Source organism: Leptospira mayottensis 200901116 (assembly GCF_000306675.2).
GTDB classification, from domain to species: domain Bacteria; phylum Spirochaetota; class Leptospiria; order Leptospirales; family Leptospiraceae; genus Leptospira; species Leptospira mayottensis.
Genome location: NZ_CP024871.1, coordinates 1,885,001 through 1,942,671, shown reverse-complemented (window position 1 = coordinate 1,942,671; position 57,671 = coordinate 1,885,001). Strand labels below are relative to the sequence as shown.

General features: G+C 39.0%; 54 protein-coding genes and 3 pseudogenes (2 of these 57 running past the window's edge). 27 read left to right on the top strand and 30 right to left on the bottom strand.

Going from position 1 to position 57,671, the window contains the following annotated elements; all coding sequences use genetic code 11:
* Together LEP1GSC190_RS08755 and LEP1GSC190_RS08750 are read right to left on the bottom strand one after the other, a co-directional pair.
* On the bottom strand, positions 1 to 779 hold the 5' portion of the coding sequence (locus tag LEP1GSC190_RS08755) for a hypothetical protein (protein WP_002763789.1). The gene continues 10 nt to the left of window position 1, outside the view; only the first 779 of its 789 coding nucleotides appear in the window; it begins with the start codon at positions 777 to 779; its stop codon lies beyond the left edge, outside the window.
* 15 nt (positions 780 to 794) lie between these two features.
* The gene (locus LEP1GSC190_RS08750; protein ID WP_002763782.1) at positions 795 to 2,816 is read right to left on the bottom strand and encodes a tetratricopeptide repeat protein; all 2,022 of its coding nucleotides are present in this window, start codon (positions 2,814 to 2,816) and stop codon (positions 795 to 797) included.
* 125 nt (positions 2,817 to 2,941) lie between these two features.
* On the opposite strand from LEP1GSC190_RS08750, the gene LEP1GSC190_RS08745 reads away from it, so the two are divergent.
* From LEP1GSC190_RS08745 to LEP1GSC190_RS19480, 8 genes are all read left to right on the top strand, one after another.
* Entirely contained in the window at positions 2,942 to 4,231 is a 1,290-nt protein-coding gene (locus LEP1GSC190_RS08745) for a hypothetical protein (protein WP_002763828.1), read from the top strand.
* On the top strand, positions 4,206 to 5,336 hold the full coding sequence (locus LEP1GSC190_RS08740; RefSeq protein ID WP_004280417.1) for a cysteine desulfurase family protein: 1,131 nt from the start codon (positions 4,206 to 4,208) through the stop codon (positions 5,334 to 5,336). The genes LEP1GSC190_RS08745 and LEP1GSC190_RS08740 overlap by 26 nt, the downstream gene beginning before the upstream one ends.
* 119 nt (positions 5,337 to 5,455) lie before the next feature.
* Positions 5,456 to 5,620: a hypothetical protein gene (locus LEP1GSC190_RS19760; protein ID WP_002763797.1), complete on the top strand. Its 165-nt coding sequence runs from the start codon at positions 5,456 to 5,458 to the stop codon at positions 5,618 to 5,620.
* A 369-nt stretch (positions 5,621 to 5,989) separates the two neighbouring features.
* Complete coding sequence (locus LEP1GSC190_RS08735; protein WP_004280012.1) at positions 5,990 to 6,922, top strand: LA_2272/LA_2273 family lipoprotein; 933 nt, start codon at positions 5,990 to 5,992, stop codon at positions 6,920 to 6,922.
* Between the two features lie 563 nt (positions 6,923 to 7,485).
* A complete protein-coding gene (locus LEP1GSC190_RS21045) occupies positions 7,486 to 7,623 on the top strand; it encodes an LA_2272/LA_2273 family lipoprotein (protein WP_420844306.1) in 138 nt (45 codons plus the stop codon).
* A 119-nt stretch (positions 7,624 to 7,742) separates the two neighbouring features.
* The gene (locus LEP1GSC190_RS20215; RefSeq protein WP_129533494.1) at positions 7,743 to 8,042 is read left to right on the top strand and encodes an LA_2272 family surface repeat-containing protein; all 300 of its coding nucleotides are present in this window, start codon (positions 7,743 to 7,745) and stop codon (positions 8,040 to 8,042) included.
* 169 nt (positions 8,043 to 8,211) lie between these two features.
* A complete protein-coding gene (locus tag LEP1GSC190_RS21040) occupies positions 8,212 to 8,460 on the top strand; it encodes an LA_2272/LA_2273 family lipoprotein (RefSeq protein ID WP_004280175.1) in 249 nt (82 codons plus the stop codon).
* A complete protein-coding gene (locus tag LEP1GSC190_RS19480) occupies positions 8,375 to 8,590 on the top strand; it encodes a hypothetical protein (RefSeq protein ID WP_051019814.1) in 216 nt (71 codons plus the stop codon). The genes LEP1GSC190_RS21040 and LEP1GSC190_RS19480 overlap by 86 nt, the downstream gene beginning before the upstream one ends.
* Here LEP1GSC190_RS19480 and LEP1GSC190_RS08725 read toward each other — a convergent pair.
* On the bottom strand, positions 8,582 to 9,727 hold the full coding sequence (locus LEP1GSC190_RS08725) for a deoxyguanosinetriphosphate triphosphohydrolase (protein WP_002763843.1): 1,146 nt from the start codon (positions 9,725 to 9,727) through the stop codon (positions 8,582 to 8,584). The genes LEP1GSC190_RS19480 and LEP1GSC190_RS08725 overlap by 9 nt on opposite strands.
* Positions 9,728 to 9,853: 126 nt before the next feature.
* Here LEP1GSC190_RS08725 and LEP1GSC190_RS08720 point away from each other — a divergent pair, with 126 nt between their 5' ends.
* The 3 genes from LEP1GSC190_RS08720 to LEP1GSC190_RS08710 are packed head-to-tail and all read left to right on the top strand — an operon-like array spanning position 9,854 to position 11,560.
* Positions 9,854 to 10,459, top strand: a complete 606-nt coding sequence (locus tag LEP1GSC190_RS08720; RefSeq protein WP_002763779.1) for a DedA family protein — start codon at positions 9,854 to 9,856, stop codon at positions 10,457 to 10,459.
* A gap of 52 nt (positions 10,460 to 10,511) precedes the next feature.
* The gene (locus LEP1GSC190_RS08715) at positions 10,512 to 11,066 is read left to right on the top strand and encodes an HNH endonuclease (protein WP_036036565.1); all 555 of its coding nucleotides are present in this window, start codon (positions 10,512 to 10,514) and stop codon (positions 11,064 to 11,066) included.
* Entirely contained in the window at positions 11,063 to 11,560 is a 498-nt protein-coding gene (locus LEP1GSC190_RS08710) for an LIC11661 family lipoprotein (RefSeq protein WP_002763795.1), read from the top strand. Before LEP1GSC190_RS08715 ends, LEP1GSC190_RS08710 begins: the two co-directional genes overlap by 4 nt.
* Here LEP1GSC190_RS08710 and LEP1GSC190_RS08705 read toward each other — a convergent pair.
* From LEP1GSC190_RS08705 to fliS, 3 genes are read right to left on the bottom strand one after another with little or no spacing between them, the layout of a single operon-like run.
* Positions 11,547 to 12,032 carry a J domain-containing protein gene (locus LEP1GSC190_RS08705; RefSeq protein ID WP_004280023.1) on the bottom strand — a complete coding sequence of 162 codons (486 nt, stop codon included), beginning with the start codon at positions 12,030 to 12,032 and terminating at the stop codon, positions 11,547 to 11,549. The two genes, LEP1GSC190_RS08710 and LEP1GSC190_RS08705, sit on opposite strands and share 14 nt — an antisense overlap.
* Complete coding sequence (locus tag LEP1GSC190_RS08700) at positions 12,026 to 12,445, bottom strand: hypothetical protein (protein ID WP_002763854.1); 420 nt, start codon at positions 12,443 to 12,445, stop codon at positions 12,026 to 12,028. The genes LEP1GSC190_RS08705 and LEP1GSC190_RS08700 overlap by 7 nt, the downstream gene beginning before the upstream one ends.
* A gap of 3 nt (positions 12,446 to 12,448) precedes the next feature.
* Positions 12,449 to 12,898 carry a flagellar export chaperone FliS gene (fliS, locus tag LEP1GSC190_RS08695; RefSeq protein ID WP_002763804.1) on the bottom strand — a complete coding sequence of 150 codons (450 nt, stop codon included), beginning with the start codon at positions 12,896 to 12,898 and terminating at the stop codon, positions 12,449 to 12,451.
* Positions 12,899 to 13,197: 299 nt separating this feature from the next.
* Between fliS and purN the strand changes: the two genes are divergently transcribed.
* The 5 genes from purN to fsa all read left to right on the top strand — a co-directional run bounded on the left by purN (position 13,198) and on the right by fsa (position 17,468).
* Positions 13,198 to 13,824 (top strand): phosphoribosylglycinamide formyltransferase, encoded by a 627-nt coding sequence (gene purN / locus LEP1GSC190_RS08690; protein WP_002763773.1) that lies wholly within the window; start codon positions 13,198 to 13,200, stop codon positions 13,822 to 13,824.
* A gap of 3 nt (positions 13,825 to 13,827) precedes the next feature.
* The gene (purH, locus tag LEP1GSC190_RS08685) at positions 13,828 to 15,363 is read left to right on the top strand and encodes a bifunctional phosphoribosylaminoimidazolecarboxamide formyltransferase/IMP cyclohydrolase (protein WP_002763783.1); all 1,536 of its coding nucleotides are present in this window, start codon (positions 13,828 to 13,830) and stop codon (positions 15,361 to 15,363) included.
* A 1-nt stretch (position 15,364) separates the two neighbouring features.
* Complete coding sequence (locus tag LEP1GSC190_RS08680; protein WP_002763820.1) at positions 15,365 to 15,991, top strand: hypothetical protein; 627 nt, start codon at positions 15,365 to 15,367, stop codon at positions 15,989 to 15,991.
* Between the two features lie 30 nt (positions 15,992 to 16,021).
* On the top strand, positions 16,022 to 16,738 hold the full coding sequence (locus LEP1GSC190_RS08675) for a hypothetical protein (protein WP_002763799.1): 717 nt from the start codon (positions 16,022 to 16,024) through the stop codon (positions 16,736 to 16,738).
* A gap of 85 nt (positions 16,739 to 16,823) precedes the next feature.
* Positions 16,824 to 17,468, top strand: coding sequence for a fructose-6-phosphate aldolase (fsa, locus tag LEP1GSC190_RS08670; protein WP_002763838.1), 645 nt, complete (start codon positions 16,824 to 16,826; stop codon positions 17,466 to 17,468).
* 85 nt (positions 17,469 to 17,553) lie between these two features.
* On the opposite strand, the pseudogene LEP1GSC190_RS08665 reads toward fsa, so the two are convergent.
* From LEP1GSC190_RS08665 to LEP1GSC190_RS08635, 5 genes and pseudogenes are all read right to left on the bottom strand, one after another.
* Positions 17,554 to 18,063, bottom strand: a pseudogene (locus LEP1GSC190_RS08665) (IS982 family transposase); the annotation flags it as partial.
* A gap of 195 nt (positions 18,064 to 18,258) precedes the next feature.
* Positions 18,259 to 19,001 (bottom strand): IS5 family transposase gene (locus LEP1GSC190_RS08655; RefSeq protein ID WP_237578353.1). Its coding sequence is split into 2 segments (ribosomal slippage): positions 18,259 to 18,710 and positions 18,710 to 19,001, totalling 744 coding nucleotides; the frame shifts between segments, so codons are not numbered across the junction.
* Positions 19,002 to 20,390: 1,389 nt separating this feature from the next.
* Positions 20,391 to 21,437 (bottom strand): DUF1574 domain-containing protein, encoded by a 1,047-nt coding sequence (locus tag LEP1GSC190_RS08645; protein ID WP_002763839.1) that lies wholly within the window; start codon positions 21,435 to 21,437, stop codon positions 20,391 to 20,393.
* Between the two features lie 13 nt (positions 21,438 to 21,450).
* Positions 21,451 to 22,869, bottom strand: a complete 1,419-nt coding sequence (locus LEP1GSC190_RS08640; RefSeq protein WP_004280506.1) for an MBOAT family O-acyltransferase — start codon at positions 22,867 to 22,869, stop codon at positions 21,451 to 21,453.
* Positions 22,866 to 23,627, bottom strand: a complete 762-nt coding sequence (locus LEP1GSC190_RS08635; RefSeq protein WP_002763836.1) for a pseudouridine synthase — start codon at positions 23,625 to 23,627, stop codon at positions 22,866 to 22,868. Before LEP1GSC190_RS08635 ends, LEP1GSC190_RS08640 begins: the two co-directional genes overlap by 4 nt.
* Before the next feature lie 88 nt (positions 23,628 to 23,715).
* Here LEP1GSC190_RS08635 and lipA point away from each other — a divergent pair, with 88 nt between their 5' ends.
* A complete protein-coding gene (gene lipA, locus LEP1GSC190_RS08630; RefSeq protein ID WP_086004813.1) occupies positions 23,716 to 24,621 on the top strand; it encodes a lipoyl synthase in 906 nt (301 codons plus the stop codon).
* Complete coding sequence (locus LEP1GSC190_RS08625; RefSeq protein WP_002763771.1) at positions 24,609 to 24,902, top strand: hypothetical protein; 294 nt, start codon at positions 24,609 to 24,611, stop codon at positions 24,900 to 24,902. Before lipA ends, LEP1GSC190_RS08625 begins: the two co-directional genes overlap by 13 nt.
* Positions 24,903 to 25,170: 268 nt before the next feature.
* Here LEP1GSC190_RS08625 and LEP1GSC190_RS08620 read toward each other — a convergent pair whose 3' ends face one another.
* Entirely contained in the window at positions 25,171 to 26,337 is a 1,167-nt protein-coding gene (locus LEP1GSC190_RS08620) for a lipoprotein LipL45 (RefSeq protein ID WP_004280712.1), read from the bottom strand.
* Between the two features lie 996 nt (positions 26,338 to 27,333).
* On the opposite strand from LEP1GSC190_RS08620, the gene LEP1GSC190_RS08610 reads away from it, so the two are divergent.
* Positions 27,334 to 28,653 carry a radical SAM protein gene (locus tag LEP1GSC190_RS08610; protein ID WP_036047940.1) on the top strand — a complete coding sequence of 440 codons (1,320 nt, stop codon included), beginning with the start codon at positions 27,334 to 27,336 and terminating at the stop codon, positions 28,651 to 28,653.
* Positions 28,654 to 28,981: 328 nt separating this feature from the next.
* Here LEP1GSC190_RS08610 and LEP1GSC190_RS20210 read toward each other — a convergent pair.
* Positions 28,982 to 29,311: pseudogene (locus LEP1GSC190_RS20210) on the bottom strand (DUF1564 family protein); the annotation flags it as partial.
* Between the two features lie 563 nt (positions 29,312 to 29,874).
* On the opposite strand from LEP1GSC190_RS20210, the gene LEP1GSC190_RS08595 reads away from it, so the two are divergent.
* On the top strand, positions 29,875 to 30,981 hold the full coding sequence (locus tag LEP1GSC190_RS08595) for a DNA alkylation repair protein (RefSeq protein WP_002761726.1): 1,107 nt from the start codon (positions 29,875 to 29,877) through the stop codon (positions 30,979 to 30,981).
* Between the two features lie 63 nt (positions 30,982 to 31,044).
* Here the strand turns inward: LEP1GSC190_RS08595 and LEP1GSC190_RS08590 are convergent, their stop codons facing one another.
* Genes LEP1GSC190_RS08590 through LEP1GSC190_RS08580 form a run of 3 tightly spaced genes read right to left on the bottom strand, consistent with a single transcriptional unit; the run spans position 31,045 to position 33,097 of the window.
* Positions 31,045 to 31,728: a TIGR00266 family protein gene (locus tag LEP1GSC190_RS08590; RefSeq protein ID WP_002761738.1), complete on the bottom strand. Its 684-nt coding sequence runs from the start codon at positions 31,726 to 31,728 to the stop codon at positions 31,045 to 31,047.
* A gap of 13 nt (positions 31,729 to 31,741) precedes the next feature.
* The gene (locus LEP1GSC190_RS08585; protein WP_002761695.1) at positions 31,742 to 32,416 is read right to left on the bottom strand and encodes a TIGR00266 family protein; all 675 of its coding nucleotides are present in this window, start codon (positions 32,414 to 32,416) and stop codon (positions 31,742 to 31,744) included.
* A 15-nt stretch (positions 32,417 to 32,431) separates the two neighbouring features.
* Entirely contained in the window at positions 32,432 to 33,097 is a 666-nt protein-coding gene (locus LEP1GSC190_RS08580; RefSeq protein WP_002761724.1) for a TIGR00266 family protein, read from the bottom strand.
* A 124-nt stretch (positions 33,098 to 33,221) separates the two neighbouring features.
* Between LEP1GSC190_RS08580 and LEP1GSC190_RS21035 the strand changes: the two are divergent.
* From LEP1GSC190_RS21035 to ptsP, 3 genes and pseudogenes are all read left to right on the top strand, one after another.
* Positions 33,222 to 33,814, top strand: a pseudogene (locus LEP1GSC190_RS21035) (Rossmann-fold NAD(P)-binding domain-containing protein).
* A gap of 300 nt (positions 33,815 to 34,114) precedes the next feature.
* Positions 34,115 to 35,020 (top strand): UDP-3-O-acyl-N-acetylglucosamine deacetylase, encoded by a 906-nt coding sequence (gene lpxC, locus LEP1GSC190_RS08570; RefSeq protein WP_002761799.1) that lies wholly within the window; start codon positions 34,115 to 34,117, stop codon positions 35,018 to 35,020.
* A gap of 116 nt (positions 35,021 to 35,136) precedes the next feature.
* Positions 35,137 to 36,879 carry a phosphoenolpyruvate--protein phosphotransferase gene (gene ptsP, locus LEP1GSC190_RS08565; RefSeq protein WP_051019788.1) on the top strand — a complete coding sequence of 581 codons (1,743 nt, stop codon included), beginning with the start codon at positions 35,137 to 35,139 and terminating at the stop codon, positions 36,877 to 36,879.
* A 173-nt stretch (positions 36,880 to 37,052) separates the two neighbouring features.
* Here ptsP and LEP1GSC190_RS08560 read toward each other — a convergent pair whose 3' ends face one another.
* The 3 genes from LEP1GSC190_RS08560 to LEP1GSC190_RS08550 all read right to left on the bottom strand — a co-directional run bounded on the left by LEP1GSC190_RS08560 (position 37,053) and on the right by LEP1GSC190_RS08550 (position 40,537).
* Complete coding sequence (locus tag LEP1GSC190_RS08560) at positions 37,053 to 37,736, bottom strand: LIC11631 family protein (RefSeq protein WP_002761764.1); 684 nt, start codon at positions 37,734 to 37,736, stop codon at positions 37,053 to 37,055.
* 94 nt (positions 37,737 to 37,830) lie between these two features.
* Entirely contained in the window at positions 37,831 to 39,876 is a 2,046-nt protein-coding gene (locus LEP1GSC190_RS08555) for an AMP-dependent synthetase/ligase (protein WP_002761756.1), read from the bottom strand.
* A 163-nt stretch (positions 39,877 to 40,039) separates the two neighbouring features.
* Positions 40,040 to 40,537: a TlpA disulfide reductase family protein gene (locus LEP1GSC190_RS08550; RefSeq protein WP_002761795.1), complete on the bottom strand. Its 498-nt coding sequence runs from the start codon at positions 40,535 to 40,537 to the stop codon at positions 40,040 to 40,042.
* Positions 40,538 to 40,625: 88 nt separating this feature from the next.
* Between LEP1GSC190_RS08550 and LEP1GSC190_RS08545 the strand changes: the two genes are divergently transcribed.
* Positions 40,626 to 41,054, top strand: a complete 429-nt coding sequence (locus tag LEP1GSC190_RS08545) for a hypothetical protein (protein ID WP_002761752.1) — start codon at positions 40,626 to 40,628, stop codon at positions 41,052 to 41,054.
* Between the two features lie 80 nt (positions 41,055 to 41,134).
* Here the strand turns inward: LEP1GSC190_RS08545 and LEP1GSC190_RS08540 are convergent, their stop codons facing one another.
* The 8 genes from LEP1GSC190_RS08540 to recN form a co-directional block, all read right to left on the bottom strand.
* Entirely contained in the window at positions 41,135 to 42,301 is a 1,167-nt protein-coding gene (locus LEP1GSC190_RS08540) for a glycosyltransferase family 4 protein (RefSeq protein WP_036035556.1), read from the bottom strand.
* A gap of 20 nt (positions 42,302 to 42,321) precedes the next feature.
* Positions 42,322 to 43,167 (bottom strand): 3'(2'),5'-bisphosphate nucleotidase CysQ family protein, encoded by an 846-nt coding sequence (locus LEP1GSC190_RS08535; protein WP_002761712.1) that lies wholly within the window; start codon positions 43,165 to 43,167, stop codon positions 42,322 to 42,324.
* Positions 43,168 to 43,176: 9 nt separating this feature from the next.
* Complete coding sequence (locus LEP1GSC190_RS08530; RefSeq protein WP_002761745.1) at positions 43,177 to 43,608, bottom strand: LIC11625 family surface-exposed protein; 432 nt, start codon at positions 43,606 to 43,608, stop codon at positions 43,177 to 43,179.
* 60 nt (positions 43,609 to 43,668) lie between these two features.
* Positions 43,669 to 45,864 (bottom strand): ATP-dependent helicase, encoded by a 2,196-nt coding sequence (locus tag LEP1GSC190_RS08525; RefSeq protein ID WP_002761743.1) that lies wholly within the window; start codon positions 45,862 to 45,864, stop codon positions 43,669 to 43,671.
* Entirely contained in the window at positions 45,861 to 48,749 is a 2,889-nt protein-coding gene (locus LEP1GSC190_RS08520) for a BamA/OMP85 family outer membrane protein (protein ID WP_086004791.1), read from the bottom strand. The genes LEP1GSC190_RS08525 and LEP1GSC190_RS08520 overlap by 4 nt, the downstream gene beginning before the upstream one ends.
* A 61-nt stretch (positions 48,750 to 48,810) precedes the next feature.
* Positions 48,811 to 49,260 (bottom strand): ExbD/TolR family protein, encoded by a 450-nt coding sequence (locus LEP1GSC190_RS08515; protein ID WP_002761785.1) that lies wholly within the window; start codon positions 49,258 to 49,260, stop codon positions 48,811 to 48,813.
* Positions 49,261 to 49,262: 2 nt separating this feature from the next.
* The gene (locus LEP1GSC190_RS08510) at positions 49,263 to 49,868 is read right to left on the bottom strand and encodes a MotA/TolQ/ExbB proton channel family protein (protein WP_002761703.1); all 606 of its coding nucleotides are present in this window, start codon (positions 49,866 to 49,868) and stop codon (positions 49,263 to 49,265) included.
* A gap of 112 nt (positions 49,869 to 49,980) precedes the next feature.
* The gene (recN, locus tag LEP1GSC190_RS08505) at positions 49,981 to 51,687 is read right to left on the bottom strand and encodes a DNA repair protein RecN (protein ID WP_002761779.1); all 1,707 of its coding nucleotides are present in this window, start codon (positions 51,685 to 51,687) and stop codon (positions 49,981 to 49,983) included.
* Positions 51,688 to 52,331: 644 nt separating this feature from the next.
* Here recN and LEP1GSC190_RS08500 point away from each other — a divergent pair.
* From LEP1GSC190_RS08500 to LEP1GSC190_RS08490, 3 genes are all read left to right on the top strand, one after another.
* On the top strand, positions 52,332 to 53,036 hold the full coding sequence (locus tag LEP1GSC190_RS08500) for a hypothetical protein (protein WP_002761791.1): 705 nt from the start codon (positions 52,332 to 52,334) through the stop codon (positions 53,034 to 53,036).
* A complete protein-coding gene (locus LEP1GSC190_RS08495; RefSeq protein ID WP_004279942.1) occupies positions 53,026 to 53,796 on the top strand; it encodes an SDR family oxidoreductase in 771 nt (256 codons plus the stop codon). The genes LEP1GSC190_RS08500 and LEP1GSC190_RS08495 overlap by 11 nt, the downstream gene beginning before the upstream one ends.
* A 176-nt stretch (positions 53,797 to 53,972) precedes the next feature.
* A complete protein-coding gene (locus LEP1GSC190_RS08490; protein ID WP_002728490.1) occupies positions 53,973 to 54,272 on the top strand; it encodes an ArsR/SmtB family transcription factor in 300 nt (99 codons plus the stop codon).
* Positions 54,273 to 54,286: 14 nt separating this feature from the next.
* Here the strand turns inward: LEP1GSC190_RS08490 and rfaD are convergent, their stop codons facing one another.
* The 3 genes in view from rfaD to mutY are tightly spaced (at most 14 nt apart) and all read right to left on the bottom strand, a layout consistent with a single transcriptional unit that may run on beyond the window.
* Positions 54,287 to 55,258, bottom strand: coding sequence for an ADP-glyceromanno-heptose 6-epimerase (rfaD, locus tag LEP1GSC190_RS08485; protein WP_002761787.1), 972 nt, complete (start codon positions 55,256 to 55,258; stop codon positions 54,287 to 54,289).
* A 14-nt stretch (positions 55,259 to 55,272) separates the two neighbouring features.
* Positions 55,273 to 57,030: a UbiD family decarboxylase gene (locus LEP1GSC190_RS08480; RefSeq protein WP_002761751.1), complete on the bottom strand. Its 1,758-nt coding sequence runs from the start codon at positions 57,028 to 57,030 to the stop codon at positions 55,273 to 55,275.
* A protein-coding gene (gene mutY, locus LEP1GSC190_RS08475; protein ID WP_002761797.1) for an A/G-specific adenine glycosylase crosses the window boundary here: on the bottom strand, positions 57,027 to 57,671 show its 3' portion. The gene runs 474 nt beyond the window's last position; only the last 645 of its 1,119 coding nucleotides appear in the window; its start codon lies off the right edge, out of view — the gene reads right to left on this strand; its stop codon occupies positions 57,027 to 57,029. Before mutY ends, LEP1GSC190_RS08480 begins: the two co-directional genes overlap by 4 nt.

The following is a 57,671-nucleotide window of genomic DNA, read 5'->3' as shown; positions in this document are numbered from 1 at the left end:
AATTTAGAATCTGGAATCGTTTCGGAAAGAGTGATCTTTTTCATTTTGATTTCTATCTTGTTCTGATCCAGATTTGTCTTGGGTTCTACGATTCTTGTGATCGTGATTTTCGGTGGAAAAGAAACCGTTCCTTGAACTTTTGTGATCGCCTTGAGATTACTCTTTTGAGAGAGAAGTTCCACAGAGCTGATTCCAAAATCCGTGATCCAGAATGTGATATCTTCTCCCGGTTTTTTAACGAGAATGGCCCTTTCGGAAAGATTCACAAAAGTAGGATCGTTTCCTGCAAGGCCGGAGCTGTTATTAGATAAAAGGGAATATAAAACGGGAAATGGAATTGTGGATTGTTTTTTACCACTCGGATCCTTAAAAAGAATGTCCCCCATAGGAAGAATCTGAGTCCCACTGTTTACCGCTTTGATGTGAATCGAGTTCCCATCTGTATATACTTTGGAAACAATCATTCCGAAGAAAGGATCGGAAAGTTCGATGTACATTTTTCCGGAAGGTTTATCGTAAAGAATTTTTCCGTTTGCGGAAAAACTTTCCTTTTTTGGAATAAAGTTTTCAATCCGCATCGAAAATTCGCCCGAGTAAGAAGAATTTTTCGTTTCTAAATCTCGGACGGATTTTAAAACGCGGGCGGCTTCAGGATTTTTAGAAGAAAGGAATTTCAGACTTCCTCTATCCGGAAAGGAAATCTCTTCGATTTGAGTTGTGGTGCATTTACCAAGAATCAAAATAAATATTAGAATATTAAAATATAATTTAAATTTCATGACCGATCGCATCTTCTATTCTTGTTTCGAATTTCCCGGATTTTCGGGAGAACCAGTTTGTAATTTTTTTTGGATTCTGGAAATGTCTTCCTTCTTTTTGAAAAGTTTGAGACTTTTTTCCCAATAGGCAACGGCGTTTCCGAATTGGCTCTTTTCCTTATAAACGTCGCCGATATGTTCTAAAATGACCGGGTCTTCTTCTCCCTTATCTTTTAGAATTTGGTATGCAAGTTGTAGATGCAGGAGCGCTTCGTCATGATTTCCCAGTTTGAAAAAAATCCAACCTAAACTGTCCTGATACGCTTCGTTATCCGGTGCGAGTTCAACGGCTCTCTGAACGAGCAAGAGGGATTCGCTCAAACGGATTCCTTTTTCAGAAAAATAATACCCCAAATAGTTATAAGCGATCGGATTTCCCGGATCAATCTCGATGAATTTTTTCAGATCCTTTTCCATGGATTCCTGTTGTTCTAATTTTTCGTGAACGGAAGCCCTATAGAAGTAATAGGCGCCGTTTCCGGAATCGGTCTCGATTGCAACATTCAATTCTTCTAATGCTTCTTTATATTTTTCCTGGGAAGCCAAAACGATTCCGAGCAAGTATCTCGCATAAGCCATTTCCGGATGAGCTTGAAGAACGTTCCGAATGATAGCCTCGGCTTCCTCTTGCTTTCCGGGAGGATTTGCTCTGAGTAGATACGCAAGATGCAGCTGAAATTTGAGTTTCTCTTCTTCTTTGTGCGCGTTTTCAACCGCCTTTCTGGACATCAAGATTGCACGATACACGTAACCAGATTGTTCGTGACAGGAAGCGAGGAAATCATAAATCTCTGCATCACTCCATTCGGAAGTTTTGTCCGGAATCGTTAATGCTCTTTGTGCAGTTCTTTCCGCGAGCTCAAATTGTTGCATTCCGAATACGAGTTCCGAGACTTCTCTAAGTTCTCTTAGATACAAGGAAGGATTTTTCTCTTTTTCATACACATCCAACATAGCCAAACGAACCGCCAAACGACCCGGAAATTTTTCTTTTATAGGAAGAAGCAATTTTTTGGCTTCCGAGTATTTTCCAAGAAAAACGAGATAAAGACCTTCCAAAACGCTTCCTTTCGGAATTTTGGAATCCTGATTGAGAATATTAAAATATTCGAATGCAGTCACCCTACTCTCGATGAAGTACATTTCCGCGAGGAGATGTTCGACCGAGGAAAGGTTTTTTTTCGTTTTTAGAATTTTGTTCAGTTCCTTTCGCGCAGAGGAGAATTTACCGAGTTGATTCCAGATTTTAGCGAGAGTCAATCTTGCGGAAATATCGCCGGGATTTTGATGAAGATAAGAACTAAAAAAGTAAAGAGCTTTTTTAAATTGGCCGTTCGCAAAATACATTTCACCCAAGGACTTATCTACAAAAGATCTGTATTTCGGATTTCCTTCCCGATTTCGAATCGAATCGCTCAGCGATGTTAGATATAAAATCGCTCTCGGATAGTTTTTAAGTTCTTGATTGAGAGAACCTAAGAGATAAAGAAAATCGGAATCGTCCGAAAAACGACTCAGATTTGTTTCTAGGTAGTCACTCGCTTTTTGGAATTCTCCCAAACGAATGAGGATTCTGACCTTTAAAAGATAACCGTCTCTGAAATTGGGATCGGAAAAAATGACCGCATCCGCTTCTTTCTCCGCTTTTTCAAATTGTCCCAGAAAAAAGTGGACGTTTGCTTTGGCCGCTCTGGACACAGGAGAAACTTGTCTTTTGAGAGCTATTGAACAATGAATATATCGATCGTAATATTCCACGGACTCTTCGTAAACCTTTCTCGATTTTTCTTGAGAAGGAATTTTGGTAGCTTCCGCTTGTCGTTCAAATGCAAGAGAAAGAAAAAACTCCGGAGTGACTAACGATTCCGAATACTCGCATTCGGATTGAGAAAAAATCGAGATCGGAAAAAACGAGAATAGGAAAGTCAAATACCAATGAAAAACGGAATAGAAACCAGGAAGTCGGCTCTGTATGATTTTATTATTTGCTTGATTCATTCAGGTAACGGGACAGATTTGAAAAGAATGTTCCGTTTGTCAGGAACCATCCGTCCAGAATTTCATTTTGTAGCCAATCCATTCAGGAGTCGAATCAATTTTCCAATGTCGGAGAGTTCGAAACTTTGTTAACTTACGTTCGAGAAAATCGTAGATATGTCCTGTTCCTACTTTTTGTCTGGGTGGTTGCGGTTGTATGGATTCTTCCCAATCGATACAAACTATTGAGTAAACTGGCCTTGATGATTCAACCTCCCGGCTATGATCCCAAAATCGCGGGAGAATTTATCGAAAAGGGAGACTCAATTTTACAGCAAAAAGTCGCTTATCAAGATTTAGGGGAAAGAATCCCTGATTTGGAAATAATGCGGGAAGCCTGTCTTTATTATTATGCTTTGAGTGAAAGGGATAATGTTTTATATAGACCCGCTTGGACGGATTCCATGTCGATTTGGAGATTCAAAGATGCTGGAATGGATGAAGAATCCGATAAGAAAAAACTTTTTTCCAAAACTAAATCCAGAAATCCGATTACGGGAAGTTTTAATCCGGGAGAGTATTGGAAGGCGGTTTCTCCGAACGTACTTGAAGCGTTGGACTACTACAAAAGGGCTTTGAATTTTTCAGGACCCGACTTGAGTGTTCCCAAAAAAATTGAAAAAGCCGCCTTAGCTGTTTGTCGCTCTGAAGAAGTTCTTCTTGCATACGCAGACTACATTCGAAATACCGAAGAGACGGTTCGACTTAAAATGGAAAATACGAAAAAATCAAAATCGTTTTTCTCCTGCAATCAAGTCGAAAATCAACCCAACGTACTCACTGAAAAGCAAAATCAGATGAGAGTTTGGTCTCAGATCAAATCTAATTCTTTTGTGATTGATCCGGAAAGAAATTTTAAAGTCAGCGCAAATGATTTTAAAAAAGCTCTCAATCTTCTCGCATTCGGGATCTACAAAACGGGACTTAATTCGATCTCTCCTTTGGAAGCGGATGGAATTTTAGAAAAGTTGCTCTTTTTTTCTAATCCCGGCACGGTCGAATATGACGAATTACTAATGAAGAGAGGAATGCTCAATTATCAACTCGGGAAAAAAGATCCTTCCTTTTTGAACAAAACGATCTTTTATTTTAGCGAGGTTTCCAAATCGAACCTCTTAGAAAAAGGTTCCGTTTTTGAATCCAGACTGATGATTGCTCGTGCGGAAATTCGCAGAGGACGACTTGACAACGCTTTGTCGGAATTACAACAACTCGAAACGACACTTTATACAATTGATAAGGCTTATCGAGTTACGGGTAGTGGAAGAAACGATCTTGTGGAGGATCGTAAAAAACTTCTTAGGTACGTTCTCAGAAAAAAAGGAAGATACGAAGAAGCGGATGAACTTTATGTCGAAGAAGATTCGTTATTTTGATTACAACGCGACTCATCCGCCGTTTTCCGACGTGCTTGTAGAAATTCAGAAGGACTATTTCGAAGATTTCTACAATCCTTCCGGAGCGACTCGGTTTTCTCTCGCTAGGCAAGGCAAAATAGAAACGGCTCGAAAAACTTTGGAGAAATATACGGGTAAACCCGCAAAGGAATTTGTTTTTTCTTCCACAGGAACCGAAGCGAATTACCTGCTCGCACACTCAATTCGAGGAAAATTTTCCGGTTCCGCAATCGTTTCTTCTTTGGAACATTCTTCCATGTATTCTGCTCTTGAATTCGCGGGTTTTGATTTTAGAAAAATTCGTTCCTTAAAAAACGGTGAGATCGATCTTAATCATCTTGAAGAACTTTTAAAAGACCAACCCGTCGCCGTTTTTATACTTCACGTCGCAAACGAATCCGGAGTAATTCAGCCCATTAAAAAAGTTTCCGAACTTTCTCGGAAATATTCCGTTCCGTTTTTTTCAGATCTGATGCAGTCCTTTGGCAAATTGGAAGTTCCTTTTGAGCTGCTTGACGGTTTTACTTTTTCCGGCCATAAAATCGGAGCTGGGATGGGTGCTTCGGGAACCTGGGTTCGTTCCGATCTCATTTCCGAAAAAGAATTCGCGATCTTTCACGGTGGCAACCAGGAAAACAACCACAGAGCCGGAACCGAAAATTCACCTTCTATATTAGCACTTTCCGAAGTACTAAAGCGTAGACTTTCTGAACAAAAAGGAAAACTGGACCGATCCATAAACTTTCAGACAAAAATCGAATCCGTTCTGGAAGAATGCGGATGTATTCTAATCGGAAAAGAATCGACCCGGATTTCCACGACTTCGTTTTGTTTATTGCCCACAGACGACGTTGACTTTTTTATGATGGGAATGGAAGAAGCGGGCTTTGTCGTTTCCACGGGTTCTTCTTGCAAGTCTCGCTCCAGAGAACCTGCGCCTTCCCTTCTTTCCATGGGATATTCGGAGGAAGAAGCTCTTCGCGCGATCCGCATTTCCACGGGTTGGTTTACAGCAGAAGAAGAAGTAGAAGAACTCTGCGTACAGATCCGAAAAGTTTTGCGGGCCTTAACGGACGATTTGTAGATAGAATTGTCGGAAAAAGAATTGCAAAACCTCTTTTTGTTTTCCATTTAAAGCTGTCCCAAAACCTTTAAAGAAATCAATTACAATGAATTTCGATTGCGGAGTTCTCTTACCACGCAGTGACCATAAAATTTCCGCTGCAAACAAGGACGGAAGTCTTTCGAGTAAATTTAGGGCTTTTCAATTATGGCTACGAATTGAACGTAGCCGTGGACTATTGTAGACCAACTTCGGTCGAGAATTCCTCCACAAACGAGAAAGCATCCGATCCAGAAACAAAATAAATTTTTTCCAATCGAAACTTTGAAAATGCCTTTTTGAAAAGTTTAAAAGTCTTTACTACTGTAGGCGCCTATAACAGGGTCGACAGCGGAGCCAACGTCGGACTGTTCAACAACAAGGGATTCGGTTGAAACGTAGGGGATTCAACTGCGGTTAGGAGATTATCAATTCCAAAAAAGGGCTCGAACATCAAAGAAGACGGAAATCTTCAAATCGGAGTTTTAAACTTTTGTAAAAACGGACCGGTCCCAATCATGATTGTCGTGAACTATTGTAGAACGACTCCTACCGAAAATTCCTCTACAAACGAGAAAATATCCGATCTATAAACAAAATAAATTCTTTCCACTCGAAAATCAAAGAGAGATCCAATGTCCGAACGCAATAATTTTTTCTTTGCGGCTTGTCGACTTCCACTCAGAAATTACTTTTTTACAAACCTCCTCTGTTCTTCCTTTCGAAATAATATTGACAATCGGTTAGATCAAAGTCTAACTTACTCTTTATCGGAAACCATGAAAAACAAATTCACATTTACCCCTTTTGTATTGTTTTTTTCGAGTTGGATCTTTGCGTCTAACTGCGGTTTTGCGCTCACTCCTCGGATAACAGTAAAAATTCCGCCTCAGACGCAGACCGAGATTTTCAGACTGAATCTTTTACTTGGAGAAGTAAGGGAGTTGTATGGCATCAATCTAGGCGGGATGAATTACGCGCACAGTCTGATCGGAACTCAAGTAGGAATCATAAACATCTCCGAAGAATCCATTGGAATTCTATTCGGACTCTTGAATAATTCAGGATCCTATGGCACTTTAAAAATCGGTTTTCTCAACACGAACTTTTTTCTAGATCGTGGAATGCCGCCTTATGAAAACGAAGGGAAGGAGAAAATCGTAGACGATCTGGCTCTTTCCATCGGAGCCGTTAATCTAATGAGCGGCAGATTCAATTTAGGCTTATTCAACTGGGGAGCGGGCTTAAATGTGGGAATCGTAAACACGAATGAAGGACGTTCCGTCAATTTTGGAATCGTGAATATAGGAACCAAGTTAGAAGTTTATCCCAAAGAAAAACCGGCGATCAGTTTCGGAATCGTCAATACGGGTACGAATCGAAACGAACTTCAAATCGGAGTTCTCAATTTTTGTGAAAAAGGATTATTGCCCTTTATGATTGGAATCAATTATTGTCTCAAAACCGTATCTCAAACAACGGAAGTAAAAACAGAAACGATCGAACCGCAACCTGTTGAAACAAAAGTGGACGTAAAGGTCGCGCCCGGGGAAATTTCTTCAAAATAAAAAGAATTCTTTTTTAGAATATTCGGAAATCATAATTTTACCGAGACACTTGCATAATTTACTGCTCGGACACATGAAAAGAATACTATGATGAGCTTGGAGCCGGTCTCAGAACCTTAGGAATGTAAGAGCTATTACAATTTTAAACGACGGGAGAAAACCGCCAAACGACGGTTTCTGTGAGAACTCCCACGTTTTTTAAAAACTTGCCGGGTCGTTTAGAGATATTTTTCTTCAGGTTTTGAGACAGGTTCTTATTTCAAAAGTTAGAATATTCAATCTTCTTCAAAAAGGCAAGTAATTCCAAACTAGACGTGATTTTATGAGGACTTACGCATTTTTACAAAAATCCCCTCTTAACTTTCGGTACTATTTTTATGCGTCCGAGTAGTAATATAAAAATATTCACGCATCGATTCTACCATTTATCGAATATCATACTTGACAATCATTCGATTAAAACACAATCAAAAAACGACATGAAAGAATCTGTTCTTTATAACCTCTTTCTTTTCATCGTGTCCATATCGCTCTTCAACTGTGGCTTCGCCTTGACCCCCTAAATTGACCGCAAAATTTCCACTGGAAACAAAGACGGAAGTTTTCCGGTTCAACCTTTTCACGGAAAATCCGAAAACCTCTACGGACTAAATGTAGGAATCGTCAACGGGGTGCGGAACGATTTGTTTGGAGACAGGTAGGAATTGCTAATGTTGCTCACAATTTAATTGGAATTCAAATTGGAGCCATCAATCTTACCCATCACAAACACGCCGGTTTGAAGATCGAACTCGTCAATTTTGGAGTTCTTTTGCATGGTTTGGATCCTAATCAGACTCACAAATCTGAAACGGGAATAGGGATCTTAATCGGTGTGGCTAATTTTGAAATACAAAGCGGAAATATCGCAATCGGTATCTTTAATTACGAAGCAGGTATCGGCATAGGAATTATCAATAGGAGTTTCCTATATCTTAACTCAGAGGATACGGGTCTCAATATAGGAATTGTCAATATATCGGAAACACACCAAAAACAATTTCAAATCGGAATCATCAATTATTGCCCCAACAATACGATTCCCATCATGATCGTCGCTAACTACTGTGTAAGAGAATGATATTCTTTGAAGCACAAACAGATCAAAACGAAAATGACGATCTAAATCGAAAAAATGAATTCCATAAAATAGAATATTCTAAAATTAAAATAAACTTATGAAATAAAAATTTAAATTCTCCATTCTTTTTTTATCCTTTTGCTGGCTCTTTAACAACTGCGGCGTCGCATTGACTGAAAAAACCACAGCAACAATTCCTCCAAAGACCGAAACGGAAGTGTTTCGCGTAAACCTCTTTTATGGAGAAGTTAAAAAATTATACGGAATAAATATAGGGCTCCTAAACAGAATCCGAGAAATCCGGTTGGTTTTCAAATTGGAGGGTAAACGTTGTGGACGGCAAAGCTTATGCAACACAAATCGGCCTCTTCAATCAATCCGAAAGAGGGTCCACGATCCAAATCGGAGCAGTGAATAAGGTTGAAAGCGAGCGCAATAGTCACAGTGGAATTCAACTCGGCTTTTACAATGAAGTAACTGAAAAAAATCGCCAATCAAATCATGGGCACCGGTATCTACTTCACAACCGGTATCTACAATTATGGTAATGACTGATAAATCTTTTCGGCATATCGATCAGTCATTCCCGCCACGTAATCGCTGATTACCCTGTAAAGAGACTCTTCCTCGATTCTTTCTTTGTAAGTATCCGGAACTTTTTCAGGATGTTTTAAAAAATAATCGAATAAGGATTCTATGACTTTTTTTCCGTAGTCGCTCATACGAACTAAATCCTCATGGCGATAAAGTTTTTCGTACAAAAAAAATTTAAGTTCCCTGAATTTGGAATCGACCTCTTCAGAAAAAGAAGCGATTCGAATTCCCTGCTTCCATAGACGAATCAGGTCTTCCGTGGACTTAACCTGATTCGTTTCCAACTGAAGGGAAATATTCTGAATCAGATCGGAAACCATGGAATTAGTGAGAGTTCGAATTGTGGTTCGAACCAGAATTTTTTCACCTACATCCTTGTATTGTTCCTTGCATTCTTCGTAGACTTCTTTCCAAAAAGGATTTTCGGATAAATCACCGAGATGCAAGTAGCCCATCTCCCAACCATCTTCAATATCATGACTCGTGTAGGCGATTTCATCCGAAAGATCCGCGATCATTCCCTCTAAAGAAGGGCCACTTTCTTTTCTTTCCAAAAGCATCATGGAAGGATCATACTCGGTACCGTGTTTCATCAAACCTTTCAAAGTTTCCCTACATAAGTTCAGTCCGGGAAAGTTTGGATATTTCTTTTCGATCGAAGTTACAATTCGAAGAGATTGTTTGTTGTGCTCAAAACCGCCATAATCTTTCATAAGACTAGACAAAATTTCTTGACCTGCATGGCCGAAAGGAGTGTGACCTAAATCGTGGGCCAAAGCGATAGATTCGGAAAGATGAGAATTAAGCCCAAGCGCACTTGCGATCGTCCTAGAAAGACCAGCAACTTCGAGGGTATGTGTCATTCGATTTCGATAATTTTCTCCTACGGAAAAAATAAACACTTGAGTTTTATATTGAAGACGTTTGAACGCACTGGAATGCAGAACCCTATCTCTGTCCCTTTGGAACGGAAGACGGTAGGAATGTTCTTCTTCTTCGTAAAATCTTCCTCCATTGTTTGTACTGGAAATCGCGTAAGGAGCAAGTCCCGCAATTTCTTTTTGGATCAAATCATTTCTGGAAAAATACACGTTTTACAAAATTTCGAAACTTTACCTAAAAGTCTGCCCACTTTTTTTGTTTTGTTTACTGCTATTTTAAACGAGACGTTTTTTACTGTCCTGAAATCCTAAATTCACAAGGCATTTACTGAAGAAATGGAATTTTTAAATATTCTGGTTAATATCTTCTCGGAATACGGATACATTGCCGTTTTTTTAGCACTCATTCTTTGCGGTTTCGGACTTCCGGTTCCCGAAGACATTTCCTTGGTTTCCGGAGGAGTAATTGCAGGATTCGGCAAAGCAGATCCGCATTTTATGTTTCTCATCGGAATGGCCGGGGTTCTCATCGGAGACGGTTCCGTTTTTTTAATCGGGAGAATTTACGGAGTACGTGTTCTTCAGATTCCAATGATTTCAAGAATCGTTACTCCCGAACGTTTTGCAAAGGTTCAGGATAAAATTTCTCGCTATGGAAACTGGGTCACTTTCATGGCTCGTTTTATGCCGGGCCTTAGAATGCCGATTTATCTCACGGCTGGGACCTCGGATCGAATTTCATTTTATCGTTTTGTAACTCTTGATTTTCTCGCCGCAATCATTTCGGTTCCGGTTTGGGTTTATTTGGGATACTTCGGAGCATATAATTTTGATATATTGATGCATTGGGTTCACAATGGGCAACTTCTAATTTTCGGAATTTTAGGAACGGTATTTTTATTATTTGGAGTCGTCTATTGGATTCGAAAGAAACGCTCTTAACCTAGAGAATTTCTTTACATCTTCCAGGCATCGGTTATTTTTTGACCAGTTTATGGACATTCTTGCGCAGCCAGTGCTCGTGCTGAATGCCGGTTACGTTCCCATCGGGATTCGTTCGGTCAAAGATGCCCTGATTCTGATCATTCTTGAAAAAGCACAACTCATCAAGGATGATAAAAACTTTTTAATCCGCTCTGAAAAACTCAAATTCACCGCGCCTAGAATCATACTTCTCCGAGACTATTACAGAGTTCCTCCCAGAAAAGATCGAGTTTCCAGGGAAAATATTTTTCAAAGAGATAACTATCACTGCGTTTATTGTAGAAAAAAATTTCCAAGTACAAAGCTCACTCTTGACCACGTAATTCCACGGAGTCGATGGGAACACGTTCCCAAAAAAGAAAGACCGAAGGAATTCAACTCTTGGGAAAATCTGGTTGCTGCGTGCAGGCATTGCAACACTCGAAAAGGAAATAAACTTCTGGCCGAATTGAAGTGGAACTTACCGGAAGAAAATCGAGTGACACCCAAGTTACGATTTCCACTCTACTCAATATCGGATCAGCAGGCTGAAAAGTTCGGTTGGCGGGAGTATATTTCTTTTTGAAACGTTTTTATATTTCGCTTTTGCTTCTGGCATTTTCACTTTTATTCGGTTGTCCCCACTATTCTACAACACGTTTGATATCCACTCCACCTACTTTGATCAGTATCGTTCCGATCGCAAGCGGCTACGAACTCCGATTGAGAGCAGGAAATCCAGAACTTCTTTTCAGTGGGTATCGATTGTATGTGGCAAGTACGGAAAATGATTCCAGATTTCCTGCAGATCTAAACTCGGGAATCGATTGTGTGGACGGTATTTTGAATTTAATTCCGAATCAACCGTTGGAATATTCAATCGAACTCAGCCCGAACGGTGGACCTTTAGCGGCAATCGGGATCGGAGAAAACCCAAATCGAATCTGTAAGATGAACATAACCCTCTCTCCAGGACAGTATCTAACTCTTCGTTCGCATGTATTGGTCATCAGTATAACGAATGGAAACACATCTGGTTTCGTCTTTTCAATGCCTTCTAATTCTCTTAAGGTGCCTTAAACCAAACTTCGATTTTCTGGAGTGTATTTTTCGCATCCGGAATCCAGATACTTTGAGGATGGGAAGAAATCAATTCTTCAAATCCCGATTTGGAAATTTCCAAGGAATGTCTGAGTTTTCGGAGAACTGGGTTTTCCTCTCCTTTTAAAAAAATCGGATTTCCGTCTGTGAGCTTATAGTATTCGTGGATCGCAGAATCATAGATTTCTCTGGCCCGTTTGTAAATTGTGTAATCGTCTTTGTAAAAATTTTTGGGAGGATCGGCAAATACATTCTCTTTTTTGAATGTTTCTTGTTCCAAATAAGAATATAAAATATCTCTGTATTCGATCAGTTCTTTGAATAGAGAATCGTTTGAAAATTCTCCCGTATCGGGATGATACTTTTTGGATAGGAAGTAAAAACGTTCTTTTAGATCTTTTTCGTTAAACCCCGGTTCTAAACCTAGAAATTCCAGGGCTCTTTCTAACAAGTCCCCGTTTTCCAATAGTCTCGTCTGAGATGGCGCTTAAGCTGAATTTGAACTTGGACCTGATTCAATTCTTTCTGATACTCTTTCAGAATTTTTTTCATTTTCTCTTCCACTTGAGAATGTAAAAATCTGGACTCTTCCATTTTTTGAAATAGAATTTCTGTAAGTTCGATCAATTCCAAAGTTTGAGGAACACCTTCCGCCATTTTTTCGATCTTAAGATCCACCGAACAAAGTTGGTCGATGATTTTTTCATTGGAGTCTTCGATTTTAGCCGCGCCTTCTCCGTCTCCGAACCCGAATATTTCCATTTGTCGCTTTTGATTGGTAATCAATTGCTCAAGCAAAAGAATTTTATCTCCATAAAGGACGACAAGGCTACGATTCAGATCGATTGAATTTGAATCCGACAATTGTTACCCCTGAATGGATAAACCGCTTCCGCGATTGCCTTGGAATGGTGTAGAAACGACATTAGATTTTTCTTTTTTTTCTACTTCTTCCCAAGCCGATTTTAGGTCTTCCATGTATTTGATGATTTCTTGGAGGATTTCGGAATCCTTCTTCATATTTGCTTCCAAAAGACGTTTTTTGATGTAAACGTAAATTCCGAGAAGATTATTTGCCACTTCCCCACCTTGCTCTAAGTTGAGAGCAAGCATAAGTTCCGTAACGATCTCTCCCGCTTTGAGGATATGGTTATTGACCACATCGTATTTCCGGGGAGTATTATTCTCCAGAGCGATATTTAGAAAGCGAACCGCCCCGTCATAGAGCATGACGATGAGTTTGCCCTGACTGACAGTTGAGATTTCGTTGGATTTATATTGTTCAACGGTCGCTGTGGATTTTCTGGCAAGTGACATGTATCTCTCCTGAAATACTTTTCGACAAAAACGGTTGCCTCCTTAATGCTGGGCTTGAACATTCTTACGGTTTCTCTGAAAACTTTCGGTGATCTTTTAAGAGTCCGAAAACCTAAAAAAATCTCGTAGAAATATTAAAAACTAAAATTTCCACGGATTTTGCATGGATTTTAATCTTTTCAGGAAAAATCCACACTTTATTAACTGAGTCAGAGAAATTCGCTTGATGTTCCCGAAATCGTCTTTCTGAATCAATTTTCACTTCGGGGCGATTCTGATTTTACCCGGATAAAATTTTCTTGGCAAGTCCGTTTACAAAGCCTAAAAAAAAGATCGCATTCTTAGCTTCCGGAAGAGGCTCTAATCTCAAGGCGGTTCTCCAAAACATTAAAGTCGGTAAAATTCGGGGAATTGGATCTGCATTGATTTGTGACAATCCGGATGCAAAAGCGTTGGAAGTTGCCCAGGAATTTAAACTCCCTTCTCACGTTTTCAATTTTGCTTCCTTTGTGGACAAATCCGAATATCACAAAAAACTTTTGAATTTCCTCATCGAGCTGGGACCCGACCTTATCGTAACCGCAGGTTATATGAAAATCCTAAAAAGCCAGGTCATCCAAACTTTTCCCAATCGTATTATCAATATCCACCCTTCTCTTTTACCGGCATTTCCAGGACTGAACGCTCAAAGACAGGCCTTTGAATACGGGGTCAAGATTGCCGGTTGCACCGCCCATTTTGTGGACGAAGGTGTGGATTCAGGTCCGGTGATCCTTCAAGGAGTCGTGAAAATCGAAGAAGGAATGTCGGAAAGAGATTTGACTTTAAAGATTCTAAAAGAGGAACATAAAATCCTACCACTCGCGGTTCAATACTTTTGCGAAGATAGGCTTAAGATCCATAATAGAAAGATAAGCATTGAGTAAATAATGATACAAATTAAAAGAGCCCTTATTTCCGTTAGCGATAAATCCGATATAGTAGAATTTGCACAATTTTTAAATCGAAACGGTGTAGAAATCATTTCCACTGGCGGAACCTTAAAACTTCTGAAAGACAATGCAATCGAAGCGATCGCGATTGACGATTACACCGGTTTTCCGGAAATTTTAGACGGAAGAGTCAAAACTCTCCATCCGAAAGTACATGGAGGTCTTCTCGGCGTACCTTCTAATCAAGCCCATAAACAGAAGATGGAAGAATTAAAAATTCCTAAAATAGATTTGGTCGTAGTAAACTTGTATCCATTTTTAAAGACAGTTTCCAAATCCGGAGTACAATTGGAAGAAGCGATCGAGAATATCGATATAGGCGGGCCTTCAATGATTCGAAGCGCGGCTAAGAATTACAAACACACACTCGTTCTCACTGATCCGAATGATTACGAGGAAATACAAACACTGATTTCATCTGGAGGAATTTCGGAAGAAGTGTCCGCGGGTTATATGAGAAAAGCATTTTCTCATACTGCGATGTATGATACTGCAATTTCATCCTGGTTCAACAAACAAGCCGGAGATGTTTTCCCGGATGTACTCAATCTCTCCTTCTTAAAAAAACAAAAACTCAGATACGGGGAAAATCCTCATCAAGCCGCGTCTTTTTATGAACCCCTTTTTGTGAAGAGCGATTTTTCTCCTTTGCAAGGAAAGGAGTTGTCGTTTAACAATATGCTGGATTTTGACGCGGCGTTTCACATATCGAGTCTACTCCCAGAAAACACAGTCTGTATCATTAAACATCTCAATCCTTGCGGGATTGCATACGCGGACGATCCTTTGGAAGCGTTTCAACTTGCAAGAAGAACCGACCCGATTTCCGCATTCGGTGGAGTAATCGGAATCAAAGGGGTTGTAAATAGAGAGTTGGCTACGGCCATCACTGAAAACTTCGTAGAAGGTGTGATCGCTCAAAAGTTCACTCCGGACGCTCTGGAGCTTTTTTCTAAAAAGCCGAATATCCGTCTGATCGAAATCGAAAACTTCAAAGAGGCGCTTGACGAATTGGATTTAAGACCGATCCATCACGGTTTGCTCATACAAGAACGAGATTATACTACGATTACAGAAAAAGATCTAAAAGTAGTTACTAAAAAACAACCTACGCCCGATGATATTCGTGGTTTGATGTTTGCTTGGTCTTGTGTTCGTTTTATCAAATCCAATGCGATCGTTTATACGGAAGAAAATGCAACCCTTGGAATCGGCGCGGGACAGATGTCTAGAGTTGACTCGGTGCAGTTGGGCGCGAGCAAGGCATTAAATGTCGGTTTATCCGTAGTTGGTTCCTACGTCGCAAGCGACGCATTCTTCCCGTTTAGAGACGGGATCGATGCTCTTGCAAAAGCCGGAGCAAAAGCGATCATCCAACCTGGCGGTTCGGTTCGAGACGCAGAAGTGATTCAAGCGGCGGACGAGCACGGACTCATTATGGTCTTTACGGGAATGAGGCACTTCAGGCACTGATATGGAATTTTTACTTTATCTAATCTTCTTTGGAATCGTTTCGAGCGTACTCGTCCTTGCAAATTATTACTTTAAACTTTTGTTTCTTTCCGGAAGAGAATCCTTCGGAAGATTAGAACTTGTGGATTGGATTCGGATTGTTCCGGACGAACTTATCAAACTGTTGGAATTTAACGGAAGTCTTCAATACGGAGCAATCGCGCTTTTCGTTTCCGCCTTTGTTTCTTACCTTTGGACGTTGTTAGGTGGAATCATCGGTGCGCCTCATTATTCCGACGCATTTGGAAACTATTTCTTTCTTTCGTTTTTGTTACCGGTAACTCTTTTGACGACCTACGGTGTTCTTGTGGAATTGGTTCTCAAGGACCTTCCCTCTACGAGCCCGAATCACTTTTTGGTTCGTTTTTTCGAACAGGAAATTCCTATTCTCAGCGGATCTGCGCTCTCGGTTATTTCTTCCAATCTCGCCATATACGGACTTTTTCATGAGATTCCGTTCTTGTTCGTGTTACCAAACATATCGATCATCGCAGTTTTACTCGTTCTTCGTTGGAATGGAAAGGTAAAATTCGGGGGAATTCAGTTTTCAGGTTCGAAAAACAGTTTTGCTGAGGAAGATTCTGAATAGGTTTCTTCTAAAACTGCCGATAAGAAGAGCATGAGAATTTCTGTCCTTCTTTTTTCTTTGGTTCTGGTTCCTGTGACGCTTTTCGCACAACTCCCGGACGAAACGCTACCGGACCGAAGACAACCGACTAATACCCCTGGGCAGGCGGCCAATTTATTGGAAGGATTTGCGGAATCTTCCTGGGGTGAAAGTTACATGAATATGCGTGAAAAATTCTTATCCCTTTCCACAAATCCTCAAAATGACGAAAAGGTAGAAATCGTTTTCGAAGATAAAGAAAAAACCCTTCTTATTCGCAGAAACGGTATTTTCTATTCGTATCGTTTTTATTCTACTCCTAAAATTGTGACTGATTCCAGACCTAAGAATCAAACTCCAAGTAATAAATCAGAAATGGAAGAGGAAAATCATTCTGCACCTGGAATTTTATTTTCTGTGGGAGTTTTATTTCGATATCTTCCTGGAAAAGACGTGCAACAAAAACTAGAACAAAAATACGGAAAACCTAAGAAAGAGTCCTTAGCTGAAAACAAAATTGGGGGCGCAATTCTTTGGGAAAAAACGGATGAGAAACAATCTCCTCCCAAAGGAGGATATGTAGTTCAGTGGAAAGAAGCCTATAAAAAAATGCCTTTCACAAGAAGAGTGGATTACTTTAGTTCTGCGATTCGGTTTCAAATCGAAAAGGAATACAAAGAATTTTTCAGCGCCGAAGAAATTAAAACTCTTCGCGATTTGATTCCATAAAACAAAGCAATTTCCCCAAAATTCTATTGACTAGCACCTAGCCTTCCCTACATGCTCTAAGCATCCTTTTTTATGGAGCATGTAAGTGGAATTATACCTGGATACTGCAAACATAGATGAAATTAAAGAGATCGCATCCTACGGTCTTGTCGACGGAGTAACTACTAATCCTTCTATCATCGCTAAGTCGGGAAGAAATTTTAGAGAAGTTATTAAAGAAATTTGTTCCATAGTTTCCGGTCCTGTGAGCGCGGAAGTTCTTTCTACAAAGTTCGATGGAATGATGAAAGAAGCCCTGGAGCTTGTGGAGATTGCTGAAAATGTAGTCATTAAAGTACCTTTGATTCCAGAGGGTCTTAAAACCGTTGTAGAGCTCACCAAAAGAAATATTCCTACAAATGTAACTCTTTGTTTTTCCTCTTCTCAGGCTCTTCTAGCCGCGAAAGCAGGAGCCACTTATGTTTCTCCGTTTATCGGAAGAGTCGACGATACAAGCTGGGACGGAATGGAACTGATCTCTGAAATCAGGGAAATCTATGACAACTACGGCTATGATACTAGAATTCTAGCAGCTTCCATTCGCGGGCCTATGCATCTAAAGGAATCCGCTTTGAGAGGAGCTGACTGTGCGACAATGCCTCATTCCGCATTTTTGCAACTTTTTAAACATCCATTAACCGATATCGGACTCGAAAAGTTTTTGGAAGATTCTAAAAAGTTAAAGTGGTAATCGATAGAACCGCACGATTTTAAAATTTTCTAAATCGTGCGAGTTTTAAGATCACAATCTTTAACCTAAATAACGTGAGTTCGGCCTAAGGAGAAAGTAGAAGTTGTAAATTGTCTTTGGATCTCAAATTCAAAGAAGGTTTTTTTGGAAAAAATGAAAATGCGACTAACCCGCTTAATAGATTAACAGCCCAATTGAAAAAGCTTCGATGTCTAGTATGTTGAATCTGACAGATATTTTTAAGTTCGTCATTAACGGATTCAATGATAGCTCTTTTTCTTAAAAGAATTTTATCAACTAAGGGCATTAATTTATTTTTCATATTCTTTTTAAGTTTTGTAATGAGTTGAATTCCCTTTTCATAAAGACTTTCAAACAGAGATTGACTGATGTAACCTCTATCTCCGAAAAGTTTACCGTAAATATTTTTAACAAGTGGAAAGATCACTTTCAAATTCCTGTCGTCCACATTTCCAGGAGTGACCATAAATGATAATAATTCACCTTGATCATTTATGATTAAATGCAATTTAAAGCCGTAAAACCAGCCTGTGCTTGATTTCCCTCGCTGTGCAATGTCTTTAAATACCTTATTTACACTTCTATAAACAAACCCTAAAGTATCAAATGAGTATCGAGTATCACACTTCTACCAGACTGACAATAGAGCAAATTCAAATTCTAGAAATTTCTATTTTGAATAACGGAAATTATAATCTTTTAGAAACTTCTCTACAAAACAAATTTCAACCAGAAAACCTTAAGTTTAGACTTAGAGCCGGTCTCAAAACTACCTATCAAAAAAGTTAAAAGCAATGATAGAACTTGCGAGATAAAGAGATGCAAGATAATTTTCAGATTTTCTTTCCCAACGAATTAGGATAGCTCTGAATCGATTGTGCCAACTGTTAGTTCTTTCAACGACCCATCGTCTAGATTTTCCATTGTATTTACCGATGAGAGGCTTTTCACCTTTTTTCCGAATATGAGATTGAATGTTTCTTCTTTTGATTAAAACTTCTATATCTTGGAAGTCATAACCTTTATCTAAACAAAGATGTTTTGGCTTTTTTCTTCTTTTTCCGGAAAATATTAGGATTGAATTCAACGTATCTTTTACACCGTGTTTGTCATGAACGTTAGCTCCAGTCAACGTAATTGCCAAAGGAATTCCATTTCCATCCGTAAGGATATGCCGTTTAACCCCTAATTTGGCACGGTCTGTAGGATTTTTCCCGGTTAAACTCCCCCTTTGGGAGCCTTAACCATTGCCGAATCCATCGAAGCCCAGTCCCATGCTATCTGATTCTTTACATCATAATATTTTAAAATGGATTTATAGATCTTTTTGAATACCCCTGCTCGTTCCCATTCTTGAAATCTTCTGTGACAAGTTTGACCAGATCCAAACTCATTGGGAATTGCACGCCACTGACAGCCTGTTTTCATTCGATAGATGATACCTGCCATTACTATTCTTGAAGGAACACGATTGCGACCTCCTTGAAGATTGGGCTTTTCTTTAGGAATCAATGGTGCTATTTTTTCCCAAAGTGCATCGGGGATTTCTGAATAATATTTGTCCATTTCACATTTATATTTTTACACTTTCTCTGTACAACCAGTTTTGAGACCGGCTCTTAGTGATGATCATGGGTCTTTTCACGCAGAAATTACTCAGGCTGAAAACGGATTGATTGTTTCTTTTAGAATTGCCACAAAAAAAGACAGAGAAAAATTTCTCAACCTCGTAATCACCTCTCTTAAGCAGAAAGGAATTCATTGTATTTTTGAAGAAATTTAGAATATTCTTAAAGACTATTTTAGAGAAAACTCTATAAAATTTAAAATATCTTTAAATCAGATCTTCGCTATTAGATTAACGTGATCGACGCGACGTAAGAAAGTCCCGGCGAATCCGGCGTTACCAGACCGCACTTCCAGTTCCAGTCAATAAGCTACATAAAATAAACGTAATACAATATTTCCTCTTTAGCTTTCAATTTACTATAAAACGCGATCTGTCGAGCGACCATAGAAAAGAAATACTGAGTTACTTCGAACGACCAAAAAAACTCAGCGGATGCCTCTAAGGATCGGCATTCAGGAAGCGATGATATTGAGTTACATTTACTACTCAGACGTATGAAAATAATACTATACCACGAACTTGTTTTAAAAGTTAGAATGTGGATCTCCTTTAAAAAATCAACAAATCCGGGTTAACACCATTTTTTGAATGGCTTCCACATCTTTGATAAAATCGATTGTTAATTTTTGGTATTGTTTTTATAGGTCCGAGTAATAGCTTACGTGAACTAAGAAATTCGCTTTATCTTAACGTGGGTTCAACTGAGAAAAACTTTTCTAAAAGTATGAGTGAGTTCCTACAATTTTAGAATTTGTACGTAAAATCATGGTTTGGAGCGTTCCCACACATCATTTTACGGATAAACCTAAGTTTTATGTAAGTTCCTACACTTGAATACAATAGATTCAATTGCTATAAATTTCTATTTTTTAAATTGTGTAGTTCCCACACTTTAAAAATCGATCTATAAAGTTCAGATTTCAACTTATTTCAGAATCATGAGTGTTTTACGCCGAGCTCGCGTTAGTTTATGTAAAACGATATTTTGGGATAAACATTTAGATACTTTAATTTTATAAAACCCAAATAAAATCGTTGAGAGACATAAAATTACCACAACTTGTGGAACTTTTATAAATCGCGATTTTACAGATAAACTCTAAAATTACAGAAACTCATACGAAAACTATAATATTATACAACAGTAAATCATAAAATACTAAGATTTCTATAATAACTAACAGAATTTAAATATGATTATTATAAAATTTTGGGACCGATTTTTATATTATCTAGAATTTCATAACGAATGTGACAGTTCCATGAACGAATTAGGGATGATACAAAGGAATCTTTTTAAATCCGTAATAATCATCGATCATCAATTTCATCGATTCTAAAAAACACATGATCGATTGGTGAGAAGCGTCATAGAATAGTTCACAGGAAGTCTGAGTATTCAAATCGACCGAAACCGCTGAATATCGATTTGCAAGATCTTGAATTTTCGGCCACCAGATTTTTTCCATTTCCAATTCGTAATAACGTTTTCGATATGTTTCGTAAACTTTCGGCCAAATGAGATAAACTTTTACATCGTTTTCTTTCGCCAATTTTAAAAACTGTTCTACAAAAAAGAACTGAATCGGTCCAAGAGTGAACGTAGAAAGATATAAATTTCGGATTCGCATTGCGTCCTTTTCCAACCGATCCGGATCGTTTAAGAAAGTGGTATAGGCGAATTGTTCTCCATGGTTCAAATTAAGAACCATATATTCCGTGTTCAATGTCGGATTGTATTCGGCTAATTTCTTTTCCTGAAGTCTTTTGAAGAATAATTTTAAATCCGGATTAACTCGTCTAACCGCAAAAAGGCGATCTAAAAGCAGTTTCTTACGATCTTCGAACGAAATTTGATCCGCATACTTAAGTAAAAATTCGTCGTCCGCTCCGTATTTTAAAAACGGATCGTAAAAAATTCCTTTGGTATCATCGAAACCTTCCGGACTTACGACATAAAATACAAATTTAGGTTTTAATCCTTGGTTGATGATTTTTTCAAACCAATAGAAACCGTAAGCTGGAACTGCTTGAGGGCCGGAGAAATTGTATAATACCCAATCCTTTTGCAGTTTTTTGTCTATTCCCATTGCAGAATACGGATAAGCTCTGGAATCTCCAAAGGCAAGCGCCAAAGAACGTTCTTTTAAGTCCTTATCATGAATCAATTTTTCAAATAGGGATTTTCTTTGGGTATAATAGACCGTATTGCCAGCTTGAATAAAATTCTTTTGAAAATATTCGAGAGTAAATATTTTATCCAAACAAAATATGAATACGAGAAATAGAATCGGATAATAAATGTAAATTTTCTTCATCGATAAAGACCCGTTAAAACCTTGAGTAAAAAAAGTCCGCGTTTCCCGCATTCATTCCAATCATGATAAAAAGAATAATTAGACCTAAGATTGGCAAAAATCTCGCTCTCCAGATTTCGGGAACCGAATATTTCTCAGGCCATTCTTCCGATATATGAAATAAAAACACGAAAAGAAGCATATACATTCCCGTTTCGAGTCCTATCAAAGGTTGCCCGTTTTGAAACGTTAAAATTCTTACAATGGAAGAAGTCGCAGAATTAAAACTTGGTGTAAAAAAGAAAGTCCAGGAAATCGAGTATACAATAAGTACGAAAGCATAACGCACAACCGCTTTTACATAAGGAATTTCAGGAAAAACCCTCCAATTTCGCACTTCGAATAATCTTTCCAAAGACAAATAAATACCTGTGAGCAGCCCCCAAATGAGAAAGTTCAAACTTGCTCCGTGCCAAAGTCCGCCTAACATAAAGGTTACGATAAGATTAATAGTCGTTCTAAGTTCTCCCTTTTTCGATCCGCCTAATGGAATATAAATATAGTCTCGAATCCAAAATGAAAACGTTAAGTGCCATCGACGCCAAAGATCCCCGAAGCTCTGGAAAAAAAACGGAGCCTTAAAATTTTCTGGCAGATCGAATCCCATTAACTTTCCGATCCCTCTCGCCATATCCGTAAGTCCCGAAAAGTCGAAATAAAGATTGGCCGCAAAGAGGAAACAAGTCAGCAAAAGTGCGATTCCGGAATAATCTTTCGGAGATAGAAACACGGGCGCGATTAAGGGAAGAACAGCCGCGGATAGTAATCCCTTTTTAACGAGACCCCGGATAAAAAGCCAAAGACCATCAATCAATTTGGAAGGAGTCATTGTTGGATTTTCAAATTGATTCCGAACTTGATCGAATCGTAGGATCGGCCCCGCAATCATTACAGGAAAGAAAAAGATAAAAGAGAAAAATCCTGTGGGACTGACGTTCTTATCAAAACCTTCTCGTTTTGAATCCACTGCAAAAGAGATCAATTGGAACGTATAATAACTGATTGTAGCGGGAAGGACGACTTCAAATCCCCCTAGATGAAACAGAGTCGAAAACTTCGCGTCAAGGGATGTTTTTTGTTGAAGAACTGGAATTGAAAATACAAAACCGATAAACTCCATAAGTAAATAAAAATATTTGAATAAACCCAGATTAAGGATATTGAGAATGACGACAGCCTTCACATACCAAGTTTTTTCGTAAAGATATCGGTATAAAAACCAATTGGCAAAAACGACCAAAATGAGATGAAATAAAAAGTTAAGGCCGAATACGGAATAAAAAAACGCGGACCCTAAGATTAAGAGATACTTTCTGCTCTTTCCTGGAACGTTCCAGTAGATCAGATAGAATACCAAAAAAAATAAAAGAAACTCAATGCTGATAAAGTTCATTTCCAAATTCCCGTCTCAGTTAGAAGAAATTTACCTTCTTCCAAGTCCAGTTTTTCCAGTTGTATAGAACCGATGCGTATTCTTTGCAGATCGATTACACTCGCTCCAGATGCATGAAACATCCTTCTAATTTGTCTTTTTTTTCCTTCCCCAAGAGTAACACGATACACACAATTCTTACCCGGAACGAGTTTAACCATTTTTGCACGCAGAATTTCTCCTGCATCCAAAATCCCTTTTTGAAAAGTAGCCTGAATCCACTTTTCTCCTGGATCATGGTTTAAGGTCACGAGATATTCCTTTTCGGAACCATGGGAAGGGTGTGAAATTTTTTGAGCTAATTCACCGTCGTTTGTCAAAATGAGGAGTCCTCTCGAATTAAGATCAAGTCTTCCGGCGATTTTAAAGCTTTTATAAGCCGAAGGAAGAAGAGAAAAAACCGTCTTTTCATGAAAACGATCTCCGTGAGAACAAAGATATCCGACCGGTTTATTTAAAATCAGAATTCTTTTGGGTTTTCCTGTCGGTTTTACGACATTTCCTAAATAAGAAACCACGTCAGTCCCAGGTTTGATTTTGGTTCCCAAATCGGTCACTCGTTTGCCGTTGATTGTAATTTGGCCCCTGAGAATCAGTTCTTCCGTTTTTCTACGAGAACCTAACCCACAATCTGCGAGAAATCGATTCAGTCTAATTTTGTCTCGGGCGTTTGAATCATTCTTGGACTGCATGAATTCTCCCATTTCGAAAAGACTCAAAAAATCTTCTATCCAAAACTTTCGTTGACCCGAACTCTCTCTCATACGAGGGTAGAAGGAGAAGCTTTGTACTCATTCGAAACGTATGATAAATCCGCTTAAAAAGAAACCTCGCACTCATTTTCTCCAAGAAGCTCCTGAAAAACCGGATTGGCTCAAAGTAAAGCTTACTTTTCCCGACCCGAAAAACAATCCAGTTGCCATAGTTCGGGATTCTCTGGAGAGAAAAAAACTCAACACTGTCTGCGAGAGTGCTTCTTGTCCAAATCTAAACCATTGTTGGTCCAGAAAGACGGCGACCTATATGTTGGGAGGAGATATTTGTACAAGACGGTGCTCTTATTGTGATGTTGCTTCCGGTAGACCCTCCGCTTTGGATCGAGACGAACCCAAACGAGTGGCCGAATCGGCAATCGCTCTTGGCTTAAAACACGTAGTAATTACCGCCGTGAATCGAGACGATTTAGAAGATGGTGGTGCGGCTCACTTTGCAGAAACGGTGGAAGCAATAAGAGAGGGACTTCCGGATTGTAAGATCGAGCTGTTAGTCCCGGATCTTAAGGTTCGACCGGAATCTTTGGAAATTATTTTTCAGTGTAAACCAGATATTTTCAATCACAACGTGGAAACTGTAAAACGTTTGTTTCCCGAAGTCGCCCCTCAGAAAAAATATGAACGTTCTCTCGACGTTTTAAAAATCGCCTCCAAAAAAGGATTTCTTACAAAGAGCGGATTGATTTTAGGAATGGGCGAAACCGTGGAAGAAGTGAAAGAATGTATGAAAGATTTAACCGGGGTTGGGGTTTCCTTGCTGACACTCGGACAATACCTTCAGCCGACACCAACTCACCTTCCCGTTAAAAACTATGTTCTCCCGGAGGTGTTTCAAGAATTGAGAATTTACGGTAAGTCTATCGGATTCAAAGGAGTTTTTTCGGGTCCTCTAGTCAGAAGTTCCTATCACGCAGACGAGCAAGTCTCATGGAACCCCTAGAAAACTTCGGTCCTTCTCCTGAAGAGATTAAGAAACTTATCTACCACTCTATTATTCAATTTCTTTCCAATCACGAAGGTCCCGTCAGTAGATTCGAAGTTAAAAACCTTTTGGAAAAAACGATTAACTTGATCCCGAACTTAGACGCACACTGGGCAGAAATCAATCGATTCGGTAAGAATAAAATGGTTCTTCACTGGAAAGAGAGGATCATGCTTATCGACATGGAAGAAATTTTGGAATCGATTTATTCGCTCTGGAATCAAAGATTCGATTTTTGAAAAGAATCCACTTGCCTTACCTAATAATAAACGGACCGATCTGAAAAAGTAAACACAGTCATAACCGTATTAAAAGTTGTTGGATCATTTTTTCAAAGTTTTGGGTTTGTTCTGAAACTTGATAAAAGTTCAAATTGTATCTTTATTTTTACTTATGGAAAATAAGCTTAGAAAATTCTTCGTTGAAACAAATAATATCCGTAAAATAAAAAACCCAGGAAATACCTGGGCTTTTTTCACCTGATTTCAGGTTCAGTCGTCTCTGTTATCAAAATTTAGCTTTTGTTTGGAAGTCGTAAAGCACTTCCCGAACATCCGCTTGATTGATCTTCTTAATCCCTTGCTCAGTATGGACAATCATCGTAGATCCTTGTTGATCCACAATTGCACCGATCATTGAAGATCCATCATTCATGATAATCTTTTCGATTCTTTCATAGTAATTTATGATATCCTTACTGGATTTCAGTTCTTTGGGAGCGGAAACTAGGATTTGTTTGAATTTCTTAACTTCTTCTTCCTGACGAGTTGCTATTTCACTTTCTAGTTTTTTTCTCTCAGCTTCCAGAGAAGCGGCTTTCTGCTCGTCAACTTTTCCGGACGATTCCTCATTAATACGAACCATTTTTTCCGTAGTCTCTTTGTCTACGGTTACAATTGTTCGAATCTCCTCTTCTTCTTTTTTAGAGATTCCGGAACTATCCAGTTTTTTTACAACACCGGCGATATTCTTTTCACTGATTTTAGAGGAATCTTTTACATCCAGAGACTTATCGTCAGCCTTCAAAACAGAAGCTTGATTTTTCTCTAGAATAACTTCCGAAGATGTAACACTTTGTTGGATTTTTTTCAGATTTTCATTCTTCGCGATTTCTTCTTCGCTCAAACCTTCCAGGATAGCAACTCGAGGAGCTACTGCAACCGCGCCGTCTAATACTTTTACGATCGCTTTGTCAGATTTAGATCTGTCTACGATAAAGGAAGTTCCTCGCACACCAGCGATTGCAGTTGGAGTGACCACAGAAAATTGATCTTCTTTGGAGGCCTTATTGACTTTCGCAAAGACTTTCCCGGAAACAAGTGCGAGCCTTGTGTCGGAATTTCCTTTTGAATTTATTGTAAGAGCATCAAAGTCAATTACGGAATTTTCGGAGATTCGAACCGCAGATCCGTCTGCAAATTGAATATCGACTTTGGATTTATCTTTCGTACTGACTTTATCTCCAGTTTTCAGACTAGCGCCCAATATGGCTTTCTCTTCGGTTAGATCAGTGTGAAGAATTTTAGCTTCTCCTACACTGAACACAACAACAGCTGATGGACTGTTTTCTTTACCAGTAGCAGCAGCCTTAGAACTTTCAGGTTTCTTGCAAGCGTTGAACACCAAAACTCCGGTGGTCAATACGATTGAGGAAACGATTAAGAGCTTCTTCATACCATTTTCCTTAAGATTGGATTGATAACAAGACTGCGGTGATAGACAGCCTCTATCTATTATTTCTCAACAAACAATAGAATCTTTTTTTTCAATTCTTTCAATTTTTTTTTACTAGACAAAAACAAAAACATTTCTAAGCCAAAATCGGCAAAATAAACTTATCTGTCTGTGTGCTATTGATCCTATAAAATCGAGTACCGTAAATTTTTATTACAAAACACTGTTTTCAGTCAAAATATCGGGTACTCTGTTTATATGGTTTTGAGTAATGATTTGAAACGAAACTCGTTTGAATAGCTCAATTCGAGATCTTTTTACTGGTTTTCTGCTAAAACTCGGATTTTATTTGTTATTAAAATCTTCATATATATATATACAGATCTGCTAATTTAGACGGTTTTTTCTTCCCTGCACCATTGCCATGTTAATCAACTGCTCTTCAGGCCTTAGAGTTATTCATGAATCGATTAGATTTACATTGGTTTCGGAGATAATATAGGCCCTTCTTACAGAAATGTGAATATAATCGGTTATGGTTTTTGAGCGAGAATTTAAAGAATGAATTTGTCGAAAATCCAAAGCGAAATTTATGATTCCATTTCAATATAGAAAATCTGGGCCCAAAAACAATTCCGAATCGAATAAACGTAAGAGTTCACACAGATTACGTCCCTATGGAGTTTCGAACAGACTTTTTTGTTGCTAAACTCTCGTGGGAATTCCTACATTCTGAGGTTTTGAAACAGATTCTTGTTCTATTCTGATTGTTTTATCAAGAACTCACTGAATGATTATAACTGATTTCTTTTAAGGCTTTTAGGACAAGACCCTCCAGTATTTCTTCGAGCTGGTTATTTGAAGCTGTAAAAGGTTTGGTTTCTCATATTTTTAAAAAGATTATTTCTTTTTTTCATTTCTTCTTAAAATCGGATCCGTTTTCCGAAAAAAACTGCGTGTCATTACAGTTCCTTTGGAGACATTGTCTTTATCAAGATGGAAGCCACAGATTCAATCCGCCAAAATTCTACCATTCCACTTCTGGAAGAAATGGAAAGGAAATATAAATCCATTCCCATGGAAGCCATCGTCAAACAAGATATCCTTAGACAAGGAATCCATTTTCTTAAAGAAGCTTTTGATGTAACAGGAAAATACAAAACCAAAGATTATTTCATATTCTCCTTTGATCATATTCCACTTTCAGAATTAGAAGAAGGCGCAGACCTCAAAGCTCCCGAAGAAATCAAAGTTTCTGGCGGTCATTTCAGCCTACTTCCTACAGTAATTTCCACGCGTAACAATCCGAATTCTCCCTACAAAGTCAAAAAGTCCCTGGATGGAAATCCTTCCCTATATCTTGGCGAAACGTTTTTAGGGGATATTGAGTTTCCACCTCTTCCCACTTGGTATCGTCACAAAACAAAAAACGGAAAACTTCCTGGTGAGATTGCACCTGTAATCGAATGGGGATATTTGATTTATCTTACCGTTTTTAGAAACTGTCAGTACTTTGGAAAAGAAGAGGAATGTGCATATTGTGATATCAATCATAACTATCGCCAGCAGAAAAATGCAGGGCGTCCCTACACTGGTATAAAAGACATCGAAGACATCTTGGAAGTTTTATCTTGGATCGACGCGGAAGATCAAACTGCAAAGGTTTATACGATTACCGGGGGAAGTGTAATCACATCCTTAAAGAAAAAAAATGAAATCGATTTTTACTTGGATTACGCGCGAGCAATTGAATCTAAATTTCCGGGAAGATGGATGGGTAAAATCGTCTCTCAGGCTTGGGAAATCGAAGATTGTAAGAAATTCAAAAATGCGGGCATTCAGGTTTATCATCCGAATTATGAAGTGTGGGATAAGAATTTATTTCAAAAAATCTGTCCTGGTAAAGAAGCCTACATTGGAAGAGACAACTGGATTCGAAGAGTTGTGGATTCTGCGGAAGTTTTTGGTCCCTCTTGTGTAATTCCAAATTTTGTGGGCGGAGTGGAACTTTCCAAACCGTACGGATTTGCAACTGTTAGGGAAGCAATCGCTTCCACGGCAGAAGGTCTGGATTTTTTTATGTCAAAAGGAATCATGCCACGATTTACTGCCTGGTGCCCTGAACCTTATACAACTCTTGGGACACAAGCGGGTCCTCCTCTGGAATATTTTTGTGAACTATTGACTGTATGGAAATCTATATTCGAAAAATATAATCTACCGGTTCCTCCCGGTTACGGTAAACCTGGTCCGGGTAAAGCTGTTTTTTCTGTTTCCGCTTTTATGGACGTGATTGGTTACCGACAAAGAAGTTAAAACGATATTCGTTTTTATTGTCATCTATATCCATTTTTTCTTTAACGTTTTTTTGGTATGGGGCGATCGGAGATAATCTCAAAACTTAGTAAACTGGTTTTAGAGAAAATATGAGAGTTTCCACATTTCCGATACACCGAACTCGTTTTAGATTACAAACAGAAAAGATATTTTCGTTCTTTACGATAGCATTAATCTTTAAGTATAAAAGAAGGTTTCCGGTTCGTAGAGGAGTTCGGTGTGTGACTCGGTTATTCAAGCAAGTCTATAACTGGTAAGACTGCGGGAGAATTCCCCGATTCATCATATCCATAATAGAGCTTCCCTAACCTAACCGTAGAAGATAATTAAAAAGATAACAACGGGCACACGCCGTAGAATCTATAGCGAAAGTTTCAAAAAGAGTTTAGCTTGCAGAGAAACATTAACTCGTCTCATCTTTCTTTTTCCAGGACTGGTGGAGTAATACAAGGTTCACCGAGCTTTTTTACCGAGACGTTTTGAAGTGAAAGAAACTTTTCATACCTTTTCAAAAATTGAGGATTTTTCTTTGGAGGAAGTTTTAAATTTTTTTCGGAAAAACAAAGCCAGGTAATCAGAAAGTAACCGTTTCGGAGCGACTTTCTTGAAGAATCGAACTGATTTCACGATTGAACATCCCATACCGAACACGGTTTTTGGAAAGAATGAAGCGAACTGGATTCGCTTATGAAAAAAAATTAAACAAAATGTGACGAACTATTACAAAATATATAATATTCATAAGTTCGAATGTTTTTATTTTAATCACACAAGGATGTTTCTTTAAAATTTCCATTTAGAAGGTCTTCCAAAATTGTGAAATCTACCCGGAGAGATATGGAAAGGATTGTGTTTATACCCCCCATTTCCGTAGTAGTAAGGATTGTTTCGATGATATGGATAAAGTTGACCTTGGTAACCGTAATTTTTGTTATATCGATTACAATATTGAGAATATATTGTGTTTATAGTATAACAGTCATCGTAGTATCTATATGATCCGGAATAACAACCCAGAGATAAAAGACATCCTGCTCCCAGTAATCCTAAATAGAAAAGAAATTTCATTTTCATGGAATAGTCTCCAGACATTAGACACCTATCTATGAGTATAGATTTATCAAATTTAAACAAAACGATTGCACTTATGGAAAAAAGAAATTTTGTTAATTTAAAGGGAAAAATTTTAAAATCTCGTATATGCCAGAACTACTCAAAAATTTATATTCAAAAAATGTATTAGAAAAAATTGCAATTTCCTTCTCAAAAGAACTTCCTGCAATCTCTCAGAAAGAATGGATTCAAAAATTCAAACAAAAAGATTGGGAAAAGCTCGAACTCAAACAAAGGATTCGAAGGATTGGAGAGATTTTAGCAGCAGCTTTACCAAAGCCTTTTCCAAAGGCTCTAGAGCCATTGTTTAAAATTACGGATTCATTTGAAAAATCTTTTGCGGGAAAGGAGATTTTTCTTACGATCTTTTTGGGAGATGTAGTTGAAATACTTGGAATGGACTATCCGAAAGAATCGATGCAAGCAATCGAAAGAATTACAAAGCTGATCTCCTGCGAATTTTCAATTCGTCCTTTTTTGATTCGGCACCCGACGCTCGTCTGGAAACGAATGTTAAAATGGTCTTCCCACCGGCATCCGGGCATCCGTAGATTGTCCTCTGAAGGAAGTAGACCTAGACTCCCCTGGGGAATAGGAATTCCAGGTTTAAAGCAAAATCCTCGGAAAACCCTCCCGATACTCGAAAATCTGAAAGACGATGAAGATGAAATTGTACGAAGAAGCGTAGCAAATCACTTAAACGATATTTCCAAGGATCATCCGGATTTAGTTTTAAAAATCGCACAAAAATGGATTGGATTCTCAAGAGAAAGAGACACACTTTTAAAACACGCGTTACGCGGCCTTCTAAAAGCGGGGAATCCAAAAGCGCTTAAAATTTTCGGCTTTGATTCAAATGTAAAAGTGAAAATTTCAAGTCTAAAATTAAAATCAAAAATTGTCAAAATCGGCGAAAGTCTTGGTTTTAGTTTTACCGTTCAATCGGAAGAATTAAAACAAACATATCTTCGAATCGAGTATAAAATTCAATATACAAAAGCTTCCGGAAAAACTTCCAAAAAAGTTTTTCAAGTGGAGGAAAGATTTTTCCTTCCGAAAGAATCGGTTTCTTACAAAAAGCAACAATCTTTTAAACAAATGACAACCCGAGTTCACATTCCAGGAAGACATACTTTGGAAATACAAATCAATGGAGTTCTTAAATCCAAAGTCGATTTTCAAGTTGTTTCTTGATCTTATAGGAAACCACTCTAGCAGTTTCTATACACAAACTCCTAAGGTCAAATTCGTATTAAATCAACTTGAAGAAGAGGATTTTTCCACCCTTCTCCACTGATTGGCCCATGCAGCAAACGAATTTTGATTTCTGGATTGGATATATAACTTCCCAGTACCGGAAAACACCGCCACCAAACCTTCCCCGCTGAGGAAAAGGGATTTAAGCCCTCCTACCTTTTGAATCGTATAATTCAATGATCCTTCAAAACCAACAATATGACCCGTGTCCACGATATACTGACCGTTAACATCAATCGTATGAATTGCACCAAAACTCGAAAAGAAAAGATCCCCAATCCCACTTACCTTTAAGAAGAACAAACCTTCGCCAGAAAAAAAACCTTTGAATCCTCCCCATTTGCTGTCGATCAAAAGAGATTCGGAACCAGCAACATAAGCTCCTCGACTAAGAATCAGATCCTCTCCGTTCATCTTACGGTATTCTATATCGCCTTGAGTAGCACTCGTTAGGAAAATCATTCCCTTTCCACTTTCCGCTTTGAACGTATTTTGGAAAAAAGATTCTCCACTCAAGAGAGCACGTTTTGCAGAAGCCCAAATTCCACCTTCTGCTTTAGTAACCATTTTTATAGAAGGACTCATCGCTACCATCGCACCGGATTCGGCTCGGATGGATTCTCCATCTTCTAATTGAACTTGAACGATTGGAAAATCAGGTTTTAATAATATTTCATGTTTCACGATTCATTCTCCCTTATCTTTTGATTGGAGGTAATTGGTCTCTAAACCAACTACCCAAAGAAGGAACGTTTCTAGATTGAATCCAAACCTTTCCTTTCCCTCTAAAGCGAGCAACAAATCCTTCTCCACCGAGAAAGAAAGACTTCCAACCGCCGAACTTAGTCATCTCGTAATGCAAGCCCTCGTCAAAAGCTACGATATGACCTGTATCAACAATCATTTCTCCGTCCACGTTTAATACGTCGATTCCTCCGTAACTTGAAATCAGAAGGGGGCCATTTCCGGAAAGTTTCAGGAAGAACAAGGATTCACCGCTAATAAATCCTTTGAGCCCTTGAAACTTCGTATCCATTTCAATGTTTGGTGAGGAAGCAAGAAAAGAACTCGATTGAACGTAAACTGTCCCGGATAATTCGATCTTGTCCACGTCTCCCGGAAGGGTAGGAGCAAGGAGTATTTCTTCGTTTCCGGAAGAAGCGGTAAAAGTGTTCATCCAGAAAGATTCCCCGCCGAGAAACGCAGCCTTTAAACTTTTTAAAAATCCCCCTTGTTGCGCTTTATGAGTTTGGATCGTGATTCCGGAACTCATGGACATCATGGAACCGGATTCCGCCTTAATAGATTCCCCTGCGTTTAGGAGAACCTTTGCGAAGCTATATGACGGTTTACTGAGAATTTCAATATTCATAATATTCCTTTTTTGTTATCCAGGGAGAAGACCAGTGAGCCAGGATAGAAAACCCGAAGGCACTCTCGTTTGGATTAAAACTTTTCCATGACCTGTAAATTCCATAACTAGCCCTTCTCCTCCAAAAAGAGTCGATTTCCAATTTCCGCCTGCTTTTGTAATTTTATATTGAAGACTTTTATCAAATGCAACCACGTGTCCTGTATCGATTGTATAAGATCCTTGAACGTCAATCGGAAGAATTCCACCGTATGCATTCAAAAATAATTTTCCGTTTCCCAATATCTCCAAAAGAAAAATTCCTTCTCCTCCGAAAAAAGAACGTAGTCCTCCAAACATAGACTTCATCGTAATAGTTTCATCAGATGCGAGATAAGCACCCGCTTCTACAATAAGTCCCGTATCTGTAAGATCGACTCCTACTACATCGCCCGGAAGCTCGGGAGCAAATCCGAGCTCCGCTCCCCCGGAAGGAGCCTTAAATATGTTGAAAAAGAAAGACTCTCCTCCGAAAAATCTTCTGGAAATTGCAGAAAGAAATCCGCTTCCCATTTTGGTTTCCACATTGACACCAGGAGTCATGTAAACCATGGCGCCCGCTTCTGCTTTGATCGTTTGCCCCGGTAACAGTTTTACTTTCAGGAAAGAATACGAAGGTTTGTGAATGATCTCGTAATTCATAGAAGCAGTAATGTAAAAAAATTGATCAAGAACGTCAATCTGAAAAGTACTTTCAGAATAGATCTTGTGTTGTTAGTTTGGAAGTAAGATATGATTTAAAGAAAAATTTTGATTACAGGATCCAATCCCCGGTTTGGAGCTTATCAAACAATTTCTCTCTAAGGTAGATCAAGTTTTTGCTTTATGCAGAAAGTCTTCTTTGGATTTGGTTCTTATAAAATCGATTCGTATCTTGGAAGGTGTGTTAGATTTGAATTCGATCCGAGACTTATCAACCAAACTCACTTGATACAAGATCAATGTTCTCATTAACAATACTGGAATTTTGATCCCCGGCAATTTGCAAAGTTTGAAAGAAGAAAATGTTTTTACTCAATTCTTGAGTCAACGTTATGGGCCTCACTCGACAGCGATTGTGTTTCAAACCGGCTTTGTAACCGTAATACGCTCTAGAATTGTTGTGATCCCATTTTACTCGTTCAGAAGACAAGCTTTGCATTCGTATTTAAAGATGGCAAAAGAGTCTTCACCGTTTTGAGAGGCTCTGGATTTTAAGTCCCAAGGGAATCTCTTGTCGGAATTTTCCATTCGGGATGACTTAAAAGGACCGAAGGTCCTACAATCGAAAGTGCACAAAGTCTTATAGAACGAATCGAATCTTTGGATTTAAACAATTCAGGAAAATTTTTTCATTCAAACGAAGAAGAGCTTCCTTAGTAGAAGCAATGGGAACATAACCGTGGTCCTTGGGGTACACAGTTGCAGAAAAGAGACAATAGGAATGAAATTGATTCCAAATTATGTCGGATTTAGCTTTAAATCCTGGTTTAGGAGTCTGAAAAAATCGATTTAAATAGATCTTTTGGCATAAAGTTTGCTTGATTAGCGTAGAGAGATAAGATTTCAAATCAGGAAAAAATTTGGATTTTGTCTCTTAATAAATCTGAAAGCGAACTTCGAACCCATAACGACCGTCTTTTTGGTTGAGAGGCAATAAAAATCGAATACTTAAAAACTATGAAAGAAATCCTATATAGAAAATCCATACAAGATAGAGTTAGAATCAAAGGGATTGGGCTTCATTCCGGAAAGGAAGTGAATTTAATAGCTCATCCTGCCCCATCTGGTACAGGAATCGTTTTTGAATATCGAAAAGACTTAGAAAAGGCATCGATTTCCGTTGAACTCAGCAATGTAGTTGATACCAGTAATGCAACTACTCTGGGAGATGGCCTTCATAGGATTCAAACTGTGGAACATCTCTTGGCGGCAATTTACGCGCTCGGTCTAACGGATTTGATTTTGGAAATCGACGCTGTGGAAGTCCCGATTATGGATGGTTCCTCGCTTCCTTTTTTACAAGCACTTGAATCGGCAGGAATTGTAAAATATCCAGAAATTATAGAGCCGATTTACGTTCAAAATCCACTTTGGGTTGTGGACGGAGATAAGTATCTGGTTTTACTTCCCAGCGATGAACTCAAAGTAACCTACACAATCGACTTCAATCACCCGCTTCTGAAAGGACAAAACATTACGATTTCCCTAGATAGAGAAACGATCAAACAAGAGATTCTTCCAGCAAGAACCTTCGGTTTCTTAAAAGATGTAGAGGCCCTCCAAGCAAGAGGTCTTGCGATGGGTGGTTCTTTGGACAATGCAATCGTTTTAACCCAAGACGGATACCTGAACCAACAGCTTCGTTTCGAAAACGAATGTGTTCGTCATAAAATTTTAGATCTTTTTGGAGACATATCTATCGCAGGTCGACCGATTATTGGACATTATCTTGCGTCTAAAGCGGGACATGCGCTGGATATTTCTATGGCCAAACTTGTAATGAGCAGTGTTACCGGAGACGAAATCAGCAAATACAAAAGTCGAAGAATTCCTCTTTTCAAAAGAAAAACTGCAACTGTTTAAACTTTCCGGTATTTTCGTTCGATCGATATAAAAACGGGAACCTTATCTGTCTAGAAAAGAATTGTCAGATTCTTCTTTTGGGGAATTCTGTAGTCGAGTTAAAGCTCGTTTTTAGAATGATCCCTTCCAAACGTATAGTTTTTCCAGGAATTACGGCCTTTCCGGGAAAACTATACGGTAAGGTCTTAAAAACTGGAAAAAAACGAAATACAATTCTCACCGGAACCTACATTCACGAATCCGAAAAAGAAGAAGAAATACAGAAGTTCTCTATCGCATTGGAAGAAAGCCTTCAAAGTTTACGGATTTTGATTGCTTCTCTTGAAACTTCCGGGCCGGACCAAAAAGAAATCCAAGAGATTTTAGAAACACAGGCTATGATTTGCTCTGATCCAAGTCTTGCAACCTCGGTTCGAAAAAGGATTTCAGAATTCGGAGAAAACGCGATTCTTGCCGTACAAAACGTAACTCACGAAATTTCCGAAAAATTTAAAGCTATGGAGAATGAATTCTTCCGGGAAAGAGTGGATCATTTTCAAGATGTCTCAAATCGATTGATCGAGTTCCTTGCGGGTAAAAAGGAAGAGGATTCCTTTCTTTCTGGCTTAAAAGAGGATTTGATCTTGGTCGCAAGGGAACTTACTCCTTCTCAAATGATCCTTATGGATAAAACTCGCATTCGCGGAATCGCAACCGACCTAGGTGGAAAAACAGGACATATGGCAATCCTAGCGAGAAACTACGGGATTCCTACTATCGTAGGATTGAAGGATTTTTCCACACATGTCAAAGACAACGAATTCATCTTTTTAGATGCGGAGTTGGGAAATGCAGTTCGTTTTCCAACTTTAGAAGAAGTAAAGTATTACGGATTTTCCTCTTCTTATCCTACGGAAGAAAGTGGGACTAAAAAAATTAGAGCCGTAAGCAAAGATGGGATTCGTGTTCGAATCAAATGTAATCTTGAAACCGAACTCGATTGCGAGCAGGCAATCAAATTCGGAGCTGAAGGTGTGGGACTTTTTAGAAGTGAATCTTTATTCTTAAAATACCAAGACAGAAATGTTTCTGGCGAAGAACAGTTCCTCGCTTACAAAGCAATCGCAGAAGGGATGCAAGACAAACCGGTAATCATTCGCACCTTCGACATCGGAGCCGATAAATTTTCAACGGGAGAACTCGAAGAAAATCCATTTTTGGGAAACCGAGGTATACGTTATTCGCTTTCTCATCCGGAATGGTTTGCAGAACAACTAACGGCGATTTTACGAGCCTCCGCTTTTGGAAATGTTAGTATTTTATTACCGATGATTACGGGTCCCGGGGAAATTATCCGTACTCGCGAACTTTTGGAAGAATGCAAACGCAAATTAAGTACTAAAAAGGAAAAATACAATAAAAAAATCAAGATCGGTGCGATGATTGAAACTCCTGCTGCGGTTGCCGCTTTAGATCTGATCGCACGAGAAGCGGATTTTTTTTCAGTGGGAACGAATGATCTACTTCAATACATAATGGCGGTGGATAGAAACAACATCCACGTTTCTTCTTTATACAATCCGTATCATATCGCTTTTTTGAGAGCTTTGATCAAAATCGTAGAGGTTTCAAGAAACTACGACAAACCGCTCAGTCTCTGCGGAGAGCTTGCATCAGATACAGACTTTACGATCTTTTTAATCGGAATTGGAATTAGGGAGTTATCGGTTTCGATTCCATTTTTAAACCCGATTCGAAAAATTGTCCGATCGATTTCCCTACACCAAGCAGGAATTTTAGTAAGAAAGATCTTAGAACTTTCCGAAGAAGAAAATTATGAGAGTATCGAAGCCTTCCTTTTCAGTAAGCACCTAAGTTAATGTAAATTCGTGGAGAAAAAGTTTGGGCGAATCGTTCGCAAATTTCATAGCTAAAATGGCTCGCGACCTGAGGCGCTTTCATAAAAAGCGTTTCATTGAGCTTTTTCGTTCCAATTCCTTCGGAATTTCCACTACAATCGCTTTTGCATTTGTTATACCGAATTCACGTTAAGTTAAGAATTTTCAATTTCCAAAATCAAAAATATGAAAGAATCCCACGTATTTTCCTTCTCTTGAAAGAAAACAGGTCCTATGTTTTCTTTTTCTTTCTTCAGACAAAGATAAGAATGCTTTTCCGTTCTCAGATAAAATTTTCCACAATTTCCAGAAAGTATTTGGATGAGATCCTTTAGAAGTTTTGGAAGATTTTTATCGTCTCCCGGAAGAGCGACTCCCGCAATCAGAATTTCCCGGTTTTCAAAACTTCCTTCAATAACAACTGCCTTCGGGCTCCATTCTTCGAACAATTCCTTTTCATACGTGACAAGCACTGGGTTTAAAATCTCATGAATTTTAGAACTCAACTTTATCGGAAATTTTTTTCCGAACACTTTCGGGATAAATCCTTTGGTCTTGAAAAGATTCCAGTTTTCGAATCCGTTGATTTTGGAAAGTCCTAAAATAAACCCAGGACTAAGTCCTTGTACAGTGATCGTACCTTTACAACGATCGGCAAGAATAGATCTCATACATAGAAAACCGAGATTAAGCGGAGAAAACTCCCCCACTTTGGAAAAATCCCAAACCTCGTTTTCTCTGAGCGGTGAAAGATAGAGATTGTCGAGGGCGTATATATCTCCTTGTCCCGAAGGAGAAAATACGGAAAATTTCTGGATTTGTTTCGGAGTGCCAGTCATACAAATTCTATCGGTATGACGTCAAATTCTCCTAAGAAATAAAAAGCCGACCTTTAAGGTCGGCTTTCGAAATCTAATAAAAAATTAGAAAATTCTAATCCTGATTTGTAGAATAGATTTTCTTGATTTTGTCTCCGTATTTTTCAGTGATCACATGACGTTTCATCTTCATCATATTGTTGAGTTCGTCGCCAACTTCGAAAGGTTTAGAGATCAGTATAAAAGGAGTCACCTGCTCGAATGATTTGAATCCGTTTTTGGTGTTGTTCAGGGCCTTAATCTCTTTTCTGTATAGATCATAGACCTTCGGATTTTCAATCAATTTATCCTTGTTCGTTTCGTTGATTCCATTTTCTTGTGCCCACTCTTGGAGTTTTTCGAAATCTGGAACCACAATTGCACCTAAATTTTTCTGATCTTGTCCAATCACCATACATTGACTGATGTAAGTGGACTCCTGGAGTTTATTTTCGATCGGCACTGGTTCCACATTTTCCCCTCCAAGAAGAACTACTGTATCCTTAGCACGACCGGTGAGAGTTAGGGTTTTCTTGAAGTTGATCATTCCCATATCTCCAGTGTTCATCCAACCATCGGTTATCGCTTTAGAAGTAGCTTCCTCATTTTTGAAATAACCTTTCATGACTTGAGGTCCTTTGACAAAAACAACCCCTTTCAATCCGAGTTTTCCCTGAGTAATTTTTCCGTTTTCGTCCATCTCGGTCAACACCGCATTGTTATCGTTACGGATCTGAAGTTTTGTTTTGGGAGCGATCACACCCACAGAACCGATGATGAGTTTTTCAAAAGTCCTTACCGAAATCACGGGAGAAGTTTCGGTCATGCCATAACCTTCTAAAACGTTGATTCCAATGTTACCAAAAAATTCATCCACGTGTCTGGGAAGAGCCCCCCCTCCGGATATAGACGCTTTTAATTGACCGCCCGTAGCTGCTCTAATCTTAGCAAGAACGATTTTGTCCAACGTAAAGCTGTTTAAAAGAAGCGCTAAACCTGCTATAACGTAGAGAAAAGAAGTCAGATAATACAACTCGGTCCTCGCGAGATAAACGCCTAATACACCTGCAAAAATGGTGAGAGTAAATGGTCCCGTTAAAAGAAACTGGATGAACATTAGAATTCCGTAAAAGAAAGACCCGATTGGATTTCTTCCTGTATAATCCACTTCGATTCCTTTCAAAAAACGGAGCGCTTGATTTTTCTTTCTGGAAAAAAAATATGCGAGTCTAAAAAGACCTCTGCGAAAAGCGGGAGTCTGAGCCGGATCATTGATCCGGGTATAAATTCCGTTGTAAATGTTTTCCCAGAGTCTAGGAGCGGAACCCATAAACGTAGGTTTTACGGTAGCCAAATCCTGACGAAGATCCCTTACATTCGTATAATACGTAGCGGCTCCGAGTCCGATACAAACATACTCTACAACCCTTTCGAATACGTGCCAAATCGGAAGAATGGAAAGGAGACGGGCTTCCGAATTGATATCCAACATAGGACTTACGTATATTATTTGATGCATCATGTTGGAATGTTTCAACATTACACCTTTGGGAAGCCCAGTAGTTCCTGACGTATAAATCAACGTGAAAAGGTCCTCCGAATTGATTGCGGAAACTCTCTCTTCCGCTTTTCGGGATCCGCCTGCCCGAAGTTTTTTACCTTTTTCAATTAGATCCTGCATCTTCAACACACCGGGAGAGGTGCTCATTGGATCCATCATGATCAAAGTTTTTACGTTAGCCAGCTGAGACTTATTTCTGTTGAATTTTTCGAGCATTTTATCGTTTTCGATAAAAACAACTTCTACTTCCGAATGATTGAGGATATAAACAATTTCAGAATCAGTAATATCAGTCCCACGCGGAACATCCGCCGCACCCGTAAGAATCACGCCGTAATCCGCGATGATCCATTCGATCCGATTGTCAGCAAACAAACCTACTCTTTGTCTCTGCTGAACACCTAATTCAATCAAAGCTTCCGCAAGTTGAATTCCTTGCTCGTACAGTTGAAAGTACGTCATTGGATAGTAATTTTTTTTAGAGTCCTTGGAAAAAAAAGCCGGTAGATCCCGATATTTTTCCGCGGATTCACGAAACAGTTGCGCTAAATTTTCCGCCATCAAACTAATTTAACTCCTGGTATCTTTCGTTATTACAACTTAGGAATTCCGACAAAGATCCTGTTGACAAGGATTCAAGAGTAAATAGGGAACCTAGGAAAGAAACCTTTTTTTCAAAATGTTCCCCGGGAGATTCTATTTTATTTACTTTGTTATGTAATGCTTATGGTGCAGAGAACCAATTAGAAAAATTTGCTCTGAGTTTTGGATAATCTTTTTCTCGGATGCCGTATTGAATTTTCAAGAGAGTTCCCGATGAACTAAAAACAATCAAGGCGGGTTGCCCTTCCACTTTATACTGATTGATAAACGTAAAATTCCGATCCACAAAAAACGGGTACGTCATCCCAAATTCCTTCGCGGCTTTTAAGTGTTCTTCTTTGGAAAGTTCCGGCTCGGTGTTAATTCCCAAGAGAACACCATTCTTTCCTTGTAGATCTTTCGAAAGTTTTTCTAAAACCGGAACTGCGTCCTTACAAGGTTCACACCAGGAAGCCCAAACATCTAAAAGTAAAACTTTTCCTCTGTATTCCTTAAGAGATGTTCTATGTCCATCCAAGTCGTATAGAGAAAGCTGATAGAGAATTGATTCTTCCTTGGTAAAATTACAGGAGAATCCCAGAAAAAAAATGAACAATAAAATCGGACGAAAACTCCACATGATCTCCCATCCTATTAAAAAACGTGACTCAAGTAAAAGGAAAAAATCTTTTCAATACAATCGTTCACTTCAAATTAGGATCACTCCAGTGAATCCAATCTTTTACAATTATTTCTCAGGTCCTGAAGAATTTTTATCTTATCTGAAGAAAGATCGATTTTGTGGCTCGGGATTGATTTCCACACCCGCACAAAAGGAGCCTTACTTTTCGGAAACAGATCGAAAGGCAAAATTAGAATTTAAACAAGGTAGACTATTGATTCTACTCGAAGGAAAAGAAAACTCGAAATCTTTTTCAATTCCTTTAAACCCAACCGAAACAAATTCAAAAGAAAGATATAAGTTTGAGTTTTTCCCGGACTATCTCCACTTTGAGAATGGAGAAGAAGGATTTTCCGTAAAACTTCAGCCTTTAGATCGAAAAAGAATCCATCTCCAGATCGATTCTAAAATCGGTTTGGAATTTTCAGGAACTCTTACCCGGCTTGACGGTTGGAGAAAATGGTTTTTAGGTTGATCCCAAAACCAACTGTAGCCATAAGTTTTACAGTGGATCTTTGAATTTTGTAGGAGTTCCCACATTTTCCTTCAACGAGTTTAAACCGGATTTTTTGATTTCAAAACTTCACGAATTTGATCGGAAATCGTTTTGGCTGCTGCGCTTCGATAGAATTTTCGAATATCCACTTTCTTACCCAAATACGGTTTTTTAGAAAAGTTTAAAAGTGCCAGAGTCCAAAGTTTTTCTTCAAGTTTTAGATACTGGATTTTGTCCCCGCCGATTTCTCGGAATACCGGAAGATCCGTGACGATCGCAGGTTTTTGGAGACTCAATGCCTCCAAAAGCGGGATCCCAAACCCTTCATACAAGGAAGAAAATAAAAACAAAGCGCACTTCTCGTACATATGAGCAAGCTCCACATCAGTCGGACTTTCAATCCAAATAATGCCTAAGGCCTTACTTTCCGGGCTTCGAAGAGCTTCAATAAACTTAGGATCTTCCCAGCCGGCCTTTCCACCGATTACCCAGGAGAACCTTCGATTAAATTTTACAGATTTTGAATATTCAACATAAGCATTATACAAAAATTGATAATTCTTTCTGGGTTCGACGGTCGAAACCGAGAGGAAAAATTTCTCAGGAAGAGAGTCTGCTCTGTCGCCCGGCTTTTTTTTAAGCAGACCTTTGAATTCAGAAAGTTCGATTCCGGGGTAAACGACTTGCATCTTTTCAAAAGGAACGTGAAAAAATTCAGCTACTTCGTTTCGTGTGGATTCGGAAATAGGGAGTAGTTTGTCCGCACGTCTGATAGAACGAACAAGGTAAAATTTTTGTTGGATTCTCGCGAGAGTTCTCATCGTGTCTGGAAAACGATACGCAACCAGATCGTTGTATGTCAGAACGGTTGCGGTTTTTCTAGAAAGAAAAGGGGGAAGTACCTGTTGGGTTCCCCAGAAAAGATCGAGTCGCATTTTTCTCAATTGCAATGGAAGAGCGACCGCAAAGTAAAGTCCCCCCTTTTTGGAAAAAAAACCTTCCCCTTTGACGAACCGAATTCCGGGAAGATCCAAAAGATTTGCGTAACTCGGATGAATATCTTTGTGAGAGAAAAGATAAAACTCAAAGCTCGTATCCTTTCCCAAGTCAAACAAAACACTGTGAATCATCTTACCCACGCCAGAAACAGGAGTAGAAAAAGGCCTGGCATCTACACCAATTCTAATTGTACGAATTATATTTTTTGAATATTCTTTTTTTTTCATAATTCCGCTAAAAAAAGAAATCAATCCCAGTCTCTTAGGCCCGATTGAAAATGCGATTTCGAACTTTCCCAGACCTGTATGAGAGACGGAGTATGTCCAGCTATTAGTCCATCTCCTCTTCCATCTACTGTCTGAAACTTATAGGGTTTACCGGATCGAATTTCCAAGTCAGAACCTCCCGAGGCATTTACGAGAGCAATTCCCGCACAGATATCCCAATCATTTTTCGGCTTTAGAGAAATTGAAAGGGACGCTTTTCCTGCCGCCACCAAACCGAGCTTATATGCGATCGAACCCATCGCTGAAAACTCCCAACCGGCAGGAATCATAGAGGAAAGGAAAAGCCCTTCTTTTTCTTCGGTTCTAGAAATGAGAACCTTGTTTGTAAGTTTAAAATTGCTTAATGTTTTTGTAAAATTCTGGGATTCAATAGAAAACGAATCGGGTATCTCTTCCAACTTCTGATAAACGACACCTAAGTTTTCCATTCCATAGATCAATTCGCGGGTAACTGGATTGAAAATGATTCCGAGGATCGCTTTGCCTTTGACGGAAAGTCCCAAGCTGATTGCAAACTCTGGATTTTTATGCACGAATTCGCGTGTCCCGTCGATGGGATCCAAAATCCAAGCTGCGACAAATTTGGAGATATCCTTTCTTTCCGAGTCTTCTTCGGAAAGAATCGGAATATTCGAAAAATGTAAATTCCTGGAAATATGAGCTCCGGCTTTTAGATCCGCTTCTGTGACGGGATCGTTTTTTCCCTTATCCTTAACCTTAAAATCGGAATGATAGATTTCTAATACGATTTTACCCGCTTCCAAAACGGAGTTTACGGCGGGCTGAAGATATTGAATCGAATCCAAAAAAGAAAATTACTTTCCGCCCGGATTAGCGGTGTTTTCCTTATGGGGGTCGTCTAAATTTTCGGGACGGAGATAAAACACTTCGTTTTCAGGAGTTTGGAGATAGATTTCGGGATCCATTTTGAAGCTGTAAAAGAAAAGATATTTTTTGAATTTTACATAAACCGTGTATGTTCCTTTTTGAGGCTCATAAAGCATCGTATCCGCATTCAGATCCTTCGTGATTTCTTTGTATTCAAGATATCTATGGTGGAGTGTATATTTTACTGCGGAAAGAAGATTCCTTTCCAGAGTCACTTTTTTCATTGCATCCGAAAGTTTCACGTTCTTATTAAATTCTTCTACTTTGTTAAATTCCTCCACAACACCTTGCGATTTTCCCGCTTGAAGGCCAACAAAGTTTATGAGAAGCAAAAGAGAGATTGTGAGTATTTTCTTCATCTGGTTTCCTATTTCCGGTATTAATATCGGATTTTAGAATGGGCAAACTTAGCCCCTTTCTTATAATTTCTCAAGCGGGGTATAGGCAACAAAAAAGTTCTTCTCAACGTTTCCGAAGCGAATGGAAACTTTCGTATTTTTTTCTTTTCCCGAGACTGTCTGAATCGTCCCGATTCCGAATTGTTTGTGTTTTACTCGGTCTCCCGGTTTTAGATAGAGATTAGCAGGATCCGGTGTGGATGATGAAAAACCGGTATTAAATTTTTCTTCGACTGACCGAGTCTTAGAGGCCAGGGGTGGCCCTTGAGGTCTTCTTGCAGTACGTTCCCGACTTACGCGCTCTGCGAAACATTCTCTTGGAACTTCCGATAAAAATCGAGAAGGAATTCTATCCTCCACCTTACCAAACTTTCTAGAAGTCCTGCAATAACTTAGAAGCAATTGTTCCCGGGCACGCGTAAGGGCGACGTAAAAAAGCCTCCTTTCTTCTTCGTCTCCAAAGTGAGAATCTTCTAAACTCATACTGTGAGGAAATGTACCTTCTTCCAAACCTGAAAGAAAAACGATTTTAAATTCCAGACCTTTTGCATTATGCACCGTCATGAGATTCACATAATCGATAAGCTCTTTCGATTCTTCTTCACTTGTAATTAAGCTGATTTGATTTAAATATTCTTCCAAGGAGGGGGAATCAGAATTTTTTTCGTATTCCTCGATCGAATTGACAAGTTCTTGAAGGTTTTCTAAACGGGCGATCGATTCTTCTGTACCTTCGTCCCTTAAATGGGACATGAGACCAGAACGATTCAAAAGTTCTAATGCGATTTCAGAAGGGGAAGAGTTCTTTTCAGCCTTTTCGATTAGATCGCTGAATAAACTATAGAGTTCCCTCCCTTTGGATTTCGCCGCCTTTTTGAGAGGAATATCTTCTTGACCCAAGGCTTCCAAAAGAGAAATTCCTTTTTCCAGAGAAAATTCACGAATTTTATCGATTCCGGAATCGCCGATTCCTCTCGGAGGATAGTTTACGATTCGAAGAAGTGAAATGCTGTCGAGAGGATTGGAAACCACACTCAGATAAGCGATAAAATCCTTGATCTCCGCCCTGTCAAAAAATCGGAAACCCCCGAAAATTTTATACGGAATTCCCAGATTCCGAAGTGCTTCTTCAAAATATCTAGACTGAGAATTTGTTCTGTAGAATATTGCAATATTCTTATATTCTGTTCCGTAGGAATATGCGGAACGGATTCTAGTAATTACTCCATGGGCTTCTTCTGATTCGTTTTCAAATTCGTTCAACACAATCGGGGAACCTTCGGGATTATTCGTGAATATTTCTTTTTGTTTTCTCTGAGTGTTGTTCGAAATCACTTTTGAAGCCGCAAGAATGATATTCGATGAAGAACGATAATTCTCCTCTAGTTTGATGACTGTGGATTCGGGGAAGTCCTTTTCGAAATTCAGAATGTTTCCGATGTCGGCTCCTCTCCAGGAATAAATGGATTGGTCGTCGTCGCCAACAACACAAAGATTTCTCTTTTCACCCGCGAGAAGAAGTACTAATTGGTATTGTACTTTGTTTGTATCCTGATATTCGTCTACCATCACGTATTCCCATTTGTGACGGTATTTGGCGATTGCATCCGGTGATTTTTGAAAGAGTTGTACTGTTTTCCAGATGAGATCTCCGAAATCGAAAGCACGGCTCGCGTCTTTTCTCTTTTCGTATTCTTTATAAATTGCAGATACGGTTTTGGAAAAATCGGTGCGTCCTTCCTTTTCCAGATAAGCCTCGGGAGACAACATTTTATCCTTCAAACTACTGATGTAATTTCCGAGCATAGAAGGTTTGTAAAATTTAAGATCTAAAGAAAGATCTTTTACGACTTGTTTAAGAAGAGACTCTTGAAGGGTCGTATCATAAACAGTAAACGCACTGTCGAATCCAAAAAAAATCGCTTCTCTTCTGAGGATGTAAAGACAAAGAGAATGAAATGTTTTAATCTGAAGATTTGCTGGAATGAAAGGGACCAAGTTTTTTACTCGTTCGACCATCTCCGCGGCAGCCTTATTAGTGAAGGTTAATGCGCAGATTCTATCCATTCCATGATTGACAAGAAGGTTTGCGATTCTATGCGTGATGACCCTGGTTTTACCCGAGCCTGCACCCGCCAAGATGAGTACTGGGCCGGTTGTCTGTAAAACGGCTTTTTTTTGTTCTTCGTTTAGACCTATAAGGAAAGAAGAGGTCAAAATCTATAATCTCCGATTCCGAACACAAACTGAAATGCATTGTCGGATTCAAATTTCGTAAAGGGATGATCTGGAACTCCTGAATATTTCAATTTCTGAGCAAAATAAATTCGAAGAGGAAGAACCGGAATCTGAATCCTGAGACCGATTCCCCAGGAAAACCGGAATTTATCCAAAGCGATATTGTTTCCGGAAAGCACTAGGTTGGCAGGATTGTTGAGCTCTTCGTAAGTATAATCTGCTTTCCTGAGGGCGTTTAGATTGTAGTGATTTGAAAGAGCGTATCCTACGGGATCCTTTAACTGAGCTTCTCTGACTCTTTGGTCGTAGGTTGTAAATAGATCTCTTCTTACCCCGGTCGCTCGATTGACTTCCTCATACAAGGCTCCTGCATCGAAAAAAGCGACTAACCAGAGTAAGGTGGGTTCGATCGGAAAACGAAGTTCGGAACTAAAAAGCATCCTGGTTGCAGCCCCGTCCCTCCATTCGGTAGGGTATTTTGCGTCGTTATAAAACCAACCGCGAAGAGACTCATAACCACCTAAGAACTGTAAGTCTTGCAATTGAATGTATGGCCTTTGAATCGGGTCCTGTTTACCGTAATACGGAACCCTTTGGAATGTAAAAAGAGAAGAGCTTCTAAATTCTTGCACGACTCTCCATCGTCTGAGTGCGTTGTTTCTAAAGAGTCCGAAAAAACTATAATCAAACCAAGTATGATAGTATTCCGCAAGAACCCTATATTGATCGAAATGGGATTGACCGCCTAATGCCTGCCCAACGTTGTCCATCTGAAAAAGCAAATCGTAGCCCTGTGTAGGGTTAAAAACGTTATCTCGAATGTCATACGCGATTCCATTCGAAATCTGAGAACGAAATTGCCAGCCTCTACGGACCTCCGCAAGAACTTGATCCGATACAAGAGAAGACGGATTTGTGGAAGCGTAGATACTTGGGGAATATCTGTGAAAATGAGTCCAGTTGATAAAAATCCTGTGACCGATTCCGACGGTAAAACCGACCCCGTCCCTAGAATAAACAGCCTGCTCCTTAATTGACTGTTGGTTGTTATTCTCCGTGATTGAGACGGCACCTACATTGTAAATTCTAGAGGAATAAAAAAGAGAAAGAGAAAGAGACCAAGGTTTATTATAAAGCCAAGGTTCCGTCCAAGTTATCTGAAAAAGTCTTCGGAAAGGACCGAATTCGAGACGTCCGGAAATTTTTTGCCCCGTTCCATTTAGGTTATTTTCACCGACCTCAGTGAAAATGGAAAATCCGGTAATTGTACCGTAACCGCCGCCCATGGAAACCGTTCCCGTAGGTTGTTCAAGAACTTCGATGATGAGATTCATTTTCGTCTGGTCCGAACCCGGCCTCATGTTAAAGTTCACTTCTTTGAAGTAACCCAGGTTATAAATTCTTTCTCTCGAACGGTTGACTAAAATGGAATTGAAAAGATCCCCTTGTTTGAAAAGAAGTTCCCTTCGAATTACACGATCCTGGGTTTTTTTATTTCCTTTGATGATAACATTTTCCACATAAGCAAGATTGTTTTCTCGAATATTAAAATCAACGTGAACAAATTTTTTACCGTGTAACTCAGATTTGGTATTGTAGAGTTGTCTCAATCGTTTGATATGAAGTTGAGAATATTCGTTTTCACAGATTTTTCTTTCTTCTTCGGATTTACGGCTGTAACAATTTTCATAATATTCTAAATTTTCACGATCGAGAGAAATCACCTTTCTACGAGGAATCACCTGCGCGAAGAGATAACCTTTCGAGCTGTACATTTCGTTCACGGTTCCCCGGTCCCGCATAAAACGAGTTTCATCAAAAATTGCTCCGACGTCTCCGTCACTATAATCCAAACTTCTTTCGATTTCTTTGGGAGGAAAAAGTGGTTTCAATTCGTCTTTTGTAGTTTCCGGAGGGTTCTTCTCTTTATTCAAAAAGAGAGGTCTTCCTTCTCCATCCAAGGACATATCATGGTTTACAGTATAGCCGTTGAAGAAATAAATCTGACCTTCGGAAATTTTTATGTTTACGATGATAACTCTTCTGTCTTTTTTTTCTGGATTTTCCCAATGGATCTCCCAATTGGTTCCTTCCCGAATCAATTCGGCATCAAGATAACCTTTACTTTTGAGATAAGCAACGATGGTATCCTTATCTTTTTCAAAAGAAGATTCTTTAAAATTACCGCCTTCGAAAATTCCTTCCTCTTTCATTTCTATAACAGAAAGAATCTCCGAAGTTTCGATGGATTCATTGCCGTAAACGTTGATTTTAGAGACGGGGATTTCTTCCCCTTCATCGATGACAAAACGGACCCGAACCAAATTTGTCTTCGAATCTGGTTTTCCCAATTCTACTTTTACGTAAGCGAGAAAAAATCCTTCGTCTCTATATTTCTGAAGAATCAAATCTCTCGATTTAGTGATTTTTTGGGGTGTGATTACTTCGTTATCTTTGAGAGGAAGTTTATCTCTCAGATCCGCCGGAAACACTTCGTCTGCACCAACAAATTCTATTTCTTTTACTCGCGGTCTTTCTTTGAGATCGAAGATGATACGAATTCCATCCGAAACTTCTTCTGCTTGAATATCGACGAAATAAAAAAAGCCGGAGTTAAAAAGATTCTTTAGATCCCGATCGAGAATTTTTTTGGTAAGAATTTTACCAATTTTTATCTCGATCATCGATTCGAGATCACTATCGGGAGTATTTTTATTTCCTTTGAATTTAATTTCTTTAATGACTTTCCCCAAGAAGTCGTTCCGTTTGGAAAAAATTTGAGTTAGTTCACCTGAATAGAATAAAAGTCCTAAAAGAATCACAAGCACAGATCCTTTTAAAGTTGGGGATAATATTCGTTTCAAAGTAAAAACTAAAGCCACCTAGATATTTGCAACTAGAACCAAAACCATCCAAAATCGGAATTTATTTTTCTCCGGAACCAGTTTGTCTTACCATCGCTAGGTTAAACTTACTTACTCCTGCCTCATTTACCTTATCGATTACCTTAATCACGGTCTGATAACTTGCAGTTCCGTCTCCTCGAATAATAACTCGATTTTTGCCCGGTTCCCTTTTCTCCAAAGGACCAAGGAAAACATTGATTTTTTCCGTCAGTTTTTCCAATGGAATCGGATCAGTATCCTTGTCTAAAAAAATCTTACCGTCTTTATTGACCGTAATCACAAGTTCATCTTTTTTCTTTTCTTGGGCGGTTGAAGAAGAGCGAGGAAGTTCGATTTTCATGACCGTCGATTTTTCCAAAGTCGCGTTCATCAAAAAATAAATAACGATAAAAGAAATCACGTCTATCAAAGGAGCTAATTCGATTTGCCCTGTTCTGCTTGCGGAAGATCGAAACTTTCTGAACTTCATATTTATTTCAGATATTTAAGAGCTTGACCGGAAAGATTTTCCATTTCGGCAATCGTATCTTCTTTTTTCTTTTGAAAGTAGTTATAGGCAACATAGGCAGGAATCGCAATGGCAAGTCCCATCGCGGTCGTAATCAAAGCTTCGCTGATTCCTACTTCAGCCCCTCTCGTTCCTGAACCTTCTTCGAAGGAACGAATGATCCCAAGTACCGTCCCGAGGACACCAAGAAGAGGAGAAATTGTCGCAATAGTCCCAAGTCCGGAAAGAAATCTTTCCATTTTGAGAATCTGTGCAAAACCTGCAGAGAGCATTTCCTCTTCCGCAGCTTCTAAATTTTTAAGTGAAGATTCAATACCTGCTTGAAGAACGAGAACAGAAGGTCCGTTGTTCATGCTTTTAAGATAATCAATCGCTGTATTCCAATTTTTCTGGCGAAATAATTCTTTGAGAGAACGCCAGTCATCAAGAGCAATCGGTTTCCACTTAGAAAAATAGATCAATCTTTCAATAATGATCGTAAAACCGATAATGGAAACTAAAACAATAACAATCGGTACAGACTCCGGAGGAATTGCAGAAATTAGAGAATCAGATTTGGCTAAAAACATTTAAGTAAAATTCTCCCATGAGTAGAGTTTAAAACTCTCCTGTAGCTGCCAAACAGTTTTCTAATTCGCGTACCTCCTTTTTGTAAGGATTCGAAATTGGGAAATCTGTATTCTAAACCGCCTGTTTTTTCAACAGTTCTTTAGCGTGTTCTAGAGCGCCTTTTGACACTTTCTGACCTGAAATCATTCTTGCAAGTTCCAAAGTTCTCTCTTCTAAACTCAAAAATTCTGTCTTCGAAAACGTACGTCCCCCCTCTACCGACTTCGTAACTTTTAAATGATCATTTGCTGCGGACGCTATCTGTTGTAAGTGTGTGATCAAAATCAATTGGTGATTTTCCGCCAGATTTCTGAGTTTTCGAGCCACATCCATTGCAATTTCTCCACCTAAACCGGAATCGATCTCGTCGAATATCAAAACCCGCAAATTAGCCTGTCTACCCAAAATAGAGCGAATTGCGAGCATTACTCTAGACACCTCTCCTCCAGAGGCGATCTTACGAAGTGGTCTCGGTTTTTCTCCCGGATTCGGACTGAAATAAAATTCGAGCTGATCCAGTCCCGACTCGTTTACAATATAACTTTTACCCGAAGCCGATACTTCTCCTTCCGGACTCGGTTCCCAACGGAGTACGACTTGAACCGCAGCTCCTGGCATTCCGAGTTGTTCTAATTCGGACTTGAGGGAAGACTCAAAACGAATGAGAGATTCCCTTCTCGCTTTGGAAAGTTGAATCGAAAGAGAGGCAAGTATAGAAGTCACCTTCTCGATTTCGACTTGCATCGATTCCTTGTTCTTCGAATTTTCCTCCATCGCTTCCAATTCCTGTTCTGCTTTGCTTTTGCAATCCAAAATCGCAGCTAAATCGGAACCATATTTTTTTTTCATTTTAGAAATCAGATCCAAACGAGATTGAACGAATTGAAGCCTATCCGGAGAAAAGAAAATCTCTTCCTTTTCATCCAAAACGGATGAGTTGATCTCTTTAAGTTGAATATAAATTTCCTGTAAAGAATCCAAGGTCTTTGAGAAATCGGGTTGAATCGATTTAATTTTTTCTGCCGCGCTCAAAAATCTCGGAAATGAAGGAAGAATGGCGGATTCACTGTCTGCAAGATACGAAGATAAAATTTCATAATTCTCTGCGAGAAGTTCTCCATGAGCCAAAAGATTTTCCTCTTGGATCAGTCCCTCTTCCTCGCCCTCTTTGAGATCAGCCTCTTTGATTTCCCTGATTTGAAAGGTAAGAAACTCGATTCGTTTGGATTTTTCTTCCTCATTCTTACGCAATTCTTCAAGGCGTTTTTTTAGACTCCTATAGGTAAGAAAACATTCTTTCACTTCATTTCGGAGAGGAATAAGACCTGCGTAAAGATCTATGATGTCCAATTGTTCTCCCCGATCCAAAAGAAGAATCTGATCGTTCTGATTATGAACTTCGGCGAGTAGTTCACCCAAACCCCGAAGCGCAGTGGAAGAAGCCAATGATTGATTGATTAGAATCCTAGATTTTCCGTCTCGACTACATTCTCGATGAAGAGTGAGTTCCTGCGAATCGAAGGAAAATCCCTTTTCTTTCAACCATTCAAGGGCAACAGGGTTTTTAGAGAGATCGAACACCCCTTCTAACACATAACGGGGAGCGCCCGTTCGAATTTCCATCGGGCTACTTTTTCCGCCCAACAAAGAGGAAATGGCGTCCAAAATAAGAGACTTTCCCGCTCCCGTCTCTCCAGTAATCACAGTCATTCCTTTTTGAAAATCGATACAAGCCTCTTCAATCAGAGCAAAGTCTCTTATATTCAGGGTTCTCAGCATATTTACCTCAAAATACTAAACAAATTATAACCTCTATATAACTGCTATACAAATGATTGCAATATTTTTTTCTTGAAATCGTTTTTTTTTACACTCTATTCAGATATTCTATGTGAGTTTTGCAAATTTTTCCCTGCAGAAGGATTTAAATTCCAAACAACGTGCAAAAAAAAATCTATCCCAAAAACCCTCAGGATCATCATTGTTAAATCGCCAAACAAAATGTAGTAACTCCCACAGATTTATGCCTCTTAGAGAAATTTATATGTCTTTAAATCATCTTTTCACCGTTAAATTTAGTAAGAGTTCCTACGATTTGAGGTTTTAGAACAAACTCAAAATAGTATATAAGATTGAATCTGACAAACTTTCAAATTCGAATATGAAAAATTCGGATTATAAACTTTTGGAAATCTTTAAGGAAAATTTACCGACCATAATAGTAGGCTTTGTATCCGATTTATTCTTAGATATTTAGATTTCCCGGTTTTTAATAAGGAGAAGACGGAGTAAATTTTAGAAGATTTACCCGATTTTTAGAATATCCTAATTCTGGAATTTGATTGATTCCATCTCTTTGTTGTCAAAACTGACAGGGAAATTTTGTGGCGTCCGGTTTACACTGCAAAAGGATTTGAAGAAATATGGCAAAAAGTTTTCAAGACTTAGATCAAAAATTGACCGAACTTATCCGAACACGCTCCCAAATTACACTCCAATCCTCTAGGATGAATTCCAAACTGGAGCACTACGTCCTTAAAATCATTACAGAAATTCTAACCAAGGTTGGTCAAACTCGTTATATAGAAATGCTATACACGATTACAAAAGAGATGTCCATTAACGGAGTCAAAGCGAATCAAAAAAGAGTCTTTTTTGAGGACGAAGGTTTGGATATTCGAAATCCAGAACATTACGAAAAAGGAATCACTGCTTTTAAAGCGAAGTTTTCAGAAAAAATGGTAGATGAATATGGCAAAAGATGTCTTGCTCGTGGAATTTCCGTAAAATTAAACATAACATACACAAACGAAGGACTTATAGTAGAAGTTACTAATAATACTCCCGTAATCCAAGAGGAAGAAGAACGAATGCGAGAGAAAATGAGAAAAGCAATGTCATACAATGACATTGCGGAATTCTACATGGACAATATGGATAACACCGAAGGAGCGGGACTTGGGATCGCACTCATTATGATTCTATTAAAAAGTGAGAATATAGATCCTCATCTCTTTAGGATTATAACCGGAGAACATGAAACTACTTCTAGAGTGGAAATTCCATTTTCGAAAAATTATATCAGCACAAGAAGTAAAGAATTAAAGGAAAACAATCTTGGAAATTAAAGGTAAAACAGTACTCGTCACCGGCTCAGCAGGCGGACTTGGAAAGGCTATGGCGGAACATTTTGCCAAAAAAGGGGCAAAAATTGTTCTTTCGGACATATCTGAAGAAAAATTAAAAGAAGCAGAAAAGGATATCAGAGTTTTAGGAGCCGAAGTACTTTCCTTTAAAGCGGACGTATCCAAAGAAGAAGATGCAGAAAAGCTTATGCAATATGCGGTGAAACATTTTGGAAGTTTAGACGTCGCTATATTGAACGCGGGAATCTTAAGAGACGGATTGTTAGTAAAAACAGATAGAGAAACTGGTAAAGTAATTTCCAAAATGTCCTTGGCGAATTGGCAATCCGTTATCGACGTCAATCTTACTGGAGTATTCTTGACTGGAAGAGAAGCAGCAATTCAAATGATAGAAAGTAAAAGTAAAGGTGTTATCATCCCAATTGCATCTGTTGCGATGCATGGAAATCCAGGTCAGACAAATTATTCCGCCGCAAAAGCTGGAGTTGCCTCAATGACGAAATTGTGGGCAAAAGAATTGAGTAGATACGGCATTCGTGTGGCAGGTATTGCACCCGGATTTATAAAAACAGAAATGGTAATGAAAGATATGAATCCTGAAGCGCTAAAAAAATGGGAATCTCTTATACCTATAGGTAGATTAGGAGAACCTTATGAGATTGCGCTCTCCGCCGAATTTATCGTTAACAACGATTTAGTGTCCAGTGTTGTATTAGAAATATCAGGTGGAGTAAAAATTTAATCGGAAATCATTTTTTTAAGAAAAGAACTTTACAGTAAGATAAAATTATAATAAAATAGACCGTAATTTATCGAATCGAGATTTGCTAGTTTACTAAAATTGAATAAACTTGAGTCGGTATTTTAGTCTAAAAAGAGAAAGCATTTTCTTTTAGAAATATAAATAAGAGTAAAACAATGTCCAAAGAAAAATCAGCATTAAAGAAAAACCAATTAGAGTCAGCAATTCGTGGAATTAAGGGGATCGCTCACCCTGACCGTTTGCAGATTCTTTTCTTCCTGTCTCAAAAAGAACACAGTGTAGGCGAGCTTGTGGATTTACTGGGAATCAGTCAATCGGCTGCTTCTCAGCACCTAAGTAAGATGAAAATCAACGGAATTCTTTCCAGTAGAAAAGAATCCAACCAAGTTTTCTACTATCTGAAAGACGGAAAATATAAGGACCTAATCCGTACAATCATTAAAATCTACGGTTAATCCTTAAAAAATAGCTATGTGCCCTCTTCCTCTTGGAGGAGGGTTACATATTCTCTTACAGCTTCCTTCAACTGAGTAAATCCTTCAGAATATCCCGTCTTTAAGAGTTTCGTCGTATCGGCGCAAGTGTAATATTGATATTTTGCCTTTAGGGATTCAGGCATTTCGATATATTCTATATTTGCAGTCAGCTTTAAAGTATCAAAGATCGCGGAGACTAAGTCGTTCCACGTTTCAGCAATTCCTCTTCCGAGATTGTATAATCCTGCATAATCGCCAAACGCTAAATAGGCGGTAATTTTTGCGGCGTCCTTCACGTATAAAAAATCTCTTTTTTGTTCTCCATCCTTGTATTCGGATTTATAGGATTTAAAAAGACGGATTCTACCTTCCTTTTTGATTTGTTCGTATCCCTTTAGAACAACGCTTCTCATATCCTCTTTATGCCCTTCTCCATATCCGAACACGTTGAAGTATTTAATTCCGGTAATTTTGTTTGAAAGGCCGTGTTTCTGAGCGTACAAATCAAACATATGTTTTGAATATCCGTACATATTCAAAGGTTTGAGAGAATTGATGGGGGCTTTGTCATCGTATCCGTTCGCTCCGTCTCCGTACGTTGCTGCCGAAGAAGCGTATACGAACCGAATTCCATTTTTTAGGGATTCGTTTGCGAGAAGTTTCGTATATTCGAAGTTATTTTTGATCAGGTAGGAAGCGTCTGTTTCAATCGTGGAAGAACAAGCTCCCAAGTGAAATAAGACATGATAATCTTTTAATAAAGAAGTGCGAACAGAAGAATCTAAAAAATTTTCCTTTTCCAGATAATCGGAATACTTTTTTCCGATTAGATTCTTCCATTTGGAGGATGTTCCTAAATGATCCACCACAAGAATATCTTCAATTCCCTGTCGATTGAGTTCCTCAATGAGATTGGAGCCTATGAGCCCGGCTCCGCCAGTAACGATACATCTTTTTTTCATCATAAGATTCAAATTTCTTAAAGAGAGTCTATCAGTCTACCAAATCTATCATCTACTTTTCGAATCGTCTCTGCATCCGCTTCTGTCAGAGGAGGATACCAGGTTTTCATTCTACAATCGATCACGATCGGCGGGTACAATGCAGGATGATTTCGGATTAATTTCGTATCTGCATAAATATCTCCGGCAGGTTCAAAGCGGGTAAAGATCGACCAAATAAAATCGTGATCAGAGCGGGTCGCGTCTTCCGAGTCGTTCACTAGGAATACAAATAGAAAATCTCGGATCGACTTTTCCTTTAAAAGTTTAGAAGGAACTCCGTCCTTTGGTTTGTATTTGGGTCCGGAAACGACCAAAACTCCCGGGTATGGAACCTTCGGATTTTTAAAAGAAGAATACAAGAACCTTCCTTTGAATTGTTCTTTTAAATCGTTTTTCTTTTTTCCAGAACCTAAGAAAATCGCCTTACTTCCTTGATTTACGGCAGGTCCTGTATAATCGAGCGTATCCTGAGAGATGTTTGCGAAAATATGAATATCTGTAATCGGATTCATTCTTTCTAATACTCTAATAAACGTTTCTCTAAAATTCTTCAGATTTATATCCTGATCTGTTACGAGTAGTACTTTTGTAAGAGAAAGTTGCCCTTCTCCTAAAATTCGAAGTGCACCAGTAAACGCCTCCCCTTGGTATCTTTCCTTAACTATAGCGGCCGCAAGAGAATGTACTCCGGATTCTTCGTAAGCCCAAATTCCTTTTACCGCGGGCATTACCACGGGAAATAATGGAGATAAAAGATCCTGTAGATATTCGGCGATCCAGTGATCCTCTTGTGGAGGGCGGCCTACGACGGTCGCGGGCCAAATCGCATCTTTTCGATGATAAATTTTTTGAACCTGGACGATGGGATAATCGTGTTTTAACGCGTAATATCCATAGTGATCTCCGAACGGTCCCTCCGGCTTTCGAATCTTGGGAGGGATTATACCTTGGATTAAAAAATCTGCATCCGCTACGATCGGAAGAAAAGAAACATTCTTGTCTCGTTTGATTTTAAGCTTTTCGCCTAACAAAAGCGAGGCGAGAATCAGTTCACTGATTTCCTCGGGTAAAGGAGCGACAGCGGCGATTGTCAAACCAGGAGGACCTCCCGTATAAATATGCACTGGAAGGGATCGGCCTTCCTTTTCCGCTTCGTGGTAATGATTTCCGCCGCCTCTGTGGATCTGGATATGCATCCCCGTTTCCATCGGTCCGTGAATCTGGATTCGATACATCCCCAGATTTCCCTTTCCGGTTTTTGGGCTTTCCGTATAAACCAAAGGAAGAGTGACGAAATTTCCTCCGTCCTTCGGCCAGGACTTGATTGTAGGAAGTTTATGCAAAGAATCTAATGTGTTTTCAAGAACCAGAGCTGTGTTTACTTTTTTGAGTCCGACTCGAAAAGCTTGAAACGCGGTATTTCTCAAAGCCCAAATTTTAGCTGGAGTCGGGGGAAGAATATTTTGGATCGTATATGCAATTTTTTGTACGAACTTGATTGGATCCTCTCCGAACGCAATTTTCATTCTTTTTTCGGAACCGTAGAGATTAGTCGCGACACTAAAGCGGGAACCTTTTACGTTTTTAAAAAGCACTGCCGGTCCTCTTTTAGAAACGACCCTTCTTTGAATTTCAGCTAATTCTAATATTGGATTCACTTCCTCTTCGATGACGAGAAGTTCCTTTTGCTTTTGTAATTCCTTTACGAATTCAGCCGTGGATCGAAGTTTCATAAATTTCCCACCGGAAGTTCCGGTTGTTTTTTGTTTTTATTTCTGAGCCTGATCAACTTTCCAGATATAGAAGACGGAAATTCTTCCTTAAGATCCGATTCGTTTACCCATTTGAATTGGATATCCGTTCTCTTTTGAAGACTTTTTTCGATTCGAACAATGTTCTTTTCATCAAGTTCGCTGAACTTCAATCGAATCCTATGATTAGTGATGGAATGCCTTGATCGCAGAGAATTCTGTATCACTCTGGAATCGGCGAATAATTCTTCCACCCACTCATCCTTTTCATAAGGATGTTTCCCTTCCAATCGAAACGGCAACGAGTAGATTGTCTTAAAAAATCTTCGAGTTGTGTATTTCACCAAAAGAACACGACCGGATGATTTCAAAAAAAGAAAGTTGAGGTCCAAGTCCACCCAATTCTCTACTGATTTAGTTGCCGGAACTTCTTTTTCTTTTCCGGATCCTTTTGCTTCACAATGATTTTCGAATGGACATACGGAACAATTTGGAACTGGAATACAAACAAGTGCACCGAGTTCCATCATTGCTTCGTTATGATCTCCAGGGACGTCAGGTGTTAAAAATTTTTGAGCTAGGTCTCCGAGAACATGGTTGGTGAAACTTGAATTAGGATCAGA

What these genes read in the sequence shown, in the direction of transcription:
- LEP1GSC190_RS08490 (WP_002728490.1), top strand. Translation starts at nt 53,973, where the DNA reads ATGTCCAAAGAAAAATCAGCATTAAAGAAAAACCAATTAGAGTCAGCA.
- LEP1GSC190_RS08530 (WP_002761745.1), bottom strand. Translation starts at nt 43,608, where the DNA reads ATGAAGAAAATACTCACAATCTCTCTTTTGCTTCTCATAAACTTTGTT.
- LEP1GSC190_RS08500 (WP_002761791.1), top strand. Translation starts at nt 52,332, where the DNA reads ATGGCAAAAAGTTTTCAAGACTTAGATCAAAAATTGACCGAACTTATC.
- LEP1GSC190_RS08645 (WP_002763839.1), bottom strand. Translation starts at nt 21,437, where the DNA reads ATGAAGAAAATTTACATTTATTATCCGATTCTATTTCTCGTATTCATA.
- LEP1GSC190_RS08750 (WP_002763782.1), bottom strand. Translation starts at nt 2,816, where the DNA reads ATGAATCAAGCAAATAATAAAATCATACAGAGCCGACTTCCTGGTTTC.
- LEP1GSC190_RS08740 (WP_004280417.1), top strand. Translation starts at nt 4,206, where the DNA reads ATGTCGAAGAAGATTCGTTATTTTGATTACAACGCGACTCATCCGCCG.
- LEP1GSC190_RS08625 (WP_002763771.1), top strand. Translation starts at nt 24,609, where the DNA reads ATGGAACCCCTAGAAAACTTCGGTCCTTCTCCTGAAGAGATTAAGAAA.
- ptsP (WP_051019788.1), top strand. Translation starts at nt 35,137, where the DNA reads ATGATCCCTTCCAAACGTATAGTTTTTCCAGGAATTACGGCCTTTCCG.
- fliS (WP_002763804.1), bottom strand. Translation starts at nt 12,898, where the DNA reads ATGTCACTTGCCAGAAAATCCACAGCGACCGTTGAACAATATAAATCC.
- lpxC (WP_002761799.1), top strand. Translation starts at nt 34,115, where the DNA reads ATGAAAGAAATCCTATATAGAAAATCCATACAAGATAGAGTTAGAATC.
- rfaD (WP_002761787.1), bottom strand. Translation starts at nt 55,258, where the DNA reads ATGATGAAAAAAAGATGTATCGTTACTGGCGGAGCCGGGCTCATAGGC.
- LEP1GSC190_RS08480 (WP_002761751.1), bottom strand. Translation starts at nt 57,030, where the DNA reads ATGAAACTTCGATCCACGGCTGAATTCGTAAAGGAATTACAAAAGCAA.
- LEP1GSC190_RS08675 (WP_002763799.1), top strand. Translation starts at nt 16,022, where the DNA reads ATGAGAATTTCTGTCCTTCTTTTTTCTTTGGTTCTGGTTCCTGTGACG.
- LEP1GSC190_RS08515 (WP_002761785.1), bottom strand. Translation starts at nt 49,260, where the DNA reads ATGAAGTTCAGAAAGTTTCGATCTTCCGCAAGCAGAACAGGGCAAATC.
- LEP1GSC190_RS08560 (WP_002761764.1), bottom strand. Translation starts at nt 37,736, where the DNA reads ATGACTGGCACTCCGAAACAAATCCAGAAATTTTCCGTATTTTCTCCT.
- LEP1GSC190_RS08715 (WP_036036565.1), top strand. Translation starts at nt 10,512, where the DNA reads ATGGACATTCTTGCGCAGCCAGTGCTCGTGCTGAATGCCGGTTACGTT.
- LEP1GSC190_RS08720 (WP_002763779.1), top strand. Translation starts at nt 9,854, where the DNA reads ATGGAATTTTTAAATATTCTGGTTAATATCTTCTCGGAATACGGATAC.
- recN (WP_002761779.1), bottom strand. Translation starts at nt 51,687, where the DNA reads ATGCTGAGAACCCTGAATATAAGAGACTTTGCTCTGATTGAAGAGGCT.
- LEP1GSC190_RS08510 (WP_002761703.1), bottom strand. Translation starts at nt 49,868, where the DNA reads ATGTTTTTAGCCAAATCTGATTCTCTAATTTCTGCAATTCCTCCGGAG.
- LEP1GSC190_RS08735 (WP_004280012.1), top strand. Translation starts at nt 5,990, where the DNA reads ATGTCCGAACGCAATAATTTTTTCTTTGCGGCTTGTCGACTTCCACTC.
- LEP1GSC190_RS08680 (WP_002763820.1), top strand. Translation starts at nt 15,365, where the DNA reads ATGGAATTTTTACTTTATCTAATCTTCTTTGGAATCGTTTCGAGCGTA.
- LEP1GSC190_RS08585 (WP_002761695.1), bottom strand. Translation starts at nt 32,416, where the DNA reads ATGAATATTGAAATTCTCAGTAAACCGTCATATAGCTTCGCAAAGGTT.
- LEP1GSC190_RS08540 (WP_036035556.1), bottom strand. Translation starts at nt 42,301, where the DNA reads ATGAAAAAAAAAGAATATTCAAAAAATATAATTCGTACAATTAGAATT.
- LEP1GSC190_RS08640 (WP_004280506.1), bottom strand. Translation starts at nt 22,869, where the DNA reads ATGAACTTTATCAGCATTGAGTTTCTTTTATTTTTTTTGGTATTCTAT.
- LEP1GSC190_RS08620 (WP_004280712.1), bottom strand. Translation starts at nt 26,337, where the DNA reads ATGAAGAAGCTCTTAATCGTTTCCTCAATCGTATTGACCACCGGAGTT.
- purH (WP_002763783.1), top strand. Translation starts at nt 13,828, where the DNA reads ATGATACAAATTAAAAGAGCCCTTATTTCCGTTAGCGATAAATCCGAT.
- LEP1GSC190_RS08580 (WP_002761724.1), bottom strand. Translation starts at nt 33,097, where the DNA reads ATGAATTACGAGATCATTCACAAACCTTCGTATTCTTTCCTGAAAGTA.
- LEP1GSC190_RS08595 (WP_002761726.1), top strand. Translation starts at nt 29,875, where the DNA reads ATGCCAGAACTACTCAAAAATTTATATTCAAAAAATGTATTAGAAAAA.
- LEP1GSC190_RS08610 (WP_036047940.1), top strand. Translation starts at nt 27,334, where the DNA reads ATGGAAGCCACAGATTCAATCCGCCAAAATTCTACCATTCCACTTCTG.
- LEP1GSC190_RS08550 (WP_002761795.1), bottom strand. Translation starts at nt 40,537, where the DNA reads ATGTGGAGTTTTCGTCCGATTTTATTGTTCATTTTTTTTCTGGGATTC.
- LEP1GSC190_RS08555 (WP_002761756.1), bottom strand. Translation starts at nt 39,876, where the DNA reads ATGGCGGAAAATTTAGCGCAACTGTTTCGTGAATCCGCGGAAAAATAT.